Genomic DNA, 57532 nt, shown 5'->3' on the forward strand with positions numbered 1-57532 from the left:
GGAAGTATCCGGAAATATTTTGACACTTTATTATACCACATCAGAAGACAAAAAATTAAACCTGAAAATAAATTTAAAAAATAAAAAATAATCATGGCAGAATACACACTACCCTACTTTGGGCAACTTTCAACAGACAACGTAGAAGAATATTATGATGTTAATATTGATTTCAATGGAAATGAAATTCAAGTAGATTTAAATTTTGAAAGCGAAAATACTGATGGAGCAAAGCTCGATCAGATAAAAAACTATCTTGAAAACATTGAAACATTTAATAGATTAGCTAAAAGCTACATTCTGGAAGACTATCACAATGAAGAGGGGGATACTGTAAAACTTTATTTGGAACACCACCTTGAAGAAGTTGAGCAGGACGAACTTTCAACACTTATCAACTTTGATGATGTAACCGTTGAACCAGAACAACAACTTTTAACAAAATTAGAATTAGTTAGAATAGGACTTTATCCTGACAATGAAGAGGGCTTTGCTATTTTAGATTATTCAATCGGAAAAGAGATCACCAATTATCTGGTTGTCATCAATACAGATCAAAACGGGCAATTAGATTATATGGCAATGGAAAGCTAAGTACTCCCCCCTATTGATGTCTATAAATAATTTTTAAAGATATTTATTAATACAAAACCGCTTTGAAAATCAGAGCGGTTTCTTCACTTATAAAAACTAAAACACAAGGTACTCATAGTATCTACAATCTTATTTAAATTGGTGATTATTTTAGTTATTATACTTGAAAACAAGATCCTACAAAATTTGTCCTTACCAACTAACAAGGAATTTTATTTAGAAAAATCCTATTATTACAATTTTTACGAATAAAATACAAAACTCATTCATATGAATACAGATAAAGATTACCTAGAAACCTTAAAGAATCTTCATGTAATTCTTAAAAAGTCATTTCATGATTTTTTAAACTCGGATATTAATATTGAATCATTTGACTATAGTATTGCATTGTTAAATCGAATGAAACAATATTATAGAAGTCAATATGATAATAAAGAATTACTTGAGAAAAGGTATATTACAAACGGTGCAGATTTCTTTACTGAACAATTACTATTTTTTATAAAAATATACCTAACAAAAATAAATTCTGATTTAGTTGCTATTTCTGAAAAACAAATTGTTGCGAAACGCGGTGCAATTCGACCAGATATATCAATATGGAAAAATAATGAAGTAGTTGCGATTATAGAATGTAAAACACAATTAGGATGGAATAGACATAAGTGGGAAGTTGATTTTAATGAAAGAGAAAGAAAATTAAAGAATGTTTTTAAAGATGCAAAAGCTTATTTAGTTGTTTTAACTGGTGAAAATTGGGGTGGATTTGAAGAAAATGATTTATTGGGTGAAAAGTATTTTTGCTTGTTGAAAAATAAGTGGATTACAAGCTTTGAAAATCAAAGTGATATATTTGTGCCTATCGAAAAGCTACTAAGTAAAATATCTTTATAACAAGAATATTGAGTTTAGACTAGAAAATAGGAACTTCTTTTCCTTACTTTCATAATATTTATTTAAAAAATAATGTAACAGAACATACTGAAAAATCACTTATTGAATACTATCAAATATTATAGCTAAAAAAAATGCAAAACAAAACAATCATCGATAAACTCGCATGGATAGAATTAAAAGATAAATCCATTCTCTCCACAAAAAGCTATGGAAAAGAGAAATATTATATTCCAGGAGGTAAAAGAGAGACAGGAGAAACAGATGAGCAAGCTCTAGTTCGCGAAATATGGGAAGAATTAAATGTCACAATTGATAGTAAAACATTGCATTATATTGGAACTTTTGAGGCCCAAGCCCACGGACATGCAGATGGTATCATCGTAAAAATGACCTGCTATTCCGGAGATTATTCTGGAGAGTTAAAAGCCAGCTCTGAAATTGAAGAAATGAAATGGCTTAACTATTCGGACAAGGACAAGATATCTGAGGTTGATAAAATCATTTTTGACAGTTTACATCAGAATAATTTATTGGATTAATTTTTCTCATTTCACACCTCCTGAATCAAAAAAACCTTATTAATTATAGAAACAAAAGCCGTTCTGAAAACAGAGCGGCTTTTTTTCATCAAAGATGATTATTATAGAACTCCCTCCTGATAAGGATTCCCGTAAGGTTCCCCTTACCACTTGTTTTACTTTTGGCTTTCAATTTTTGATCATTAAAAATAAAACAATGAAACAAGTACTATTAATTTTTACACTTTTGATTTTTGGAATTTCTTATTCTCAAATCGCTCCAAAATTTGAAAACGATACCCTCACCACTTCAACAGGCTTTAAGGTATATGAGGGTCTTGACTTAAAAATCGGAACAGGTTCTATGAATGACGGAGACTTTAAATTTATCCGAACCAATGCTTCTTCAATGTTCAATTATTCTTCAACGACGGGGTATCAGGGCTTAGCCAATCAGGCCAATTCTTTTAAAAGGAGTAATTCAGGGTTAACTTTTAAGGTTAGAAAAATCATGACAAGAGGAAGCAAAAAAAATGGTTTTGTCTATTATGCTAAAATCGGAAACGGAATTATGAACTATGAAATTGATCTTGAAAATGCAATTAAATTGGGTGAGCTGATTGTTCACGAAGAATTTTTACCCAAAGAAAAAACTCAACATCTCAATTCAGAAACAAAATATGATAAACTGAAAAAAATTAAGGATCTAAAAGATTCCGGAGTTTTATCTGAGGAAGAATTCCAAAAGGAAAAAGATAAGATCATGTCTGAAAAATAAATCCTGACATCACCGTTCTGCTTTGCAGAGCGGTTTTTTATTATTCAAAAAATAATCATGGTAGAATATCTCGATATTTATTTACATTTGAATACTTATTATACAAACACCATGAAACAAAAGCTTTTCGCATTATTCTTTTTGCTATCCTTTTTGGCATTTGGGCAGAAAATCAATTTCAATATTAAATATTCTGAGCAACTGGCTGTTTTTGTGTTTATACAAAATCTTTCTGACAACTATCCGGAAAACGTTTTTAAAACAGAATTCAATCAATCAAAATATAATACTCAAAAATATAAGGATCTCATTTCAAACTTTGATAAATTGCCCATCGACTACAGTTATTCGTTTAATGAATATCCTTATGGCTCAAAAATCCCCATGCAGTCCAGAGACATTCTGAAAAAAAATCTTATTGAGACCAATAATTTAAGTGATTTTAAACTTCGCTCCATCGGAATTCTTCCTAATGCAACGATACATAGCCTCGCTGAAGTTATTTCAGTATTTACGCCTATCTATAATGAACTTATTTATATTCCGAATAAAGAAAAATTTGAGGCTCAACTGAAAGCTATGAGTAAGTATTCCGGGGAAAAAAATATGGAGTCTTATTTTCAAACAGGCTTACTTTTTTATAATTCAAGCTGGGATCCCTCTATCCCTTTTGAAATTGCGCTGTATCCTCTGCCCAATTCAACAGGCTTTACGGCACAGGCTTTTTATAACAATTTTATAAGTGCTGTTCAAACGAATCTGAGAGATTACAAAGATCTGTTCAGTGTTATGCTGCATGAAACCTATCATATTCTTTACGACGAACAGTCTCTGACGGTGAAAAATGATATTGCTCAAAATTTCAAAAAGAATCCATCGAAATATAGCAACTACGCCTACCAATTACTGAATGAGGCACTGGCAACTGCTTTAGGAAACGGATATGTTTATGAGAGTTTAAATGGAAACGTAGAAACCAATGATTGGTACAACAGCAAATATATAGATCTGATGGCCAAGAAAATATATCCTACGGTAAAAGAATATATTGCTCAGAAGAAACCTATGGATAAAAATTTTATTGATACTTATATCAGGCTTTATGAGGAAAATTTTCCCGGATGGATCAATGAGTTTGACCACATCATGACTTACAGATATATATTGTCTGAAAATAAAAAAGATTTTAATACCATAGGCCAAATGTATCCGGCCCGTTCAAGCGAGGAAGCCGAGACTGAAATTTCTATGCTCACTATTGAAAAAATGAAAAAAACACCTTTAACAAAGATTATTATTGTATCACAAAATAATAACGAAAAACTTAAGTTAATTAAGAGTCAGTTTAAGGAGTTAAAGCAGTGGAAATTTACGCCTGACAAAGAATTCCAGTACAAAATTCTTTTAGACGATAAAAGCCAGCTTCTGATCATTAATCAACAAAAATCAAGTCTTCAAACTCTTTTTGCAAATTTCAAATAGAAATCTTACCAATTAACAAAATATGAGCATCCAGGAACAAATCCAAGAATACATTGCCAGCCAGCCTGAACCCAAACGTGCAGATATGCAAAAACTGCATCACATGATTCTGGAACTTATGCCGGAATGTAAAGTATGGTTTCTGGATGGTAAAAACAGTGAAAATAAAACGGTTTCCAATCCCAATATAGGCTATGGGCTCTACACCATCCCCTATGCTGATGGAACAACCAAGGAGTTTTATCAAATCGGAATGAGCGCTAATACAACAGGAATCTCTGTCTATATTATGGGTATTGATGATAAAACCTATCTATCCAAAACTTTTGGAGAAAAAATAGGCAAAGCAAGCGTGACTGGATATTGTATTAAGTTCAAAGCATTGAAAGATATCAACATTGAGGTACTTGAAGCTGCCATACGATATGGAGCTCAAGAAAATCCTTAATTTTAAAACTCATTTTCTAACAAAATATAATATACACCATCCATTACAATGACAAAAAAACTTACCTTGTTTTTCATTCTAGGTCTATTAACAGTTCTTCTTGGATTAATTTTTGCCGTCGTTGCATTCAACAGCGTTTCTGCCGTGGATGGACTGGCAGGAATTTATGCATTATTTGGGCTGATTCCTGTGATAATAATCATTATATTGGACAGAATTTGTGTCTGGAAATTTGGTACTAAAAAAGTCAATAAAGTACAATTCTACATCGCTGGAATATTTATTTTACTTTTTATTCTTAACTGGATAAGATTACAACTTCAATAAAAAACTAAATAACTTATGAACGTAAAAAAATTACTTAAGGCCATAGGAATCACCCTGGGAATCATTGTATTATTTCTCATCGCCAGCAACTTTATATGGCTCAACGAAAGAGAAAATCTTCTTTACAAAATCCAGCAATACGTAACTTATAATAAGGAAGACTGGAAAAACTACGAAACAAATGAGAAGATACTGGCCGAAAATCCTGTCGGTACCAACCAAACAGATGTAGCAGCACCGGTAGTAGATTTTCATCCTTATGATGTCAACCTATTAACGCCAAGCGCAAAGGAAGAAGAATTAAAAAAGATTCAAAATGCCCACTTTGAAAACCTAGTTCCGGCCAAAAATAAACCGTCTGATGATGAAGCTCAGGCTGCTTTAATCAGGTTGACAAAAGGACGTTTAACGGATGTTATCATCAATCAAAAACTGGATATAAAAATTGGAAAATGCTATGAAAACCCAAATACAGAGGGGAATTTCAACTGTGTAAGCTGTATGATCTTATTGTATAACAGGGATAAAAAAGACTGGCAGGAAGCTCCTGACGGAGATAACTTTTTATCTAATTCCTATGATTTTTATCAGCCGTCAGAAGGAGATATCTGGGAAGCAAAAGAGTTATCAATCATGATTCCATATGATTATGATCTCATCAAAAAATATGAAAAAAAATAGACTGATTGTATTCAATCATTTTATCTCGTAATGATGTAGGGAGTAAACTGAAATGCATGATGAGATAATGACGAGTTAAAAAAAGACAGATAATCTATGTTATAAAAAAGCACCCATGTCAAATGCAGAAAAAGTTATTGAAGAAATCAATCTATTTCTAGAAAAATCAATGTTGAAAACTTCCAAAACAACTAAAGAGGAAGTCATTAATTTTATTGAAGAAAAATGGAGAGAAGCTGATGATGAAAAATATAATAATTATACAGCCTATATTATAACCAACAGAATGATCCAGGAATATATCTGGAAAAAGGATTTCAATAATATGATGAGATGGCTGGAGTTTTCAGATCTCCATAAAGCATCTCAGAACAATGCTCTTTATATCCGGAATTATTATGCAGGCCAATGCTGTCTGGAATGTGGCAATGAAGAAAAGGCACTTGAGTATTTTAATTTGTGTTATGCAGAAAATCCTGATTATATTTTTTCTCGTGCTCCTTTCTGCTATGAATTTTTTAATAAACATCTTGAAAACCCCAGAGACTTATCTCAAAGTGAAATTCGTGAATATGAATCCATTGACTACCCTCCACTCAACTTAGAATATTGGCAATCTTTTTTCAATGAAAAGGATGAGGAACTGAGCTATGAAATATTGGATGAAGATGATGATTATGCGGAAGAACCTACCCCAGAGCAACAAAATGGTATTGATTACTTGCAGGAAAACCAGAAAACAATCTTAGACAATATCCTGAATGAACTTTTGAAAAAATACCCGGAACTGCAAAAAATATATGATTACTCCGAAGAAGACAAAGTAGATTTCATGCCGGATTTAAAAGATGTTCAAGGCTTTGCTTCTCTTTTATCTCTCAACTGTTTTTACATCACATCTGTAATTAAGGATAACCATCCATACATTGGTATTAGTTTTTCCTGCTCTTGGGATGATGAACACGGTTTAGGAATAATGACTCATAAAAACAGAGTGATTGAGATTGGAGAAGCAGATACAGCTTTTAGTAGCTGGGCTGCTGAAGAAGATCTATAAACTAGAAGATTATTTATGCAAATAAAATATCACCATCTCCTGTCCCTCCTACTCCTATTTTGTCTATGTTGTAAAGAAAAAATACAGGATGAAAACAGGTTTGTGATCTATCAGGTCAATCCAAAAAAGCAGAATCTGAAGTTTTACTGGAAAAATGATAAAAATGAGATTCTGAAAAGTATCAATCACTTAAAGAATGAAGTAGAATCCAAAAGTAAAAAGCTGGTATTTGCCATGAACGGCGGAATGTTTGAACCTGATCAATCTCCGAAAGGTCTTTATATCGAAGATTTTAAAATTCTGAAATCCATAGATACTCTGCAGGGTTCGGGAAACTTTTATCTTCAGCCTAATGGGATATTTTATCTAACCGAAAACAATCAGCCTGGAATTTCTGAAACAAAAAGGTATAACCAAAATAAAAGCATCAAGTACGCCACTCAATCCGGCCCCATGTTACTAATGGATGGAAAGATAAATCCAATCTTTCAAAAAGATTCTAAAAATCTGAATATCAGAAATGGAGTCGGAATTCTGGAAAATGGGAGAATTATTTTTGCCATGTCTAAAAAAGAGGTCAATTTCTATAGCCTTGCAGAGCTTTTCAAGGAGATGGGTTGCAAAAATGCGCTGTATCTGGATGGATATGTTTCAAGAACTTATCTTCCTGAGAAAAATTGGATACAGAAAGATGGAAATTTCGGAGTCATCATAGGAGTTACAGAACCAAAATAAAGGTTGATGATCATTAAAAATTAAAATATTCTTACCTTTAAATTTGTTAATTAAAACCCGATCATTTAGTACTTACCATGAAAAAAATAATATTAGACCTAGCCACAACATTAGACGGATTTATTGAAGGTCCCAATGGAGAAATCGATTGGTGCATTATGGATGATGATATGGATTTTGAGGGCTTCATTTCAGGTATTGATACTATTTTCTATGGAAGAGTAAGCTATGACGCATGGGGAAATTATCATCCCGATGAAAATGCTGAACCGGAAGAACATGACTTCTGGAAAGCCATCCACTCAAAAAATAAATTTGTTTTTTCGAGCCAAAACCGAGAAGATGAAAATGCAACTTTTATCCATTCTGATCTTATAGAAAAAGTTTTAGAAATAAAAAAGCAAGGCGGAAAAGATATCTGGCTGTATGGTGGTGCAAGTCTTATCAAAACCTTTATTCAAAACAATCTGATTGATGTTTATAGAATTTCCGTTCATCCGGTAGCCTTAGGGAAGGGGAAGCCTCTTTTTGAAGAGGTAAAGGAGAGATTAAATTTAAAACTCGTTACAACCAACGTCTTCAAATCCGGTGTTGTACAGCTTATTTACCATCCATAAAATAAAACCCGAGATGATCTTATACGCTCAAAAAAACTGAATATTTGACTAACACTCTTTAGGAAATGAATGTAAAACTGAACTCCATTATCTTGTATGTGCAAGATATTGAACTACTTAAAAACTTTTATGTTGAAAATTTTAATCTAAAAGTAATTGAGGAAGATCACATTTGGGTCCTTATGAGTGCAGGTACTGTAAATATCGGGCTTCATAAAATCGGAGATGAATATTTGGAAAAAATAGAAACCGGATATCAGTTTGATAACAACACCAAACTCGTTTTTGAAATTGATTTGAATATTGAAACCGCAAGAAATGAATTATTGTTAAGAAATGTCCAGATGAGAGAAATCAAGACATTTGAAAATTATGATTTTTGGTTGTGTGACGGGATTGATCCTGAGGGAAATGTATTTCAGTTAAAATATAGAAAATAATACCTATGAAAAAAATATTTGGAATTCTATTTTTAATCACGGCTCATTGTTTATTTGGGCAAAATATGTCCACTATTGAAAAACAGCTTAATGATGCTTTTCAAAAAATTAATTACTGGTCTTCTGATGGCCAAAGCAAAGAATCTTCTTCTGATTCTCTTTATACGGCCAATATAAAATTTGAAAAATTGCTTCTTCAGTATACATCCTCAAATCCTCAGACCTTACACTATCATTTTAAATCTCTTAAGAAGAATGGATTGTTCATTACAACCTCAGAAGATGGCAAATTCCGAATTTATTCATGGGATACATGGACCGGAGGAACAATGCACTTTTTTAAAAATGTATTTCAATATGAATCCAATAAAAAGCTATACTCCAAAATCATAGAAAATACGAGTGAAGGTGACCCAAGATCCTATTATCACCAAATCAATGATGTTATTTCAGAAAACAAAAAATATTACCTTACTCAAAGTAAAGCCATATTAAGTTCAGGATTAAGTTATCACAGTATACAAATATTTTCCATTGATGATGGAAAACTAAATGACAAGGCTCAATTAATTAAGACTCAAAGCGGAATTAAAAACCAACTTGGTTATGAGATAGATCTTACAGCTTCTTCTAATAGAGACAATGATATCAAGAATTATAATATTCAATATGATCCAAAAAATAAAATCATTAGTATTCCCTTAATACAAGAAGATTCTAAAATTACAGCTAAAAAAATCCGTTATCAGTTCAAGGGAAAATATTTTGAAAAAATATAAATTCAAAACTAGTTCACAGAATATCAATTAAAACATTTGATAAATGCCCACCATCATTGAAATAAAAAACAGAACCAATTGGGTATTAACTATTGCCATGAGTATTGGTTTAATGATATCTTTTTTCATCATATTGATCATCATTCTTATTGGTCTTCTTCAAAGTAATGATTTTATTGCTGTTTTAAACGTCCTATCAATGGCTGGCGTTGTTATCGGATTTTTCATACTATTTCTGTACATCTGGCTCTGGAATACCTTTGGAAAAACAGTATTCAATATTGAAACAAATGCCATCACGGTAAGCTATAAAAATAAATTATTTGCAAAGCCAAAAACATTCTTGAAAAAAGAAATTAAAGATATCCAAGCAGTAGATTATAGTATTGAATCTTATAAATATGGAACTCGCTACCATTTCTCATGGACCGGCGCTACTTATTCTGTTGTTTTGATAACACGAGATTATGAAAAAAGAATAATCAGCTGGATTACGGAAGACAAGGCCTATGAAATAGTAGATGAAGTAAAAAAAGTATGGCGCTGAGACTTTCAGATATGAGTTAAGCATATTAACTCCACTTATATTAATCAACAAAAGATAGTATCATTAACACTACAATATGAAACTACACCTTTTCTAACTGGAGCAACATCTCAATAAACAATAAAAAAGAAAAAAACTCATCATCAATAAACAGGAAACATCATTCAATATTTTTTGAAAACAATCTGTAATACTATTTCATGTACAATTGTCTTACTTAAAAAAATACATGAAATCTATTTTAACCTGCCTTATTTTATTATTGGCTGTTAATCCCTTTTTATCACAGAGAACCAGGCAATTGGAACAATTATTAGCGAATTATGATAAAACAGGACAATTCAGCGGTTCTGTTCTTATTGCTGAAAAAGGAAAAATTATTTTCGAAAAAAGTTATGGGTACAGAAATGGACCTAAAAAAGAAAAGAATACCAACAATAGTCTTTATCGGATCTATTCTACTACAAAAATGTTTACAGCAACTGTTATTCTCCTGCTGGAAGAACAGGGAAAACTCTCTATAAATGATAAGCTATCCAAATATTATCCGGACTTTCCAAAAGGAGATAGTATTACCGTTGCCAACTTACTTTCTCATACAGCAGGAATTCCCAGCGACGAAAATACTGACAACACGGTAGATGAAGCGACATTCATAAAGTACATCACTGCAAAACCATTGGATTTTTCGCCAGGGACAAAATGGAGCTACTCTAATTCCGGATATTATATTCTTGGATATATCATAAAAAAAGTAACAGGTTTAGAGTATGATAAAGCGATAGAAAGCTACATCCTTAAACCTTTACAGATGAACAACAGTGGTTTCCACTTTAATACTGTCACCGATGAAAACAAGGCTCTAGGATATGAATTTTTATCAGATAACACTTCCAACGAAGCCCTTCGTTTTAAAACCGATCACCCTTTTGCTGCTGGAGCAATGTATTCTACTGTTGAAGATCTTTTCAAATTCAATGAAAGTCTTAAAAACTATAAGATTCTGAAAAAAGAAACCGTTGAAAAAATGTTTACCCCTTACCTTAATGATCATTATGGACTGGGAACTGACAGCTCTCCTATATTTGATAAAAAGAAAGCCGGACATGATGGTGGCGGACCTGGTTACCGAAGCAGATATTACAGGGTTTTAGAAGATGACATTTGCGTTATTGTAATGTCAAATTCAGAGTTATCCCATACGGATGCCATTATCCCAAAGATAGAAAGCATATTGTACAATAAACCTTACACTACGATAGCAGCTAAGGTAAAACCACAGGACTTAAAAAAACTTGAAGGAATATATGCTGCTGAAGATACCTATTTCAATGTAACTGTTGTAGACGGACTGGTTATCTTAAAGGAAAAAAATTATCCAAGGTGTTCATTATTACCTATTAGCAATACTTTATTTCAATTGAATGACAAGATGACTTTTACATTCAAGCCAGATGAAACCGGAAAAATAAATTTACTTACTGTTCAATTTCGAGATGGTAGCGTAAAAACGGGGAAAAGAGAAATGGTAAATATTCGTTGGGGAATTATCGGAAATGCAACGCCTGCCGGATGGGGCGAAAATGACATTCCATTGCAGAATGATCCCAAAAATCCTGATATCTATTTTCTCAAAAACTATACGCTAAATAAAGGTGGATTAAAATTCAGACAAAATAATAATTGGGGATACAATTTGGGTTTAAATAACGATGGTAAAAGCATTGCTCTTGATGCCTATGATTTTCCAATAGAAGAAAGTGGGATTTACGACATTGTTCTTGACATGTCTAATAAAATGAAACCTACTTATAGTATTAAGAAATCTGGGAAGTAAAACCAATATTCAAACAATACAAAAAAACATCAGCTGAAAATTGTTGTTTTTTGTATTGTCTTTTTTATTAATTTCGACAGTATTCCAATTGCCTATCTTACCCATAGTCAAATCATTGGAAGCACAGATCATCATTAATAAATTGTATATGAAGTATTTTTTCATTTCTATTCTGCTCTGTTCAATAAACCAGCTTGTTTCGGGCCAGTCCCGACAGGATTCATTGGCTATAAAACAGGCAGCACTGGATTATATTGAATCACAGCACACTCCCAACGCATCCAGAATGGAACGTGCTTTACACCCCAGAATGGTAAAAAGAACTTTCTGGAAAGATAAAGCCACAGGTAAAGATTATCTCCGCGAAACCAATGCAGAATCCATGATTTTACTCGCAGAAAGCTATAATAAAAACAAGGATAAATTTCCTGCTTCTCCGAAAAAAGACGTAAAATTTCTGGATGTTTCTGAGAAAACAGCATCAATCAAATTAATTGCAGATGAATGGATTGATTACATACATCTTGCCAAACTAAATGATACATGGAAAATTGTCAATGTTCTTTGGCAATACAATGATATCCAACGACAAACCAATTAAAATTAACTGCCATGCCTCATTTTATCATAGATTGTTCACAGGATATTCTCCTGCAAAATACTCCTGAAGAAATTATGGATGCTGTATATAAAGTTGCTGATTCCACAGGTTTATTTGCCATCAATGATATTAAAGTAAGGCTGCAACCTTACCCATATTACCGTTTGGGTGACCAAAAGAAAAACTTCATACATGTCTTCGGGTATATTATGGAAGGGCGAAGTACAGCGCAAAAGGCCAATCTATCAAGACAGATCAGCATCCGTCTCACAGAATTATTGCCGGATATTTCTTTTTTGTCTGTAAATATTAGTGAATTTGAAGCGGCAACCTACAGCAATAAGGCCCTTATCAATCCTGAAAATAGAGGTCAGGATCGTCATTTTGGACTTTAAATTTATTTGAAACCAACACCATCGCAATACAATGAGCTTAAAAACATTAATCAACAAAACCGTTCAGTACAATAATTGGGTAGTCAATAAATACATCGACTGGTTATCCACAAAATCTGATGAACAACTCAATCAGGAAGTAATTTCAAGCTTTCCTACTATTTTAAAAACCCTGCATCATATTTGGCAGACACAGGAATACTGGTGGAGCCATATTGCTGAAAACAATGACTTTGATTTCGCCAAAACAACTGCTGAAACCGGTAAGGAAGAGATTTTTAGAAATATCAAAAGTAATTCACAAAAGCTAGTAGATTATGTGGAAAACTTGTCTGAGGAAGATCTTACAAAAAATGTAAAGATAGAATCTCAATGGTTTCAGTGTGATTTTTCCAAGTATGAATACATCCAGCATGTCATTCTTCATGGCACCTATCATAGAGGACAGATTGTAACGATGGGGAGAAACGTAGGGATAACGGATGCACCCATGACAGATTATAATTTCTGGAATATTTATAAGGATCAGAAATAAAAATTCTCTTTACCATTTTCAATATTTTCTATTGATCCAAATTTTAAAACAATGAATACAACTTCTGAAGAAACTACCGTCTATTACCACGGTACCAAGGCAGATCTCAAGATTGGCGACCACATCGAAGTAGGCTTCAGTTCTAATTACGGAACGCAGAGGAAAGCAAAATATATTTATCTTACCGCAACATTGGAAGCGGCAACATGGGGCGCGGAACTGTCGCAGGGAGAGGGGAAAGAAAGAATTTATATAGTAGAACCCACAGGTTCAATTGAAGATGATCCTAATTTAACAGATAAAAAATTTCCAGGCAATCCAACAAAATCCTACCGTTCACAACATCCTTTCAAGATTATCGGAGAAGTTAAAGAATGGCAGGGACACTCTCCGGAGCAACTAAAAGTAATGAAAGATCATCTTGAGGAACTTAAAAAACAAGGTATTGAAGCCATTGAAGACTGATTGATTAATATTAACCATGATAACCACAACCATCGAACTTAATCTTATTCAGGAGAATATCAAATATCGGTCTACGGATAGCCTTGGAAATTTCATTGCAATAACTTCTAAGAATAGAATTCTTAATTCTGGTCTTTAATAAAAAATAAGTATCTGGTTTTATTTAACCAGACTGTTTATGAAGTAAAATATCGTGTGGATAACTTTTTCACATCTTCTATTTCATTAATAATAAAATGTGGATAACTTTTTAAAAGCCATTCTAAATAAATATTAATAAATTGATAATTAATATTTTAAATTAAAATAATTAACTCACATAAATTATCCACACTTATTTTTAATTTGTGGATAAATTATGTGAATAACTTTTTTATCACGATAATTACTTCTTGAAATTTAGTAATTTACTCTACAGAAAATCCATCATTATGATGATTATAAAAAATAAAAACCAATGAGATTCCCCATGAAGCATATATTCATCATTTTATTTTCTTTTATGATCTTCAGTTGTAGTTCTCAGCATTCCGAGAACTTCAAAGCAAAGGAAATTTATAAATCCGAAAATTTAATTATTACCCAAATTTCTGAAAACTCGTTTATCCACACTTCTTTTAAACAAACCAATGACTTCGGAAATGTTCCCTGCAATGGCCTCATTGTTAAAAACAACGACGAAACAATTGTTTTTGACACTCCAACTCATGACAAAGATTCTGAAGAACTGATACAATGGATTACCAAAACGCTTCACTCTAAGATCAATGCTGTTATTCCAACTCATTTTCATGATGACAGCATGGGCGGGCTACAGGCATTTCACAATCATAACATCCCCTCCTATTCCTATTCAAAAACCATTGAACTTGGGAAGAAAAATAATTTTGTAGTTCCCAAAAACAGCTTTAATAATTTCATAACTTTAAAAGTAGGTAATGAAGAAGTGATTGCAAAGTTTTTCGGAGAAGGACACACAAGGGATAATACTATTGGTTACTTTCCAAGCGAAAATATTTTGTTTGGAGGATGTTTGCTAAAGGAATTAGAAGCCGGCAAGGGATATTTAGGAGATGCCAATGTTTCAGCATGGTCCAATACTGTTGAAAAAGTAAAAAAAGAGTATCCCAATGTAAAAATTGTAATTCCGGGACACGGCGATTATGGAGATAAAAAATTACTTGATTATACCATTAAGCTATTCAAAGTTCAATAAAAAACAGATCACGTTCTCTGCTTCAACCCTTTTATCATTTCAATTCATACTAATTTAGAAATACTGCCCTATAAAATTTAAACGAAAAATGATTCCAAAAGAAATACTTTCACTCTCTGTAGGCTTTTGTAAATTAGTTTCTTTAAAAATACAATATTGAATGGAGCTTTTATATTGAGGGAATGATTTTAGCATCCTCAATATTATGACTATTAAAAAAAACTTAAATGAAGAACATACAAAGAGAAGACATACAAATCCTTAACCGACACAGCAACCTGAGCGAAAAAGATATCACCGAAATTCTTACCAACAATGTTTACAGCAGTAAAGATGCCTGGCAGAAATTTCTTCGGTTTTTTCTTATCAGTCTTGGAATTGGCTTTACAGTATCCGGAATTATTTTCTTCTTTGCCTATAACTGGGCAGAGTTACCAAAATTTGCAAAGTTAGGATTAACGGAAGCACTAGTAATTGCAACAACCGGACTGGTTTTACTACCCAAAATTAATATCAACATCCGGAATATTATTCTCACCGGAGCATCAGCCCTCGTGGGGGTTTTATTTGCAGTATTCGGACAGATCTATCAAACCGGAGCCAATGCTTATGATTTCTTTCTGGCATGGACTATTTTTATAACGCTTTGGGTACTCATATCAGATTTTGCTCCTTTATGGCTTCTTTATGTGGCTTTAATTAATACCACTCTGGTTTTATATTCACAACAAGTAGCAAAAGACTGGGATACCATGGATATCAATCTCTTACTTTTCCTACTGAATACAATCATTTTGATTGGCTCTCTTCTTATTTCTTACTATAAAAAAACAATCAGCGTTCCCAATTGGTTTACTAACATTCTGTCTCTGGCCGTCGTCAGTATATCCACTTTCGGAATCTCCGTAGGAATTATGGATAGAAATGAAATGTCATTATATCTTTTATGCTTACTGAGTGCTGGCGTATATGCCTTGGGAATCTGGTATGGTTTTAAAACCAAAAACAGCTTTTATTTTGCCATCATTCCACTTAGCATTGTCATTATTATCTGCTCCCTACTCTTCCGTATAGCAGATAATGAATTTGTATTTCTATTGGTTTGCCTTTTTGTAATTGTGAGTATTACTTTCATTATTAAAAATCTGATGGACCTTCAAAAAAAATGGAAAAATGAGAAATAAAGAAAATATTAAAAGTTTACTGGATGATCTCCGTGCTGCAAGCAGTAAAGAAATTCATTTTGATGAAGAAGCCATCATTGCGGCTTATCAGGAGAAAAACACTGACCACCAGTCATTATCCGTCAAAATACTATCTATTTTCGGAGGAATAATGGCCTGTCTTGCATTTTTGGGCTTTATTTTTATTGCCCAAATCTTCGATTCTCAAATAGGACTTACCCTACTTGGAGTTATCTGTATTACAGGATCCGCCTTTATCAGCAGGTTATCAAAAAAAACAATCATGGATACTTTGAGTGTCTCCTTTTTTGTTACAGGGTTCGCTCTTCTTGGCTTTGGCCTTTCCAAAGATGAAAACATCATCTATATTGTATTTATAACCTTAGCATTATGTACATTATTTTTGGTACAGAGCTATATCCTTTCCTTTATTTCAGTATTGATTATTAACGGATGTATTATAGCATTTGCGGCAGACAATAACATATATAGCCTGTCTTATATTATTATCGCATTACAAGCCATTGCCACTACTTTTCTGTTTTTACAGGAAGCAAAAATCATAACAAAGAACAGAACGTTCTCCAAATTGTATGATCCGGTTAGGACAGGAATGGTATTTTCATTCCTGTCTACACTTGCATTTCTGAGTTTAGAATCTCTTGTTCCCGCGCCCGTTGTTTACAACTGTATCTCTTCGCTTGTTATCGTTATGGCTATCCTTTATGTGGTAACTCTTTTATTCAAAACATTACATATTACCAATACAACTCACAAGAGTATTATTTATGTTCTTACTATTTTACTTCTATCACCAACCTTATTAACACCTACTATATCAGGAGCTATCCTTATTATTTTATTAAGCTTTTTTGTTAATTACAGAACCGGATTTGCATTAGCCATTATTGCCTTGGTCTACTTTCTTGGAAAGTTTTACTATGACCTTCATTTTACATTGCTAACCAAGTCGATACTCCTATTCATCTCCGGAGTTATTTTTCTGATCATTTATTTCTTCACCCATAAAAAACTGACAACAGATGAAAAAATATAAATGGATTATCATACTCTTAAATCTGGTCCTGTTGCTGGTATACTTCAACTATTCAGTAGCAGAAAAAGAGACTTTACTAAAGGATGGACAACCCGTTTTATTAAAACTGGCTCCTGTTGATCCCCGCTCATTAATGCAGGGCGACTATATGAGTCTGAGATATGACATTTCAAGAAATATAGACGCAGAAAAAATTCCCAGACGCGGCTATTGTGTTGTAACGCTTGACACAAAAGGAATTGCCCAGGCTGTAAGGTTTCAAAAAGATCCAACACCCCTGAAAGCAGGAGAGCATTTGATCAAATATACTTCACCCAACCAATGGAGCATAAATATTGGTGCAGAATCTTTCTTTTTTCAGGAGGGACATGCCCAAAAATATGAAAAAGCAGCTTATGGAGGAATAAGAACTGATAAAAATGGAAACAGTTTATTAGTAGGACTTTATGACGAGCAATTAAAACAAATTAAATAAAATAGAGTAATCCCTTTTACAAAATTATAAACCTCTGCTATTGATTGAATACAAACCAATAGCAGAGGTTTTTTATATTCATTGATAAAAAAAATCAAAGAATCTTCTTCATTTCAAAAAACTTCCCGAAATTAGCGGCCTGTGCATTAAATTTATTCAATGAAATAAAAAAATTTAAATTAAAACATACAGCAAAACTTAGTATAAGTTTTCTTCGGGGCAGGGTGAAATTCCCTACCGGCGGTTACAGTCCGCGACTCCTTTCTTTTGAAAGGACTGATTTGGTGAAATTCCAAAACCGACAGTTAAAGTCTGGATGGGAGAAGAAAATGAAACGAACAGTAAGAGTCCTTACGGATTCTTGTTGTGACGTATTTCATTTCCATGTACCGAAGACTATTTTAACTTTTAAAAGTAAAATAACATGGAAAAATTATTAGAACAATTCGGAGCTACCTCCAAAGAACGTGTAGAAAAAGCACTTTCAACATTACAACAGGGAAAAGGCATTCTTTTAGTAGATGATGAAAACCGTGAAAACGAAGGCGATATCATCTTTCCCGCATCCACTATTACAGAACAGGACATGGCACTTTTGATCCGCGAATGCAGCGGTATTGTTTGTTTATGCATTTCCGAGGAAAAAAGTAAACACCTCAACCTGCGTCCAATGGTGGAAAACAACAATTCAAAAAATCAAACAGCATTTACCATTACGATCGAAGCTAAAGAAGGAGTAGAATCCGGTGTTTCAGCGAAAGACCGTGTAACTACAATCAGAACAGCAATAGCAGCCAATGCTCAGGCAGAACATATTGCCAGCCCTGGACATGTTTTTCCTTTGATCGCCAAAAAAGGCGGAGTCTTTGAAAGACGTGGCCATACGGAAGGCAGTGTAGACCTTGTAAAAATGGCGAATCTTGGCGATGATGCCGTACTTTGTGAGCTAACCAATGAAGACGGCTCCATGGCAAGACTTCCGGAAATCGTGGATTTCGCCATCAAAAAAGGAATGAGCGTCGTTACCATTGAAGACATTCATGCTTACCGAAACATGATCATGAGCAACTAAACTTATATATTTAATGCACAGAACAGCCGTCCGATAACTTCGGATGGCTATTTTTTTAGACATTTCATTAAAAATAAATTATACTAAAACATAATAACTGTTTTTAACTATATTTAATAAAAAATTGACATGAAAAATCTATACTCTTTTTACTGGGAACATCAGCTGTTCTTTCGGCACAGATTACACTTACTAAAGCCTCTCACGATCCTATCATCAGTAATGTAGTTAACAACAATCTTATAACGGGAACCGTAGATAACTCCGCCACAGGACCCAATGCTACATTTTCAAACAGTAGCCTTATCATGGGAACTCCTTCTCAAACCAGCTACCTAGCTCCTATTGCTTCTGAAATCACTACATTTCCGGGATCAAATATTAAAATGATAGATGGTGCAACAACAATATTTTATAAAGCATCATCCACGAAACTTGAAATTACAGGAATTGTAAATCCTCAAGCCACTTTGAATTTTACTCTGGATAACGGAACTTATATTACCTATCCTACAACTTATAATACTCCACAAAATGATACCGCTAAAGGAACATTTTCTTCATCTGTTGCCAACGGACTATTCAGTGGTACATTAAATACCGTAGCTGATGCTTATGGAACATTAATGGTAGGAGGACACACTTATAATAATGTTCTGAGAGTAAAATTTACGCAGAATTTTAATTTATATTCGCCAATAGATCTAACCTATTCCAACCCCATAGGAACTGTAACCAATACAGCGTATTCTTATTATGATGCAACCCACAGATACCCGCTATTAAGTTCTACCAATGGGAATATCACCGTTACAATATTAGGAATCAACCAATCTACTTCAAGCGCACAGGCATTGAGTGAGACGTTTCTGGCGGTAAACAATGTGATTAAAAAGCAAAACTTAATCGTATACCCTAATCCTGCACAGGATTTTATAGGGTTTAAAGGAAATACTGAAAATTATTCTACAGCAAAAATTTATAGTCTGGATGGTAAACTTATCAAGACATCAGATATAAAATCCGGAAATATTTCGGTTTCAGATCTTCCTCCGGCTTCCTATTTCATTGAAGTTAGTGGAAAAGATTCTGAAGCAAAGAAGAATACAAAATTCATTAAGAAGTAACAATAAAAAAATCCTCGTTCAAACGTAATGAACGAGGATTTTTCTATTATGGAATCTATTGATTTAAAAAGTAGCAGCCGGTGCTGTTTCATTATTTAGTTTTCTCTGAATTTCAGTTTTCTTTCCTTTTGAAAAATCATAGCTTATCCCCAATACAAACATTGATTTATTATTCATGATTTGAGTATGAACCTTATAATCTACCAAGCTTTCCGGTAAACTCTTCGTTTTATATTCGGATGGTGTTCCCATCCAGTACATTCCGGTGGAAAGCGTCCAGTTTTTATGCTTATAGCTTACGAAAATATTATTCTGATTCTCATTGGTATTGAGAAAAGCTCCACTAAGGTTATAGGTTGGAATATTGAATTGATACTGAAGAGAAAAAGCCTTATATTCTGAAGACAACACAAAATAATTCCCCAGATAATTATTCTTGATTAATGCTCCCTTACTTGTTCTTACCGTTTCAGAAGTGGGGACTAATACTGCTTTTATGACAAGCAGGCTACTTCCAAAAGGCTTATAAGATCCTGTAAGCTGTACTCCATATCTTTGCCCGTTTTTTCCATTCTCATAAGTCAATGCATAACCTCCCAATTCATTATCCTGAACATAATATTGGTTGATCACCCGATCTGTATAGCGATAAAATAAAGCAGCATTGAAATCAAAATATTTATTATTAAAAGAATAAGTCAGATTATTGGAAAAGACCTGTTGCGATTTTAGAAAAGGATTTCCTCTTTGTACAATATTAGGAGCCAATTGTACCACATTACTGCTCAACGCATTACTTACCGGACTTACCGGACTGTAGCTTCCCGTAAAACGAATGCTTTGATTATTTTTCAACTGATATCCTAAAACAACTTTGGGAGTAAAGCTCCATTCATCAAAAACATTTTCAGCACTCTTATTATGAATATTGGTAAGCCCTGCCCCCACACGGTAACTGAATTGATTTATCTTTCCTGAAAACTCAGTGTAAAAATATTGCTCCAGATAAGTAACACTATATTGAGAATACCCTGCCAGATTATTAAGATCATTAGAAATAGAAGATCTTGAAATACGATATCCTGATGATAATTTTCCACTTTTAAAATCATGAACATGGGCAAGCTCCCCTACGATACTCGTTTGCTTTGCTTTCAGCATCATATCATTATCATATACAGAAAGCCCAGAACTTATAATCCATTCTTTAGCTGTTTCTGAAGTATTAGTAGTGTAATGAGACCCCACTACATTAATGCTTAGCTCATCTTTCTCACCAATCTTTTTAGAATAATACAAGTCCAATTTTGGGATCACATAATCTGAACCATTATTTTTAAACATAGCATGCGATTCACTAAGATTATCTTCCGTGAAAACACTTTGCCCAACCCCTTTTGAAAATCTGCTGAAAATATCCATGTTTAATTTTGCCTGAAAAGCATAATCATCCGGAACAAGTCTGGTATACCGTAATGCTACATTCTGAAAAGTATAACCAAAATGATCTTTCCTGCTCTCATCCGAACGGTAATGATTTCCATTCAGCTGATAATCATAAATACTGTTTACGCGTCTGTCATTGTAATCTCTAAGGTTTAGGGAATATTCTAATCCGAAGTTATTTTTCCCTTTGGTATAATTGGCATACGCAGAACCATTAACAAATCCTGTATCTAAAGCAGAAAATACATCAGCCCCGAAAACATATCCTGTCTCTGTAGATCTTGTTAAAATATTGATCACTGTATCTGCCCTCGTCGCCCATCTTGCCGGCGGAATATCATAATACTCCACTTTCACCACTTCACTGGGTGCCACGCTGCGAACCTGTAGGTCGCTAGTCTCAACTCCATTGATTAAAAATAATGTAGTTCCTCCCTTAGTACTGGTAATTGTATTTGAAACAGGATCAAGCTGCAATTCAGGAAGGGTACGGAGTAAATCTTTCGCATAACGTGCTCTTTCCAAGGCTTCTTTATCAAAAGTATAAACCGCTTTATCCGCAAACTGTTTTTTCCTTTGTGACTTTAAAATAACCTCCTGAATTTCTTTTGTTGCTAAAGTATCAGTAGAGTCATTTTTCTTTTCCTGCGCAAATATGAATGTTCCACAAAGAAAGCATATGGTGTATATCGTTTTTTTCATGTCAGAAATAGAATTATACTTTTAGGACAATCAATTACTGGTGTATATTACATTTACTCTTTCTTACATTAAAAAAATTCAAATATTTTTTATTTAAATTCAAATTATTATGTTAAATTCATCTTGCTTTTAATGGTATTTTTTAACATCACAAAATATATTACTATGAAAAAATTAATCATGCTGATTCCAATCTTATTGTTTTCTACAGTGAGTGCACAGGAAATTGAAAACAATTCGGCAGAAAAGATGAATATCATTAAGACCAATGTTACCGCTTATGCGTTCCGAAATATTAATCTCACCTATGAAAGAGCTATCAATCAGTGGTTTTCGGTAAATGTAGGCTTTGGAACAATGCCTGAGGGAAAAGTGCCTTTCATCAATGCTTTTTTGAAAGATAATGATGAAAAAAGATTTCAAAACCTCAAAGTAAAAGCCACCAATTTTACGATAGAACCAAGATTTTACATTGGAAAAGGGTACGGAAAAGGATTTTATTTTGCACCTTATTACCGATATTCTGACGTTTCTTCCAACACTTTTGATTTTTATTACGACTACAATGGTCCTGGGAATGTTACCTATCAAATTCCTCTTAAAGGCCAGGGAAATACCAATGGAAACAGTGGAGGTCTGATGGTAGGGGTACAATTCTTTCTTACCAAGAGCCAAAATCTTGTACTGGATTTCTGGATTGCCGGCGCCCACTATGGAAGTGGAAAAGGTGATTTTACAATGACCAGCGACTACGTTTTGACTCCCGATATGCAGGCGCAGCTCAAAAAAGAAATAGAAGATCTGGACATTCCATTTGTAAAATATACCGTAGAAACCAATGCTAATGGTGCCAAAATAAAAGTGGACGGGCCATGGGCCGGTTTCAGAAGCGGGCTTTCCATAGGATATAGATTTTAAAAATTACAACCTTATAATATTAAACCATTCTTTTTCAGAATGGTTTATTTTTTTCCAGAATTTGTATTTTAGATGCCGTTATTACAGAACTTTTTAGGAAAATAATAAATATGAATTCATCCTCCATTACCACCAGCCAAAGAATTAAAGCCATTATAGGCGGATCCATAGGAAATCTTGTAGAATGGTATGATTGGTATGCCTATGCAGCCTTTGCCATTTATTTTTCTAACTCTTTTTTTCCGGATTCAGACCTCAACGCACAATTGATGAATACTGCAGGTATATTTGCGGTCGGTTTTCTTATGAGACCTATTGGCGGATGGATGTTTGGGAGTATTGCCGATAAAATTGGAAGAAAAAGAGCGATGACGCTTTCCGTATTGTTGATGTCTTTTGGCTCGTTGCTTATTGCCCTTACACCCACCTATAAATCAATAGGGATTTTGGCTCCGGCATTATTACTGCTTGCCAGATTACTTCAGGGATTGAGTGTAGGTGGTGAATATGGAGTTTCAGCCACTTACCTCAGTGAAATGGCAACACAAGACAGAAGAGGATTCTACTCTAGTTTTCAATATGTAACATTAATTGGCGGACAGCTTATTGCGTTGGGAATTCAGCTTATTTTACAAAAATTATTATTAACTGAAGCGCAGCTGGAAGATTGGGGATGGAGAATTCCTTTTGTGATTGGGGCAATGCTTTCTATTATTGCACTATATCTTCGGGCCAATCTCCATGAGACAGAAGCCTTTGAGAACAAGAAAAAAGTCAGTGATGATAAAAAAGGAACGGTAAAAGAACTTCTAAAGCACCCTAGAGCTTTACTTACTGTTGTAGGATTAACCTTGGGAGGTACTCTTGCCTTTTACACCTACACCACTTATATGCAGAAGTTTTTGGTGAATACCGTTCATCTTACCAAGGAAGAATCTACGTTAATTTCATTTATATCTTTATTTATATTCGCTTGTCTTCAGCCTGTTTTTGGAGGATTATCTGATAGAATCGGAAGACGCCCGCTTCTTTTAGGCTTTGGTATTCTGGGAACTTTATGCACAGTTCCGCTTTTGACTGCTTTAAGTACTACAACCTCAATGTGGAGTGCATTTTTCCTCATTATGGCTGCATTAATTATTGTAAGCGGCTATACTTCCATCAATGCTGTGGTAAAGGCAGAACTTTTCCCATCCGAGATCCGCGCTTTGGGGGTAGGACTTCCTTACGCTGTTACAGTAGCTGTGTTTGGAGGAACTGCAGAATATATTGCGCTCTGGTTTAAAAAAATTGGCTCTGAAGAATATTTCTATTGGTACATTACAGGTTGTATCTTATTTTCTCTTGTGGTATATATGGGAATGAAAGACACAAAAAAAACCTCAACACTAGATAAAGATTAAGCCACTGGCTATATAAAAAACGAGCGCCGCAGAAAATCTGCGGCGCTCGTTATATTTTAATGATAAGCTTGTTTAAATTTTTCTATCATACTGTCCAGATTATGACGTTGGACATACACACTTTTTACCTCTTCATACCTTGGAGATTTGTAAAAAACCTCATGGAAATCCATACTTCCATTTCCTACTTTTACAACTTTCTGTACTTCGATATTCAACTTCTTCAATTCGTCTTTAAAGACTTTAAATTCATCTTGGATGCTACTACTCATTTATATTTTGGGATTTAATTAAAAAACTACTATTCACATTGGGCACCCTCCCAACACTAGGGGGTAGTGTCTCAAATTCCGAATAAAGTTAGTAAATTTATTAACACAAAGTAACACTTTGACAATATTTTATTATTTTTTTTACAAATAGTCAGTCAATATTATTTGATTAATACATATTCCGTATTTTTAACCTGTCGAAAAATTGTAACAACGTTATACAAACCATGAATATTAAAGCATTTTTCTCTTTATTCTTTTTAATTCTGCTTACTTTCTTTCATGCCCAAAAAATAGAATTTAAGGCACCTGATTATTTATTGATCCAAAAAAATATTGAGGATAAAAATTCAGAATACTATTATCCGAAACTTTTAAAAAGATTACAACAGAACGATAGCCATCTTACAAGCAATCAATACCGCCATCTTTATTTTGGTTATACTTTCCAAAAAGGATATCAGCCGTATAAAATTGGCAAGAAAGCTGAAGAGGTTGCCAAATACTATCGTGGGGAAAGTATTTCGCAAAAAGACCTATCTAAAGGAATCCAGCTGTTTCTTGATACTTTGGAGGAAAATCCACTGGATCTGCGAGCCATGAATTATCTTGCTTATTTATATCATTTAAATAATGATGATGCCACAGCAGAGAAAATTGCCGGAAATTTCCATGGATTATTAAACGCTATTCTTACTTCCGGTGATGGTATGAAATGTGAGACAGGTTTTCATGTCATTTCCGTTACAGATGAGTATGTACTCTTAAACAGGTTTCAAATGGAGACCAAAGCACAAAGCCACACCGGAAAATGTGATTATCAGGAATTTGAAAAAGACAAATATAAAATCCTGGGATTCTATTTTGACATCAGTAGATTCTATGGAAGAATATTAGATTAATAATCTTCGTTTTTTATATCATTTTATCCCTTAAAATAAAAATTATCAATTTTTACAAAAATAAATATCATGTGATTTTGCCCTAACAATAAGGGTTTCTAAGAAGTAAAAATATTTTTTATCAAAAAAGAATAAACCTTAGTGTAACATTTTTTAAAGATTCGTCTCTAAAAGACAAATAAACATTAAAACCTTAGAAATCATGAAAAAATTCACGTTCCTTCTTATTATCATGTTATTTTTTGCTGCTGTATGCAATATTTTTGGCCAGGAAAAAACATATCCGTTTGAAGTAAAGAAAACCGGAAAAGGAAAACAGTCTTTACTATTTATTCCGGGATTTGCCTCTTCAGGAGAGGTATGGAATGAAACGACGGCTAAGTTTGAGAAAGACTTCACTTGTTATACTTTAACGATGGCCGGATTTGCAGGAGCAAAACCTGAGGCGGACCCTACCTTTAAAGACTGGGAAAAAGGAATTGCAGCTTATATAAAAGATCATAAAATTCAAAAGCCTGTTATTATTGGACACAGTATGGGTGGTGGCCTTGCTTTGGCCATTGCAGCAGATTATCCGGAACTTGTGGGTAAGATTGTTATTGTAGATACTTTACCTTGCCTGGCCGCTATTTCTAACCCTGCTTTTACTTCCAAGGAAAATAATGACTGCTCGGCAATGATTAGTACTTTTACAGCAATGCCGGATGAGCAATTCAAAAAAATGCAGAATCAGTCTATTCCGCGTCTTCTGGCAGATACTTCTATGCAAGACACTGTGATTGGCTGGAGCATGAAGTCTGACAGAAAAACGTTTGCGAAAATGTTCTGTGATTTCTCTAATACAGACCTTAGAGAAACAATAAAAAATATTCAATGCCCCTCCCTTATTCTCCTTGAATCCTATTTTGTTTCTTTAAAACCTTCTATTGAAGCTCAGTATAAAAATCTTAAAAATGCTAATTTTCAATATTCAACAAAGGGATTACACTTCATTATGTATGATGACAAAGAGTGGTATTTTAACCAGTTAAATAATTTCTTATCCACAAAATAATGGTATTTGAGGATATATACGAACTCTACTGGCAGAAAATATTCCGTTTGTGCATGGGATATGTAAATGATACTGAATTAGCTCAGGATCTGGCCCAGGAAACCTTTATCATTGTATGGCAACAACTTCCGAAATTCAGAAATGAATCCAGTGTTGGAACATGGATCTTCAGGATTGCTTCCAACAACTGCCTCCGACAAATTGAAAAGGAAAAAAGATTTGCTAAAACAGATCTCCCCATCAATCTGGAAGAGAAAAAACAGGAGTCAATGGAACCCCAGATACAAATGCTTTATCAGTTTATTTCTGAACTGCAGGAAACAGACAGAATTATCATCTCTCTGGAACTGGAAGAAGTAAAACAAGCCGAAATAGCAAATATTGTAGGACTTTCGGAATCCAACATACGGGTAAAGATTCACAGGATAAAAGAAAAACTAACGCAAAAGTTTAAAGAAAATGGATACTAATATAGATTTCAAAAATATATGGAAGAAACAAACTTCCAATAAGCCCAATATTGAAGAACTTCTGGGTAAGCTGAAAAAATTCAAGAATGAAAACCTGCGTAAACTTATCCTAACCAATCTTTTACTGATTGCAACATCTTTAGGCATAGCTTTCATATGGTATCATTATCAACCTCAACTGGCTACAACCAAAGTTGGAATTGTACTTGTTATTCTTGCAATGGTTATTTTCTTATTGGCCTATAATAAACTATTCATGCTCTTTTATAAGATTGACGATACCCAATCCAATAGCGATTATCTTCAAACCCTTTATCTGGTGAAGAATAAACAGAAGTTTATGCAAACCACCATGCTCAATTTATATTTCATCATGCTGTTTCTGGGAATCTGTTTATATATGTACGAATATGCCTCAAGAATGACACTTATGTACGGAATACTGGCTTATGGATTAACATTTAGCTGGATAGGAATCAATTGGTTTTATGTGAGACCAAAAACAATAAAAAAGCAACAGTCGAAAATTGATGGATTAATTAATAAATTTGAAGAAATCAATAATCAGTTAAAAGAATGATAAGCTCTTCCGAAAATAAAAACCATTGGGAAAATGTATATGAAACCAAGAATCCGGATCAGGTAAGCTGGACTCAGGAAAAACCTAATACTTCTCTTGAACTTATCCGTTCTTTTGGATTGGGTAAAGAGGCAAAAATCATAGATATTGGTGGTGGAGATAGCAATTTGGTTGATTATCTGATTGAAGAGGGCTATGAAAACATCACTGTATTGGATATTTCTGCCAAAGCGTTGGAAAAAGCAAAGGAAAGACTGGGAAGTTCAGCCAGTAAAATCAAATGGATTGCTACAGATATCACAGCATTTGAGCCTATAGAAACCTATGATATCTGGCATGACAGGGCTGCTTTTCATTTTCTTACGACTTCTGAACAGGTTTCAAAATATATAAGTATTGCAGAAAAAAATATAACGGGTTTTATGATTTTAGGAACGTTTTCTAAAAAAGGACCTACAAAGTGCAGCGGACTGGATATTCAACAATACGACGAAATATCATTGTCTGAAAAATTTGAAACTGGATTTGAAAAAATAAACTGCATCACTGAAGATCACATCACCCCTTTCGGAACTACTCAAAATTTTGTTTTTTGCAGCTTTAAGAAGCATTAGTTGTTTTATAGAATTTTTGAATTATCTTTAATAAACAAAAAAACATTCAATATAAAAACTATGAAAAAATTATTATTTCTTTGCATTGCTGGCGCTTTGTCATCAAATTTTTATTCACAGAAGGTAGAATTTGAGGTATGCGGAACTGATGAATTAATGAAAAAACATTATGCCAGGTTCCCGGAACAAAAAGTTCAGGACGATGCTTTTAATCTGGAATTATCCCGAATGATCAAAAGTGGAAAGCTTGCCTCAAGACTCAATCAAAATCAGGTATATGAAATTCCGATTGTGGTACATGTTGTAGGTGATGGAAGTGCTATAGGAACCGTTAATAATAGATCTGATGCGGATATTATTGCATGGGTTAATTACACCAACGGGGTCTTTGCAGGAAGTGCTTCTAGTGGAATGTCTTCTACAAGCTCAATTTTACCCGTAAAATTTGTTTTTGCCAAAATAAATCCCAGCTGTAATGCTACCAATGGAATCAACAGGATCAATGCTTCTCATCTTCCAAAATATGTAAGCGGCGGGGTAAATGATGATAACACGACTAATGCTGTGCCCGCAACAGATATTACATCCTTAGGATTATGGGACACCAGCAAATACTACAATATTTATGTTGTCAAAAAGCTAACCTCTAATGTGGGTGCTCTGAACGGCTATGCCTACTATCCGGGAGGAAGCAATGATTATTCTTTTATGTCTACCAGTGCTTCAACGGTAAATGCCCAAACCCTAGCCCATGAATTTGGCCATGCTTTAGGACTCAGACATACTCATGAAGGATATAATACCACCTCAGGTGCCTGCCCTGTAAACAATGATTGCACAATGGATGGAGATCTTGTTTGTGATACCGAGCCTATGAAAAGCCTTTATCACTCTTCTGTTCCTCAAAACTGCCAAGCAGGGCAAATCAATCCGTGTACCAGCCAGACCTATGCAGGTGGAGAAAAAAATGTGATGGCTTACACCTACTGTTTCAGAGATTTATTCACGCAGGGGCAAGCAGACAGAGCAACAGCACAGCTTCTTCAGTACAGACAATCTTTGATTAACTCTCCTGTAGCTTCAGCAACAGCAATTAATAATAATGTATCTCTTACAAATGCTTGTACACCAACATCCATCACCAATCCGGGAGGGTTTAACATTGGTATTACCACTGTAAAATTTGGCAGCATCAATAACTCTTCTAATAATTATAAACAAGCTTCCAATAATTTTTACGAAAATTTTACCAGCAATTACTGTTTTGGTTATTCAAAAACTACGATTCCCCAAAACACAGCAACTACCATTACTGTAGCACCGGGAACAAGCAATTCGCATATTATAAAAGCCTACATTGATTATAATAATGATGGCCAGTTTAATGAATCTACAGAATTGATACTTAATCAAAGTGGGATAAGTAATGGGGCATTGGCAACGGCCTCTGTCACTCCTCCACCAGGAGCAGTAATCAATACTCCTTTAAGAATGAGAGTAATCGGAGATTATAACGGAACAGCTATCACTGCCTGCTACACTCCAAAGTATGGACAGGTAGAAGATTATTCTGTAACTATTGAACCTCAGGCTTCATTATCGGTACAAAGTGGTTTACAAAAAGAGAATTCATTCATTACTAAAGATGAAAGTTCAGTATATGTAAAAAGTGATTCTAAAATCTCCACATTGCATATCTACGATGCCTCAGGAAGACTACTTATTCATAAAACAGATATCAATACCTCAGAATTGAGAGTACCGATTGATCATAAAAATACCATCTTAACGGTTGCTATTGTTTTAAAAGACGGAAAAACAATTACCCAAAAATTAAAATTCTAACAACTTCACGCATAAAAAAAGAGAGCAAAATGCTCTCTTTTTTTTATCCATTTAATCCAAGCCTTATCTTTACTACTTGGAATACTATCTTATTGTGTTATGATTCTTTCTCCACCTCTACTTCCACCTCATGGCGCAGTTGAGCTTTATAAAGTGTAGAATAATAACCATTCTTATCTAAAAGATCTAAGTGCTTCCCTTCTTCTACAATTTTTCCATGTTCCATTACGATAATCTTATCTGCTTTTTCAATGGTGGAAAGTCTGTGGGCAATAATAATTGATGTTCTGTTCTTCGTGATTTTTTCCGTAGCTCTTTGAATCAGTTTCTCACTTTCATGATCAATAGAAGACGTTGCTTCATCCAGAATTAAAATCTTCGGATCAGATAAATAAGCTCTAAGGAAAGATAATAATTGTCTTTGACCTAAAGAGATTGATGAACCTCTTTCGCTTACCACATAATCATAACCACCAGGAAGCTGTTCTATAAACTGATCTACTTCAATTTCTTTAGCACCGGCCTTTATTTTATCCAAAGTGATACTGTCATCCCCAAAGGAAAGGTTTTCGAAAATACTACCGTGGAAAAGGAAAACATCCTGCAATACCACGCCGATATGACTTCTAAGATTGTATAATTCATAATCTTTTAAGTTCACATCATCGATGAGTATATTTCCGGAATTAATATCATAAAGCCTCGTAATCAAGCTGATAATAGTAGATTTTCCTGCACCAGTTGCCCCAACAATTGCTACCGTTTCTCCAGGATTTACTTTAAAATCAATCCCTTTTAGTACTTCCTGCTTATCATCATAAGCAAAATGTACTTTCTGGAATTCTATTTTACCGGCAAAGTGATCTTTTTTCACAGTTCCTGTATTCGGCATCGAAATTTCTTCATCCATTAATCCCAATACTCTTTCTGCTCCTACAATACCTCTCTGGATATTATTGAAACGGTCTGCAATCTGTCTTAAAGGACGGATTAGCATTGAAATATACTGAATAAATGCAATCACTACCCCCGCACTTATCGTGATATATCCTCCATAAAAAAGAATAAATCCGATGAACAGGGACGAAATAAGTTCTACTACCGGAAAGAATAATGAGAAAATGAAAACGGTTCTCAACAAGGCATCTTTCAGCGTAATGTTAATTTCATCAAATCTCTTGAATTCCGATTCTTGTCTGTTGAAAACCTGAATAATAGACATTCCGGCCAGCCTCTCCTGTACAAATGAGTTTTGTGTAGCCGTCCAGTTTCTCTCATCTCCAAATGCTTTTTTCAACCTCTTCTGGAAAAACCTTGTGATAATCACCATTAAAGGTAAAATTGCCAATGTAATATAACTCAGATGAACATTGGTACTGAACATCATCACCAATACAAATACAATCCTAAGGATATCCCCAAAAACCATCAGGAAACCGTCAGTATAAACCGTTGCAATGGTCTCCACATCACCTACAGCGCGGGTAACCAATTGTCCGATAGGAGTTTTGTCGAAGAAAGATGTTTTGAAATAAATCAATTTAGAATATAATCTCTCCCTGATATCCCTGATTACATTTTGTGAGATAAAGTTTGAAAAATAAACTAAAAAAAAGTTTAAAACGGTTTCTGCAAATACCAATCCCACCAAGATATAGATATGCTTCATCATCAAAGCCTTGTCTTGCAGCTTTGTGATGTCATTATCCACCACTTCCATGGTAAGGTATGGTCTGTAAGTAGAAACAATTGAAAGTATTACGGAGATTATTAAAGTAAGGATGAACCAAGAACGAAATTTCATTCCGATAAAGAACAGCCTTTTTACAATTCCCCAGGTATCTTGTTTTTTCATTGTACGAATCGAAGAAAAGAATTAAAATTCTATGCAAAAATAAGACTTTCTACATTGCCAGCCTTTAGAACTTTTGCAAATCGTTATAGAAAATTTCAGATACCTATCATTTACAGAATGAATATCTTCTGTCAACTGGTGCTTCTTTCTTATGTATAGATCTATTGACGCTCTGAAATTTCACCTATCTTTTCTATTTCAATAGATGGTTTTTGAATATTCTCTTTTTTAAATTTTTTCTCAAGAAACTGGTAAATTCCCCAGACTAAAGCGATAGAAATGAGCCAACCGACAATATTAACCGCAGAAAACCCTGTATAGTTTACATCATTCAAAGATTCCGGATTGGTTATAGTCAGATACATCCCGACACTAAATGCTAAAAAAATTTGAGATCCAAGATAAATTCCTATTGCCAAAAGGCCAAACTGCCACTTTGTTTTTCCAAACCTTTCTGCCAGCTGGGCATAGTATCGGTAGGCACCGATAAGGATAAAAATTGATAACATGATTATTATTTTGTTTTTTAGTTTTTTAGTTTTTTTTAAAATTCGTAGCCTACATCTACTAAATACAGTCCATGGGCCGGTGCCGAAGTTCCTGCTGCATTACGGTTTTTGTCTTCAATTACCCTACGTAGATCCTCAGGCTTCAGTTTTCCGGTACCAATTTCTACCATGGTACCTACAATAGCACGAACCATATTTCTCAGAAAACGATTGGCAGAAATGGTAAACTTAAGTTCTGTTCCCTCCTGCTCCCAATGTGCCTTATACATTTTGCAGATATTCGTCTTGTTGTCAGTTTTTAATTTTGCAAAGCTTGTAAAATCTTCATACTCGAATAAAATTTTGCAGGCTTCATTCATTTTGTCTATATCCAATGATCTTTTCCAGTGCTGCCATGCAGATTCCTGGGTAAATGGATTTTTCGATAATGAAATATAATACTCGTATGTTCTATACGTTGCATCAAAGCGGGCGTGAAAGTCATCTCTCACCTTAAAAATCCTGTGAATGGAAATATCAGGAGGAAGAAAACCGTTTAGTCTGCGAGGAAATTCATCACTCAACTCATGTTCCGTATCAAAGTGAGCAAATATTTTTTTGGCATGAACCCCTGTATCCGTTCTTCCGGCTCCTGTAGTTTTAATCTCTTCCCTTAAAATTGTGGAAAGTGCTTTTTCTAGTTCTTCCTGTACAGAAATGGCGTCCGGCTGTATCTGATAGCCGAAATAATTCTTTCCGTTGTAAGAAAATTCAATAAAGTATCTCAATGTATTATAATAACTCCACAAAAATACTTTAATTTAACGAAATATTTGTTGAAAAGTCTTTGAGAATATTATACTAAATCCCTATGAAAATTCCTATTTTTGCAATCGTATGAAAAGATGGTACCTTTATCCTTTTTCCCTTGGTTATCATTTGGTAACGGGTATCCGAAACACAATGTACGATTGGGGAATTTTTAAGTCGACAAAATTCAAGACACCGATAATCAATGTCGGGAACCTCTCTGTGGGCGGAAGCGGTAAGTCACCAATGGTGATGTATCTTGCCCAATATTTATCCAAACACTACAGAACCGGAGTTCTTTCAAGGGGCTACGGAAGGCTGAGTAAAGGGTACGAGGTTACCAACTATGACAGTAATTATAAAGTAGTGGGCGATGAAGCTATGCAGCTTTTTGAACGTTTCAAAAACCGTTTTGTTATTGCCGTATCCGAAGAACGTGTTCCTGGTGCCAAAAAGGTAATTGACGATATGGATCTGGAGGTATTGGTATTGGATGATGCCTTACAGCACAGAGCTATTAAGGCAGGTTTCAATATTTTGATGACAGACTTTAATGATCCTTTCTTCAAGGATTACCTGCTTCCTGCCGGAGACCTTAGAGAATCCAGAGCGGGAGCAAACAGAGCAAATATTATCATGGTCAGCAAGTGTCCCGATGAACTTACAGAGGAAACCAAAAGGTATTATATTTCAAGGATAAGACCGTCTTATAATCAAAAAGTATTCTTTTCATCCATTGGTTATGACGAAAATGTTTACGGAAAAGATAAAATGCTTCCGGACAATAACCTGAATTATTATGATATCCTACTGATTACAGGAATTGCCAATCCTAAACCTCTTTTAGAACATTTAGCTAAGTTTTCAAAAAGGGTTAAACATTTAAAGTTTAGGGATCATCACAATTTCACGGATGATGATATAAAAAAAATTCTTGCAGAGTATAAAAAATTAGGTGAATATAAACTGATATTAACCACAGAGAAAGATTATGTCCGTCTGAAAACTTTTGACTATCTTAGAGATATTGTTTACTACTGGCCTATCAATGTCATTATTGATAAAAAGGAGGAATTCAATCAAATCATCTTAGATTATGTTAGAAAAAATTAATGAGACAGCTGATTTTATCAAGAATATCATTCAGGAAACGCCTGATTATGCTGTTATTTTAGGATCCGGACTTGGAAAATTACAAAATGAAGTAGAACCGATCCATGTTTTAGAGTACAAAGACATCCCCAACTTTCCACAAACTACAGTTGCCGGCCATACCGGTAAGCTTATCTACGGAATACTGGAAGGGAAAAAAGTACTGATGATGAGTGGCCGTTTTCACTATTATGAAGGTCATTCTATGGAAACGGTAACCTTTCCTGTAAGGGTTTTTCATCTATTAGGAATTCAAAATCTAATTCTGTCCAATGCCTGTGGAGGAGTAAATCCTGATTATAGCATTGCAGATGTTGTTATACTAAAGGATCACATCAATATGATGCCCGAGCACCCACTGCGAGGGAAAAACATAGACGAACTCGGACCACGATTTGTGGATATGAGTGAACCCTACAACAAAAAAATGATTGCTGTAGCCGAAAAGGCCGCCTTAGAAAATAACATTAAAATCCATCAGGGAATCTACGTTGCATTACAAGGTCCAACCTTTGAAACTCCGGCTGAATATGGAATGATCAAAGCCATTGGAGGTGATATGGTGGGAATGAGCACCGTTCCTGAAGTTATTGTTGCCAAGCACATGGGAATGGATGTATTTTGTATGTCTGTTATTACCGATCTTGGCGGACCGGATATCGCGTTTGCCGTTTCTCACGAAGAAGTTTTAAATGCTGCAAACAAAGCTATGCCTAATGTCATTACGGTAGTGAAAGGATTAATCAAGAACTATCAATAGAATTACTCTTTTTTAAGCACTCATTTATCTATCCATAGAAATTTTCAATTTTATAAATTTTTCCTAATTCATGAAAAATCAATCTCAGATTGCAATTCATTGTTTAGATTTGTATAAATGAAATTGTAAGAAATGAGAAAGTTGTTATTAATTTTTATGATAGGAATATTTGGATTAAGCTATGCACAGAAGATTCCTACTGTTCTTAAAACCGGATTTTCCAAGGAAGCTTTAAAGCAGAAACTGGAAGACGAAGACGGAAAAGCAATTACCATCCAACAGATTTTGAATCAACATAAAGGAAAAGTTTTGGTGATTGATTTCTGGGCAGGATGGTGTAGAGATTGTTTACAAGCTCTTCCAAAAGCCGAAATATTAGAAAAAAATAATCCAAATATTGATTTTGTGTTCCTATCACTGGAAAGATCAAAAGAGGGGTTTGATAAAAGCCTTGTAAGATTCAATATGAAAGATAAGGATAACTACTGGTTTGCATCTGGATGGAAAAATGATTTCAACAATTATATTGACCTGAACTGGATTCCAAGATACATGATTATTGATCAGAAATCATCTATTGCAAAATATTATGCTATCTCTCCGGAAGATCCTGAAATTCAACAAACCATAGACAACCTTTTAAAATAATTCCACCTATTTTTCACACCATGATTACAAGAGAAGCTACGAAAGAGGATTTAAAGATTCTTTTAGAATTTGAGCAGGGAATCGTTTCTGCCGAAAGACCTTTTAACAGTACATTTATTGACGGAGAAATTCATTATTATGATCTGAATGAATTCATTCAATCACCAGATGCAACATTAATTGTTGTGGAAGACAATAATGAAATTGTAGCATCGGGTTATGCCCTGATTAAGAAGTCTGATAAAGACTACAACAATTTTAAAAGCTATGCTTATCTGGGGTTTATGTATGTAAAACCCGAATACAGAGGAAAAGGAATCAATAAACTGATTACCGATGAATTGGTAAACTGGGCAAAATCCAGAAATATCTCAGAAATAAGGCTTGATGTTTATGCTCAAAACGATTCTGCAATAAAAGCTTATGAAAAAGCAGGGTTTGAACCCCTACTCCTTACAATGAGATTGAAATCTTAACGAATAATTTACCGTAAATAAAGGAATCCATATCTTTGTGATATGGATTTTTCTTTGCCGCTTCGTAAAATTATTCACGTAGATATGGATGCATTCTATGCTTCCGTGGAGCAGCATGACAACCCGATACTGAAAGGGAAACCCATTGCAGTGGGGGGCCAGCACCGAGGTGTAGTGGCAGCAGCAAGCTATGAAGCCAGAAAGTATGGTGTTCGCTCTGCGATGCCCAGCAAAACAGCAAAGGAAAGATGCCCTGACCTTATCTTTGTACCACCCCGCTTTGCCCGCTATAAAGAAATTTCAAAAAAGATCCGTGAAATATTCCATGAATATACTGATCTGGTAGAACCGTTGTCTCTGGATGAAGCCTATCTGGACGTTACCGAAAATAAAAAGGGAATGGAATCTGCCAACCTCATCGCCAGAGAAATTCGTCAGAAAATATTTGAAGAAACGGGCTTAACTGCTTCTGCAGGGATTTCTGTAAATAAATTTCTGGCAAAAGTAGCTTCGGATATCAATAAACCCAACGGCCAAAAAACCATTCATCCTGATAAGATAGAAAGTTTTCTGGAGGAATTACCCGTTGAAAAATTTTATGGTGTAGGAAAGGTTACGGCTAACAAGATGTTTAGTTTAGGAATCTATAAAGGAAAAGATTTAAAGAAAAGATCGTTGGAAGATTTGGTAAGGCTCTTCGGGAAATCCGGTAAGCATTATTACTACGTGGTACGTGGTATCCATACTTCGGAGGTAAAACCTCATCGGATCCAGAAAAGTGTAGCCGTGGAAAGAACTTTCTTTGAAGATCTTTTCGATGAACAACAGATCAATGAAAAATTGGAAAGCCTTAGTCAGGAGCTTCACCAAAGATTACAGAAAAATAATATTCTGGGAAGAACTTTAACTCTAAAAATCAAGTATAAGGATTTTTCTCTTTTTACAAGAAGTATAACCCGAGAAGATTATTTTACATCTCCTGAACAGTTTTTTAACACCGGAAAAAAATTATGGGAGCTTCGTCCCTATGATAAAGCCGTCCGTCTGCTAGGATTGTCTCTCTCTCACCTTAATACTGAGGAAAAAAAACAAATTTCAGTTCAACTAAAAATCCCGTTTGAAGAATTCGAAAATCAGTAGGTCATATTTTTTCGCTACCTTGTAAAAACCAAATCAGCAAAAGTTATGAACCCAACAATGATTCAGTTTTTCCACTGGTATTCTGATGGCGATGGAAAGTTGTGGAAAGATGCTCAAAAACAAGCTCAATATTTAGCAAAATTGGGAATCACCTCTGTCTGGTTTCCTCCAGCCTACAAAGGGACGAATGGAGGTTATTCTGTAGGATATGATGCCTATGATCTTTATGACCTGGGAGAATTTGATCAAAAAGGAACGACTGCAACCAGATACGGAACCAAGGATGAATATTTAAAAGCAATTAAAGCTTTAAAAAAACAAAATATAGAAGTCATTGTAGACATTGTTCTGGGCCATAAAGCCGGAGGTGATGAACTGGAAAAATTCAAGGTGGTAAAAGTAGATGAAAACAACAGAGATAAAGTTATTTCTGATGTTCTTGAAATAGAATCCTATACTAAATTTACATTTCCGGGAAGAGGAAAAAAATATTCTGATTTTGAATGGAATTTCACCTGTTTCAGTGGTGTTGACTACGCAGAGGGTATGGATTCTCACATTTATAAAATACAATCCGAATATGGAGACGACTGGGAAGAAATGATCCATGATGAGAAAGGAAATTACGATTATCTGATGTATAATGACATTGAACATCGAAATCCTTTTGTACGGGAAGAACTTAATGAATGGGCAAAGTGGTATTTTGATCAGACAAATTTTGATGGAGTACGGCTTGATGCTTTAAAACATATTTCTCATGATTTTTATAAGGAATGGATTACCCTACTCCGTTCCAATTCAGATAAAAACATTTTTGCTGTAGGAGAATATTGGGCACCGGGATATCTTCATCTTCTCCAAAAATATATTGAAGTAACCGAAGGCTGCATGAGTCTTTTTGATAGTTCATTACAAAACAATTTTCATAATGCCTCAAAAGAGGGAGAGTCTTATGATCTCAGAAGAATTCTTGATGAAACGCTTACACAGGCAGATCCTTTACACGCCGTAAGTATTGTTGCCAACCATGATACTCAACCTCTTCAAGATCTGGAGGCCCCTGTTGAATCTTGGTTTAAACCTATCGCTTATGCATTGATTTTATTAAGAGAGGACGGTTATCCGTGTGTATTTTATCCTGACTTGTATGGTGCTCATTATGTTGATAAAGATAAAGCAGGAAACGATCAGGAAATATTTATGCCAAAAGTAGATGGGATTGAAGAGCTTCTTAAAGCCAGAAAAGATTATGCGTATGGAGAGCAACGAGATTATTTTGAAGATGCTAACTGCCTCGGATGGGTACGTGAAGGAGATGATCAGCATACGGGATGTGCTGTTGTACTCAGTAATAAAGATAGCTACAACAAGCCCATGGAAATGGGAAAACGTTATGTGGGTAAAAAGTTTAGAGATCTATTAAATCGATTCAAGGATAAAGTCACCATTGATGAAAATGGTTGGGGAGATTTCCCTGTACCCGCAGGAAATGTAAGTGTATGGGTTTCCGAAGAAGACAATCGTAAATAAAATATAAAAGCGCACATCAGTGATGTACGCTTTATTTTATTATAATACTGAATATTAGCATTTAATTCCACGGCAGCTCCATAGATCCTGAGCCCATTCACAACAATAATTGTCTTCGTTATAAAAACAGCATATTCTGTCTCGGATAATGATTCCGCCTTTTAAATTTTTAAGCTCTTCTCTGTTAATTTTTCTTGCGTTTTGAAGTGTTGTTGATTTCATAGTTTAATGTTTTAGAATTTGGTTTATAAATATAATAAAAAAACTAAATAAATCCATATAACAAACTACAAAACAACTAAATAGAACAACAACACTATAAAATAAAGAACAGTAAAATTAGAATTAAAAACTATTTATTATTATTTATCTAAAAATGTATTTTTTGTATTTTTAGAATTTCAGGTCGCTCCGATTGATCAGAAATCTTACCGGTTCTGGCAAATTCTGCCCAAAGCCCCCTTAACTTTTTACCGTTCTCACGAATACGTTCCCAAGGGATATTCTTTAGCATTTCAGATGATTTCCAGGCTGCTTCATTACCGAAGATCAAAGGGAGGTCAATACAATGGGGAGCACCTATAGGATTTTCCTTTAGTTGGGAATGTATTCTGAATAAATAAACATTTCCTCCTGCTTTAGCATAATCTTCTGCAAATTTTCGAGCCGGAGCTCCGTAGATAAATTCTGTAGTTTTTTCTACCGTCTTATCCATAATTTTTAGTCCTAGACCTTGTCCAAAGTATTTATTTAAAGCGTCCGAAGTTTTAAGATAAAATGCTGTTTCATCATTATTCAAACCAATCAACACATCGTATTTTTTGGCATTTGCTTGCCATTTTTCAACGGATTCTTCTTCCCTGCATAACGGTGGAAAACCATATTGAGTACCAAAGGGCATGGCGGCTTTCAAACCAAATTTCATGAAAGATGGCACAAATTTGTCGTATTCCTCCACCATTTTTAAAACATCAGCTTCATCTTTAATTTCCTCTGTTTTTTTCAGAAATTCGGCAGACATTTTCTGCCTTTTATGGCGCAGACCTAAAGGTGCACTTTGAATAATTACCCGTTTAAATAAATCATCAACTCCCTCAGATATCATTAAATGTGCTATAGCATCTCCTCCTGAGGATTGCCCGAGCAATGTGATATTTTCAGCATCTCCACCAAAATCTGCAATATTGGCCTTTATACATTTCAAAGCCTCAATCATATCAAATAATCCCAGATTTGCAGGTCTTTTTTCATCACCACCTAAAAACCCAAAGAGTCCTAAACGATATGAAACGGCAACTACAATAATATGCTGTTCTTTCACCCATACTGTAGGATCTGAAGTGGCCAGATCGCCACAGCCAATTTCATGGGAACCCCCATGAATCCAAACCAAAACGGGAAGGTTTTCGTTTTCAGTAATATTTTCAGGACGGGTTATCGAAAGATATTGGGTAGCTTCTTCAGCTTCAAATTCTTCAACAGGAGTTCTCCCAATCATTTTTTCTACAAGAGGGCTGAGTTTCTGTGGGCAAACCGGAGTTTTATCAGGATAAAGAATATCTGAAGTTGAGCGTTCTATTGGAACAGGTTTTTGAAATCTTTCGGAGCGGGCATAGCGAATGCTTTTAGCCTTGATAACTCCGTCTTTCTTTAATGCTGCAATTTTTCCAAAACGGGCATCAAAAATATGTATCCCTTTCTGTTGTGATTTCATTTTAAAAAAAATTATGAAAACTTCTATCCTTAAAATTAATTCAGTTTTTTGAGAAGAAAAAATTTAATTGATTCTTTTAAACACAAATACTTATTGATAGATTCCATAAATAAAAACGATATAGCTTGTTCTTTAATTGAGGACTTTGTATTCGCTTGGAGAAATACCCACTTTTGTTTTGAATAGCCTTGTAAAGTGTTGTGGATACTTGAAACCTAGATCATAGGAAATTTCACTGATGGATTTTCCCTGATCCAGAATTTGTTCTTTGGCTACATCTATTAATTTATTGTGGATAAATTCTTGTGGGGAAATTCCCAATTCCTTTTTAATTAAGTCTCCAAAATAATTGGCCGATAAATTGAGCTTTTCTGCAAAGTAATTCACCATTGGAAAGCCTATATTTTTAGGATTGTCAGATTTTAAATAATCATCAACAAGATTTTCAAATTTACCGATTACTCCCTGATTGATGTGGTCTCTTGTGATGAACTGACGGTCATAAAATCGCATACAGTAATTTAAAAACAATTCAATATTATTTACCACTAAAGACTTACTGTGTTTATCAATGTTTTGTTCAAGCTCCAATCTGATATTTTTAAAGCATTCCAATACAATTTCTCGTTCTTTTTCAGAAAGGTGTAACGCTTCATGTACATCGTAGGAAAAGAAGTTATAATCTTTGATATGCTTTCCTAAGTTTGTTCCTTTTATTAAATCAGGATGGAAAATTAATGCAGAACCTACAGGTTGAACATATTTATCTTTGTTATAAATTCCATAGGTCTGTCCAGGAGCGATAAAAACCAGCGTTCCTTCCTGATAATCGTAGCTATGTTTCCCATACAACATGTCTCCACACATCACATCTTTCAGAAAAACGGTATAAAACCCAAATTTTCTTTTGTGCTGACAGATAGGATCGGATTTGGAAAAATCTATGACACTTACCAACGGATGCAGGGTTTCCTGATTGGCCATTTTATTGTATTCTGAAACACTATTATAGATTTCAACCTCCTGATTTTCCATGAAATATATTTTTATTACTATTCAAAATTACCACTTTCCTTTGTAACTGAAATGATGCCTGTAAAATTGGTAAGTAATTCGGTAATCTGTATAAGTTCGGTTTACTAAAAAGTTTCGATTTTTGTATCGTTATGGAAACTTTTAATAAAAATATTTTTCCAAAGGGAGAAAAAGCTTCATCCGAATATTTTTCGGGAGGAACAGCTTGGGTTCAGATTATAAAACCCAATGAAGATCAACTGAACTGCCAGATCGGAAATGTAGTTTTTGAACCCGGGTGCAGAAATAACTGGCATACTCATGGAGGCGGACAGATTTTAATCGTAACTTCAGGAACAGGTTTTTATCAGGAGAAAGGCAAACCGGTACAGGTTTTACATCCGGGAGATGTGGTTACTATTCTTCCAAATGTGATCCATTGGCATGGTGCAGCTCCTGACAGTGAGTTTACACACATCGCCATCAACCCCAATACCCAAAACGGAATTGTGGAATGGCTGGAACATGTAACGGATGAAGAATACAACAATTTATAACTTAAACTTAATTAAAAATAAATAATCAAATGAGCACATTTACAGTAAAAGCCTATGGAGCAGAATCCACCACGGCAGATCTGAAAGAAATGAATATTGAAAGAAGAGAGGTTACCCCAAAGGATGTAGAAATTGAAATTCTATACTGCGGAGTATGCCACTCTGATCTTCATACCGCAAGAAACGACTGGGGCGGAACAATCTACCCTGCTGTTCCAGGACATGAAATTGTAGGAAGAATTACAAAAATCGGAAGTGATGTAACAAAGTTTAAAGTAGGTGATCTTGCAGGTGTAGGATGTATCGTAGATTCTTGCGGTCATTGCGGAAGCTGCCAACACGATTTGGAACAATATTGTGAGAATGGATTCACCGGAACTTATAACGGACAGGACAAACACTTGGGGGGACATACTTTTGGGGGATATTCTCAAAAAGTAGTAGTAGATTCTCAACACGTACTGAAAGTTCCTGAAAACCTTGATCCGGCTGCGGTAGCACCTCTTCTTTGTGCAGGTATCACTACATGGTCACCTTTGAGACACTGGAATGTGGGACCGGATTCTAAAGTTGCTGTAGTTGGATTGGGAGGTCTTGGCCACATGGCTATTAAATTAGCAAAAGGGCTGGGCGCTGAAGTTACTTTATTCTCCAGAACTCCGGGAAAAACTGAGGATGCTAAACAGTTGGGAGCAGATCATGTTATTATTTCTACAGATGAAGCACAAATGAAGTCTGTAAAAGGGAAATTTGATCTGATTATTGATACGGTTCCTTATGTACATGATGTAAACCCTTATGTTACCACTCTAAATATCGACGGAACACATGTTCTTGTGGGTTACTTAGGCGGTCTGGAACCTATGCTGAATACTGTTCCTATGATTTTGGGAAGAAAATCTGTAGCCGGATCTGTGATTGGTGGTATTGCAGAAACTCAGGAATTATTGGATTTCTGCGGAGAGCATAATATTGTTTCAGAAATTGAGATGATTAAGATGCAGGAAATTAACGAAGCCTATGAGAGAATGCTGAAAAGTGACGTGAGATATCGTTTCGTTATTGATATGCAATCTTTATAAACTGCTGTTACTTATTAAAAATAAAAGGCTCTCCGGATTGGAGAGTCTTTTTCGTTTATATTTTTTAGGTTTTGGCTAAAGCCAATGGAATTATTTTAATTTATTTAAAACGGACTAAAGCCTCTTTCTATTGAATATATTCAGCTCTCTATCTTTTTATCAATACATTCTACTTTTCACATTGTACATTCCTTTCCATATCCTGAAATGCCCACGCTGCCATGGCATCAATAACGGGAGCCAGCTCATTTCCGGCTTCACTCAATTTATAGGAAACATGTGGTGGAACTACAGGTTTTGCTGTTCTGATCACCAGTCCGTCTGTTTCCAATTGCTTAAGATGTTGAATTAACATTTTTTCCGTTACTGCAGGAATTGCTCTTTTCAGTTCACTATATCTTTTTTCTCCTGAATAAAGGTTAAACAGAATAATGGGTTTCCAAAAACCACCGATTCTCTCCATTACATACATTACAGGGCAATCCTGTACTATTTTTCTGTTTTCCTGAATGGTTGAATTTTCTTTAATGGCTGTCATAGGATACATACTTTAGGGTAAGTACTTGTATAAAAGTAAGTACAAATATAACTTTGTCTTAGGAAATAAAAAAATATTTATTATAAAATCATTGTTGTTTGATGAATCGATAAATACTCATCAATATGCAGTGATTACATATGATCATTAAAAACAATAAAAAATTTACATATGAAAATTATAATCACAGGATCACTAGGAAATGTAGCCAAGCCTTTAGCCCAACAACTTGTAGAACAAGGGCATGACATCACCGTAATCAGCAGTAATGAAGCAAGAAAGCACGATATTGAATCATTGGGAGCAACGCCTGCTATCGGATCAATTACAGATATTGATTTCTTAACCCAAACTTTTGACGGAGCAGATGCTGTCTTTGTGATGACCCCTCCTGCTATAAACCCTGATAACATTGTTCAAAATACAATAGCCGTAGGAAAAAACTATGCAGAAGCATTACAAAAAGCTCATGTAAAAAAAGCAGTAATGCTAAGCAGTGTAGGTGCTGAATCTCCTGTAGAAAATGGTCCTATTAAAGGGCTTTATCATATCGAAAAAATTTATAATGAGTTAGAAAACATCTCATTTACATTTTTAAGAGCCGGATATTTTTATACAAATTTCTTCAATGATATTCCATTAGTTAAAAATGCAGGAATCATTGGTGGGAATTATTCGGAAAACATAGAAGTTCCTGTGGTTCATCCTATTGACATTGCCAAGGCTGCAGCTGAGGAGCTGGTGAAAAATGAACAAGGAAAAAACATTCGATATATTGTAAGTGACTCCCGAAAAGCGTCTGATTTTGCAAAGGTCTTGGGAAGTTCTGTAAAAAAGCCTGAATTGCCTTGGGTGGAATTCTCTGATGAAGATGCACTAAACGGAATGATACAGGCAGGTCTTCCAAAAGATATGGCAGAGTTATATGTTGAAATGGGATTAGGAATGAGAACCGGAGTGGTACAAAAGGGCTTTATTGAACATGGTTCTCCTGTTACGGGAAGTATTAAGTTAGAAGATTTTGCAAAGGAGTTTTCTTCTAAGTTTTAATTTCTTTTGTCTTGAAACAAAAGAAACAAAAGTTCAAGACTGGAATCAAAATGCTAAAAATAATTTTTGTTCTCTAAAAATTCTAAACTCGCGCGGATTCACTATTAATTTATTATCAAATTTGAGCCCCACGCTTCAAACAGTAGAATTTTCTTAACGTTCACAAAACTTATTTTTTAAACGCTTTTAATTCCTAAGTCAGTTATAAAACAGTTTCGGCGCACCTCTGGTGTGCCGAAGCTTTTTCACAAATAATATTATTGTTTTTACCTCAACTTTATAATTATTTTTCCTCTTTTAAAGTTTCTTTCAATACTTTTATTTTTCCATCAATAGGCTGGTCAATTTTTAATCCTAAAATTTCAGCAACCAATGGATAAACATTAATATTGGCAAATTCATCAATAACCAGATTATTTTTAAATTCTGGACCCCATGCATAGAATGTCGCCTTCATTTCTGGAACCAATCTAGGGTTGTATCCATGCTTTCCTACTGATGTTTTCTTACCTTTTTCAAGGAAAATCTTCGGAGCTTTTGGAATTAAAAGAATCTGTCCTATTCTGTTGTATTGATCATCTCTTGTTGCAAAATGCAGATATTTTGGAAGCTTTTTATCTAAATAAACTTCGTAGTCATCTGTTTTGTTCTTCTTTAATTCTTTATAAACAGATTTTACCTCATCCTGATTTTTAACATATACTCTTAAAAGGGTTTGGGAATTGTAAAAATCAAATCTGTTTTTATCAAAAAGGATAGCCGGAATTTCTAATGGAGTTCCACCATCAACCTTAATCATTCCGTGGTCGGAAACAAAAACAAAGTTGACATTTTTTAATCCTAAATCATTCACTTTCTGAACTAGATTACCTATTGCCTCATCAATAAGGTGAACAGCAGTTTCTGTTTCCTTCGCATCAGGGCCATAATGATGTCCGCTTCCGTCTACTTCAGGGAAATATAGGGAGATAAAGTGTGGTCTTTTGTCTTCAGGCAGCTTAAGCCAGTTTACCACTTTTTCTACTTTTTCGGATGGGGTAAACTTTTCGTGGTATGGATAATAATATGTTGGTCTCATTCCACCAGCATCACTGGCAGAGCCTACCCACATTAATGAAGCAGAAACCATTCCCTGTTTTTCAGCCAATCCCCAAAGCGGAGTTCCGCCATACCAGCTTCCGTCTTCTGCGTTCTTTTTATTACTCATAGCATAAGCTTCTTTTCTCTTATAATCGTAAAAGAAGTTATCAATTAAACCATGATGAGATGGGTAAAGTCCGGTGATCAGACTCCAGTGATTGGGAAAGGTAATACTGGGATAGCTCGGAATCATTGCTTCTGCTCTTACTCCGCTATTGGAAAGTTTCAACAGGTTTTCCGCATTGTATTTTTTAGCATAATCATATCGGAAACCATCTGTAGAAATCATAATCACATAGGGTTTTGATTGGGTTTCCGGACTGTTTTGTCTCTCAGGAATGACTACCTGAGCCGTATCAATATTTACTTGCTGAGCAAAAGCCGTTAAGGAAATAAACAGCAGTAAAAAATGTATTCCTCGCTTCATTATTAAAATTTTTGACAAAGTTACATTCTCTACTGCTCCCTGAAAAGTTTAGAAGATTAAAAGTATATTAAAACCTGTTATTTTTGAATTCTTATCAGATCTCTCGTTTCATTTCAAATTGCGACACCTTATTTTCAAGCCCCATTTTGTTTAAAAAACTACTGGTATCCACAGAAATTTCATCTACGTTATTTAGCGAAACTGTCTGCCCGTTGATGTTATTCTTAATAGCATCAAAAAGCATAGCGGCGATCCCTTGCTTTCTATGGTTTTTATCAACTGCAACTTGATATATTTTTCTTACGATGGAATTATAAATAGTATATCCTACGAGTTTTTCTCCCTTAAATGCACCCAGAATTGTACAATCTTTTTTCATGTCTTTAAGTACAAAATCAGATCCCTGCCATGATGGTTCAATATCCTGGAATGAACGGAATTTTTCCCATTGAAAATCCGTCAATTCTTTAATAATAATTTCTGAATTATTCTCTATTGAACTAATATTTCCATTAAAACAAAGTAATTTTCTGACAATGGTAAACCCAAGATTTTCATATGCCCTGATTGCCTTTTGGTTTTCATCAATCACTTCCAAAACTAAAGTATTACTATTTCTTTCCTTTAGAACCGGTATTATAAAGTCATACATTTTTCTCACCAATCCCTTTCCTCTTGCCTCAGGAACAACTCCCGTTCCGGCATTGTAAACCATTCCCTCTCCATTTTCCATTTTTTCTGCCTGAAGAATAAATCCCACCAGTTTGTCATCTTCAAATGCTCCCACAGATAAGCTCAGGTCTATTTTTTCAGTGGCTATTTTAAAGTTTAGCAATTCCCTCGTCAGATGAAAGGGAACAACATAATCTGAAAAGGAAAGATTGAATACTGATAACAGTTCCTCTACATCAAAATTCTTTAAGGTTTTAAATTCCATTGATCTTTATTTAAAAAATTATTCATTTACAAATCACCATTCCCTATCAAAATATTTTTCAACGTTAAACGTCTATTATTGAATGCAGATTGTAGTTTTCAAAGGCAATTTTCAGGGATATCTGGTTAATAAACAAATATATGAAAATTCAAGAAATCCCCTAGGACTAAGCATTTTCATCATTTCACAAGAATATAAAAATGATAATACCTCTGAAAAAGCAGAGGTATTATTCTAAATATTTCGATTGTGTTCTTTTTAATTATTCTTTGATCAGTTTTTCGTAGGACAGGCTTCCGTCTTTCAATCTGATTTCAAAATAATAGATTCCTGATTTCAGGTCTTCAACATTAATATTTTGCTGATCAGGTTCTATTGATCTTACTTTTCTACCAGTAGCTTCATAAATATCAATGGATTTTATCTTATCAAAATTTTTAAGGCTTACGGTTGTCTTCGCCGGATTAGGATAAAAATTCACTTTCTTGCCAGCAGCAGCAATTTCGTTTGTTGATAAAGTGGTTGCCGCCATTGTTAAAGTTGCATACCCTCTTCCTGCATCATGGTATCCTATGCCGGTACCTGTTTTCCTTGCATAAAAGATATTAATAGCTCCTGCTGCATTGGAGATAGCAAAGTCTCCTGCACTTCCGGATAGAGATCTTGTAGCCACTACGGTTCTTATACTTCCTGATACTGTATTGGAGGTTTCCGTCCAATCCTGTGATGGGTCAATAGTAGGAGGCATCATAGGACCGGGAAATGTATAGTCTCTGTTGGAAGAGGAATTATATATAAATCCATCGGAACCTGTAGCCATCCCTACACTTCCAAAACCAATTCCCAGCATTGAATTGCTGTCTCCTGTCACTGTAATCGTTGCTCCTGTAGGGTTAGTGTCTAATTTCACCGTCATTGCAGTAGCCGAAAGAGATACTGTTCCTGATGAAAACTGGGCCCAGGCAAAGTTCGCAAGGACCATACTGAATGTTAGTAAAAGTTTTTTCATATCAATTTTTTAAAAGGCTAATGATTTCTTTGTTGTCTGTTTTTAAGGCATATTCAAAAGGGGTCACCCCCATTGAGTCTTTGATTGTTTTATCTGCTTTGTATTTAAGCAGTAATTCAACCAATTCTTTGTTACCCAGCTTTACCGCCCAAAAAAGAGGGGTAGAACCCGTATCATCGGCAATATTGGGATTGGCATTTTTCTTCAATAAGCCCTCTACCAATTTCTTGTTATACTTTACTGAGAGACCAGCCAAGGCTGTTCCCTCTTTACTTTTATAGTTTACATCCTTTACATGGTCTATCAGAAATTCGCCAACTTCTACATTCCCTCTATAACAAGCCAAAATAAGGGGTGAGAATCCTCCCTCATTGGTTTGGTTGATAATATCCGGGTTTTGTTTCATCAAATCTTTTACTTCTGATACTGTTCCGCTTCTGGCAATATCGAATATTGATTTTACTTTCTCCTGAGCAAACAACAGAGAACTCAGAAATAGACTTACCACTAAAATCAAGTTTTTCATGATTTTATCAATGTATAGTTATATTCAACATTTACATTTTCAGCGATTTTTTTAGTAACCATCTTAGGAATCGTTACTTTATAATCTACAGGTTTTGCCACAAAATTGCCTTGCATATAGATCTTTCCGTCTTTGGTATAAATGGCTGCTGTGGATATAACTGCTTTATCCACTCCATGAAAATTCAATGTTCCCTGAACGGTATATTTCTGAGGACTGGCTGTAATCTTCGCTTTATCAAAACCTGTAATTTTTCCTTTAAAAGTAGCTTTCGGATATTTTGAAGTTTCTGCATAGCTTTCATTGAAGTGCTCTTCCATTAATTTGGTTTTAAACCGAAAATTTTTAACTGCGGAAACGGAAGCCATTTCTCCATTATCGGTATTGAGGATCACAAGGTTATTATCATCCTGCGCAAAAATATCTTCAAACAGAGGTACTGAGGCCTCAAAAATTATTTTACCTGTTTTGGAACTGTATTTCTGTGCTGAAGCGTAACCGGCAAAAAGTAAGGAAACGCTAAGTAGTGCTATTTTTTTCATATCAAATTTTTTTAATTTTCAGTTAATCCGTCAGCTTTCCATTTAATGAAAATATTGATCTGGGTTGCAGAGAATGAGCCTCCTTTAGGCATTTTTAGAGGATCACCATTTGGCCTCTGAATCCTATCCAGAATTCCTTCAATATTATTTTTCACCTGATCATAAGTAACGAGTGGTTTAAAGCTTCCTGCAGAATGACAGCCATTACAACTGTTATCCATTATTGGTTTTATGTCTGATGTATATTTTACCGGCAATATGATAGGAGTATTCTCTGATATTTCTTCGTAAGTTCTGCTCTCACAAGCAATGATTATCAATCCAGAAGATATTGTAAGTAGGTATATTAACTTTTTCATATTTAAAAAACTCTATAAAGATTAAACCCAAAGAAAATATGTCCTTTCCCCCAGTTTCCTGATGCATTTGTAAGATACCCTATATCTGAATTGATCTGGGAGTTCGTAAATAAAAGCTGGAAAACATGTCCCCCTGTTTCTACATCCACCCCTAATGATAATGGGTTTTTATAGAAACTGTGATTATCGAAATTCACAAAATATTCTGCATTTACAGAAACTCTTTTTGAAATTTTATAGCGTCCTCCTACGCCTGCCAAAAACTGGTTCTTATCTTCAATAGTTGGCTCGTAAAGGTTTTTATGAACATATGATGGGGTAAGCTGCAATGAAAATTTATCATTAAATCTTCTGGAAATTAAAGCCTGCGTAAGATAAGAAAGCCTATCGCTGAACCTAAGATGTGGATAAGTATCTTTATCTATTTCAGTATTCACCCCCATTACATTGTACCCTACAATATCAACTGGAAAATTTTCATCTTGCCTGATTAATCTGTACTTTGCAGCGCCCTCAAAGGTTTTCATATTTGTTTCTCTGGACAGGCTTACCGATAGACCGTCTGAAATACCATAAATGACCCCCAATTTGGTAGAGGCATTATCAAGTCCGAAAAAGTCTTTAAATCCTGCACTTACATCACCAAATCGATGCGCAACAATCATATACCATTCTTTCTTTGCTGCAAGTTTAGTAGATTGCCCGGTAACAATCTGCAATGCCTTAAAGGCTGGTTGTGAGGTATCCGTATTGGTTGTAATGGTATCAATATCTTTCAGCAGATCTTCCTGTGCAAAGGCAAGACCTGATGAAAATATTGACAAAAATAAGAGAGCTTTTGTCATAAACAATTTTGAATTAAATTATATTATGACAAACTTATAGAGTTATTAATTCAAAAGTATGTGATAAAAGTCACCAATGGAATTGTTTTTATCAATCATAAAACAAAAACTTTTAAAACAATTCAAATTAGATTAATCTAACTTTTTCATTTACAATGACTTTTATTCCTTCTTTTGTTTGTGAAATGTCACCATCACTTTCTATTTTTTTTAATACTCTGCTTACTACTTCTCTGGAAGTCCCAAGATTATTGGCTATTTCGCGATGTGTAATTTTTATAGGATTGTTTCCGGTAAGGGAGATTTGTTGCTTGATATAATTTAACACCCTTTTATCCAATCTGTGGAAAACGGCATCATTTACCATACTCATGACTTCGGAGAAACGTCTGTCATATTCGCGATAGAATAATTTATTGATCTCTGGAAATCTGATCAACCAATCATTCATTATAGAAATGGGGATTAACAGGGCTTCAGAGTCTTCTTCAGCAATGGCATATACTCGGCTTATATAATCCGTAAAAATAGATGAAAAGGTCATAAGGCAGCTATCATTTTCTTTGATGTAGTAGTAAATTAGCTCTCTTCCATCGTTGAGGGTAAAAACTTTTATGGATCCTTTAACTAAAAAGGGAACGTATTTATTTTTCTGACCTTCTCTTATTATTTCAGTCTTGGCTTTTATATCTGTAATAATAGCATGCTGCTGAAGTGCGTTTAAGAAATCATTTCCTAAAAAACCAAATTTACTTAAGATAAATGAACTATTAACCATATCAATATTTTCTACTTTTTCTGAAAACAAATATATAAAAATGAAATATCGATAAGGTATATTTTTATTTTATTAAATATTATTAACAATTCAATAAAACAATTTTAACATTTAAAAGAATTACTATTTTTTCAGGTAAGGCAAAAAAAATACCCCGGTAAAACCGAGGTATTCTATTTTATTGTAAGAGAAATCTTAAGCTTGTACGTTGTTTCCTCCTAATACGAAAGGCTCAACTTCTTTAATTTCTCCGAACTGTTGCTCGTAGTTAGCGATGTTCTGTTGAAGAGCGTTTAATACTCTTTTAGCATGAAGTGGAGCAAGAATTACTCTTGATCTTACTTTAGCTTGCTGAACACCTGGCATCAACTGAATAAAGTCTACTACAAATTCAGATGGAGAGTGGTTTACTAAAGCTAGGTTAGCATAGATACCAGCAGCTACCATTTCGTTTAATTCGATGTTGATGTTTCCGTCTTGTGGATTTTGATTGTTGTCCATTGTTATAAATTATGTTTTTAAAATTCGAAATTTGAGATTGTGAAAATATAAAAATAAATTCAAATCCCAAATTTCAAATCATTAATTTTAGTTAAGGTCTTCGAATTCTTTCTTAGAACCTACGATAACATTCTGATACTCTTTAAGACCTGTACCTGCAGGAATTCTGTGACCTACAATTACATTTTCTTTAAGACCACCAAGCGCGTCTACTTTACCAGCAACAGCTGCTTCATTAAGCACCTTAGTTGTTTCCTGGAATGATGCTGCAGACATGAACGACTTAGTTTGAAGAGCGGCTCTTGTAATACCTTGTAATACAGGAGTTGCAGTAGCAGGAAGTGCTTCTCTTACTTCTACCAAGTTTTGATCTTCACGTCTCAGTTTAGAGTTCTCATCTCTTAGTTCTCTTGCAGTAATCATCTGACCTGGGCTGAATTCTTTAGAATCACCAGCTTCTACAACTACCTTAAGACCGAATACTCTGTTGTTTTCTTCCAAGAAATCAAACTTATGTTCAAGAGCTCCCTCAAGGAATTGAGTATCACCTCCATCTACGATAGATACTTTTGTCATCATCTGTCTTACGATGATTTCGAAGTGCTTGTCGTCGATTTTTACCCCTTGTAGACGGTAAACTTCCTGAATCTCATTTACTAAGTATTCCTGAACCGCAGTTGGGCCTTTAATTCTTAGGATATCGTCCGGTGTAATAGAACCGTCAGAAAGTGGAGAACCAGCTCTTACGAAGTCATTCTCCTGAACCAAGATCTGGTTAGAAAGTTTTACTAAGTAAATTTTTCTTTCTCCAGTTTTAGCTTCAACAATAAGTTCACGGTTACCTCTCTTGATTTTTCCGTAAGAAACTACCCCGTCGATTTCAGTAACAACCGCTGGGTTTGATGGGTTTCTTGCTTCGAATAATTCGGTAACTCTCGGAAGACCTCCGGTGATATCCCCTGCTTTTGCAGATTTTCTTGGGATTTTGATTAAGACTTTACCAGCCTTAATTTTTTCACCATCGTTTACCATTAAGTGGGCTCCTACCGGTAAGTTGTATGCTTTCTGCTCAACACCTTTAGAATCTACCACCTTCAATGTAGGTACGGCTTTCTTATTTCTAGATTCAGAGATTACTTTCTCTTCGAATCCTGTTTGTTCGTCAATTTCAAGTTGGAATGAAATACCCTGAATAATATCTTCGTATTCTACCTTACCTGAAGTTTCAGCAATGATAACCGCGTTATACGGATCCCATCTACAGATAACATCTCCTTTCTTCACTTTATCACCTGGTTTTACAGCTAATATAGATCCGTAAGGTACGTTAGCTACCATTAATGGAGTCTTAGACTCAGCAGCAACTAATCTAAATTCTGTTGAACGAGAAACAACAACCTCAGCTGTATTACCGTTTTCATCTTCAGAAGTAATTGTTCTTACTTCATCCATTTCAACGATACCATCTCTTCTAGCTACGATAGATGGGTTTTCAGAAACGTTACCTGCAGTACCCCCTTGGTGGAAAGTTCTCAACGTAAGCTGAGTACCTGGTTCCCCAATTGATTGTGCTGCAATTACACCTACTGCTTCACCCATGTGGATTACTTTACCTGTTGCTAAGTTTCTACCGTAACATTTCGCACAGATACCTTTCTTAGCTTCACAAGTTAATGGTGAACGAACCTCCACAGCTTCTAATCCTGCTTCTTCGATTCTTTTCGCCAATGCTTCGATAATCACCTGATCTGCACTAGCAATTAGCTCGTCAGTTTCAGGATCGTAAATATTATGAAGAGATACTCTACCTAAGATTCTTTCAGAGATTCTTTCAACAATCTCATCATTTTTCTTAAGTGCAGTAACTTCTGTACCTCTTAGAGTTCCACAGTCATCTTCTGTAACGATAACATCCTGTGCAACGTCTACCAATCTTCTCGTTAAGTAACCAGCATCGGCTGTCTTAAGAGCGGTATCCGCAAGACCCTTACGAGCACCGTGGGTAGAGATAAAGTACTCTAGAATCGAAAGACCTTCCTTAAAGTTTGCAAGGATCGGGTTTTCGATGATTTCCGCTCCGGTAGAACCAGCTTTTTGCGGTTTTGCCATCAAACCTCTCATCCCTGATAACTGACGGATCTGTTCTTTAGAACCCCTCGCTCCAGAGTCAAGCATCATATATACAGAGTTGAAACCACCTTGGTCAGTTTTCATTCTGCTCATGATCATTTCAGTTAATCCTGCGTTGGTGTTTGTCCAAACGTCGATTACCTGGTTATAACGTTCTGTATCGGTAATTAGACCCATGTTATAGTTGGCTCTAATTTCGTCTACAGTTTCAATTGAAGTAGCAATCATCTGCTTCTTCTCAACAGGAACTACAATATCCCCAAGTGAGAATGAAAGACCTCCTTTGAATGCGTTAGAATACCCTAAGTCTTTCATTGCATCAAGGAACTTCACAGTTGTAGGGAAATCCGTATCAGCAAGGATCTTACCGATAACATTTCTCAATGACTTTTTAGTCAAAAGCTCATTGATATATCCTGATTGTTTAGGTACAATCTGGTTGAATAAGATTCTACCTACAGAAGTTTCGATCAATCTTGTTACTATTACTCCATCTTCTTTAATAGGTAATCTACATCTTACCTTAGCATTTAAAGAAACTCTACCTTCAGCATAAGCGATTTCCGCTTCCTCAGGAGAATAGAATGCAAGCCCTTCACCTTTTACTTTCATATCTTCTGTAGAGCTTAATTCTTTAGTCATGAAATAAAGACCAAGAACCATGTCCTGAGAAGGTACTGTAATTGGAGAACCGTTTGCAGGGTTCAAGATGTTTTGAGAACCTAACATCAATAACTGAGCTTCAAGGATTGCTTCTGGTCCTAACGGTAAGTGTACCGCCATCTGGTCACCATCGAAATCGGCGTTGAATGCTGTTGTTACTAACGGGTGTAGTTGGATTGCTTTACCCTCGATCATCTTAGGTTGGAAAGCCTGAATACCCAATCTGTGAAGCGTAGGTGCTCTGTTCAGTAGAACAGGGTGACCTTTCATCACGTTTTCTAGGATATCATAAACTACTGGTTCTTTTCTATCAATAATTCTCTTTGCAGATTTTACTGTTTTTACAATCCCTCTTTCAATTAGTTTTCTAATGATAAACGGTTTGTAAAGCTCAGCTGCCATATCTTTAGGAATACCACATTCGTGAAGCTGCAAGTTTGGACCTACAACAATTACGGAACGCGCAGAGTAATCTACCCTTTTTCCTAGTAAGTTCTGACGGAAACGACCTTGCTTACCTTTCAATGAATCAGAAAGTGATTTCAATGGTCTGTTTGATTCAGATTTTACTGCAGAAGATTTTCTTGTATTATCAAATAATGAATCTACTGATTCCTGAAGCATACGCTTCTCGTTTCTTAAGATTACTTCAGGAGCTTTGATCTCCAATAATCTCTTCAAACGGTTATTTCTGATGATAACTCTTCTATAAAGGTCATTTAAGTCAGAAGTTGCAAAACGTCCTCCATCCAATGGAACTAATGGTCTTAATTCTGGTGGGATAACAGGAAGTACACGCATGATCATCCACTCTGGTCTGTTGATCATTCTTGTATTAGCACCTCTTAATGCTTCTACAACGTTCAATCTTTTTAGAGCTTCAGTTCTTCTTTGTTTAGAACCTTCATTGTGAGCTTTGTGTCTTAAGTCGAAAGACAATGAATCAAGATCAATTCTTTTTAATAGATCTTCTACAGCTTCAGCACCCATTCTGGCGATGAATTTGTTTGGATCAGAATCATCAAGATACTGGTTTTCTACAGGAAGAGTCTCCATGATGTCAAGGTACTCTTCTTCTGTAAGGAATTCCATATTTTCAAAATCAGAACCGTCTAATTTCTTAGCAATACCTTGTTGAATCACTACATATCTTTCGTAGTAGATGATCATATCTAATTTCTTAGAAGGAATTCCTAAAAGGTAACCGATTTTGTTTGGTAAAGAACGGAAATACCAGATGTGAGCGATAGGAACTACCAAATTGATATGTCCAATTCTCTCTCTTCTTACTTTTTTCTCCGTAACCTCTACACCACAACGGTCACAAACGATCCCTTTGTAACGAATTCTCTTGTACTTACCACAAGCACATTCGTAATCCTTTACCGGACCGAAGATTTTTTCACAGAACAACCCGTCTCTCTCAGGTTTGTGCGTTCTGTAGTTAATAGTTTCCGGCTTTAAAACCTCCCCTCTTGAGTCTTGTAAAATAGACTCCGGTGAAGCTAAACCGATGGTTATTTTATTAAATCTACTTGATTTATTTTTATTTGACATTTTTTAGATTTTAGATTTTGGATTATAAATTTTGGATTATAAAATTCTGAACTGATTCAGAACTCGACATTCAAAATTTAAAATTATTCCTCAAGTCTTACGTCAAGTCCAAGTCCTTGTAACTCGTGAAGTAATACGTTGAATGATTCTGGAATACCTGGTTCAGGCATAGATTCACCCTTAGCAATTGCTTCATAAGTTTTCGCTCTACCAATCACGTCATCTGACTTCACAGTCAAGATTTCTCTCAAGATGTTTGATGCACCGAATGCTTCAAGTGCCCAAACCTCCATCTCTCCGAATCTCTGACCACCGAACTGAGCTTTACCTCCTAACGGCTGCTGAGTAATCAATGAGTAAGGTCCAATAGAACGTGCGTGCATTTTGTCATCAACCATGTGTCCTAGTTTCAACATGTAAATGATACCTACAGTTGCAGCCTGAGTAAATCTTTCTCCGGTACCACCATCATAAAGGTGAGTGTGACCGAATTTAGGAAGACCCGCTTTCTCTGTATATTCAGTAATCTGATCAAGAGTTGCCCCGTCAAAGATTGGCGTAGCGAACTTCATACCCAGCTTCTGACCAGCCCATCCAAGAACTGTTTCATAGATCTGACCGATGTTCATACGAGAAGGTACCCCTAGTGGATTCAATACGATATCTACTGGTGTTCCATCTTCTAGGAACGGCATATCTTCTTCACGAACGATTCTTGAAACGATACCTTTGTTACCGTGACGTCCTGCCATTTTATCTCCTACATTCAGTTTACGTTTCTTAGCGATGTAAACTTTAGCCAACTTCATGATACCTGCTGGAAGCTCGTCTCCGATTGAAATTGCAAATTTCTCACGGTTTTTAACTCCCTGGATGTCATTATATTTGATTTTGTAATTGTGAATCAATTGTTTGATCAATTCATTCTTATCAGCGTCTACTGTCCAGTCTGCACCACTAACGTTTACATAATCTTCAACTGAAGTCAATAATTTGTGAGTGAATTTTACCCCTTTACCGATAATTTCCTCATCAAGGTCATTTTGTACCCCTTGAGAAGTTTTACCGCTTACCAGTGTATTTAATTTTTCAATTAAAGTATTTCTTAACTCATCAAATTTAGCCTTGTAAGTGTTTTCAATTTCTTCAAGTCTAAGTTTTTCTTCAGTTCTTTTCTTTTTGTCTTTGATGTTTCTAGAGAACAATTTCTTGTTGATAACAACTCCTC

Annotated in this window: 64 protein-coding genes and 1 riboswitch (2 of these 65 running past the window's edge); of the genes, 44 read left to right on the forward strand and 20 right to left on the reverse strand. The window is 35.0% G+C overall.

The window, feature by feature from the left end; genetic code table 11:
• The 27 genes from C1638_RS14595 to C1638_RS14720 form a co-directional block, all read left to right on the forward strand.
• Positions 1-91, forward strand: the end of a protein-coding gene (locus C1638_RS14595; protein ID WP_109622138.1) for a hypothetical protein. The gene continues 575 nt to the left of window position 1, outside the view; the window shows 91 of its 666 coding nt (coding positions 576-666); the start codon falls outside the window, past its left edge; its stop codon occupies positions 89-91.
• Positions 92-93: 2 nt separating this feature from the next.
• A complete protein-coding gene (locus C1638_RS14600; protein ID WP_109622139.1) occupies positions 94-594 on the forward strand; it encodes a DUF2004 domain-containing protein in 501 nt (166 codons plus the stop codon).
• A gap of 270 nt (positions 595-864) precedes the next feature.
• Positions 865-1491, forward strand: coding sequence for a hypothetical protein (locus C1638_RS14605; RefSeq protein WP_109622141.1), 627 nt, complete (start codon positions 865-867; stop codon positions 1489-1491).
• 134 nt (positions 1492-1625) lie between these two features.
• Entirely contained in the window at positions 1626-2033 is a 408-nt protein-coding gene (locus C1638_RS14610) for an NUDIX hydrolase (protein ID WP_109622143.1), read from the forward strand.
• Between the two features lie 196 nt (positions 2034-2229).
• Positions 2230-2790, forward strand: a complete 561-nt coding sequence (locus C1638_RS14615; RefSeq protein WP_165826541.1) for an SHOCT domain-containing protein — start codon at positions 2230-2232, stop codon at positions 2788-2790.
• 57 nt (positions 2791-2847) lie between these two features.
• Positions 2848-4272, forward strand: a complete 1425-nt coding sequence (locus C1638_RS14620; protein WP_228428166.1) for a hypothetical protein — start codon at positions 2848-2850, stop codon at positions 4270-4272.
• Between the two features lie 22 nt (positions 4273-4294).
• Positions 4295-4720, forward strand: a complete 426-nt coding sequence (locus C1638_RS14625) for a DUF1801 domain-containing protein (RefSeq protein ID WP_109622148.1) — start codon at positions 4295-4297, stop codon at positions 4718-4720.
• A gap of 48 nt (positions 4721-4768) precedes the next feature.
• Positions 4769-5047, forward strand: a complete 279-nt coding sequence (locus tag C1638_RS14630) for a hypothetical protein (RefSeq protein WP_109622150.1) — start codon at positions 4769-4771, stop codon at positions 5045-5047.
• A 15-nt stretch (positions 5048-5062) separates the two neighbouring features.
• Positions 5063-5728, forward strand: coding sequence for a hypothetical protein (locus tag C1638_RS14635; RefSeq protein ID WP_109622152.1), 666 nt, complete (start codon positions 5063-5065; stop codon positions 5726-5728).
• Positions 5729-5843: 115 nt separating this feature from the next.
• Positions 5844-6785 carry a DUF6985 domain-containing protein gene (locus C1638_RS22630; protein WP_228428168.1) on the forward strand — a complete coding sequence of 314 codons (942 nt, stop codon included), beginning with the start codon at positions 5844-5846 and terminating at the stop codon, positions 6783-6785.
• Positions 6786-6800: 15 nt separating this feature from the next.
• Entirely contained in the window at positions 6801-7520 is a 720-nt protein-coding gene (locus tag C1638_RS14645; protein ID WP_109622154.1) for a phosphodiester glycosidase family protein, read from the forward strand.
• A gap of 77 nt (positions 7521-7597) precedes the next feature.
• Complete coding sequence (locus C1638_RS14650; protein WP_109622156.1) at positions 7598-8137, forward strand: dihydrofolate reductase family protein; 540 nt, start codon at positions 7598-7600, stop codon at positions 8135-8137.
• Positions 8138-8202: 65 nt separating this feature from the next.
• Positions 8203-8577 carry a VOC family protein gene (locus C1638_RS14655; protein ID WP_109622158.1) on the forward strand — a complete coding sequence of 125 codons (375 nt, stop codon included), beginning with the start codon at positions 8203-8205 and terminating at the stop codon, positions 8575-8577.
• A 5-nt stretch (positions 8578-8582) separates the two neighbouring features.
• Positions 8583-9356 carry a helix-turn-helix domain-containing protein gene (locus tag C1638_RS14660; RefSeq protein WP_123838383.1) on the forward strand — a complete coding sequence of 258 codons (774 nt, stop codon included), beginning with the start codon at positions 8583-8585 and terminating at the stop codon, positions 9354-9356.
• A 43-nt stretch (positions 9357-9399) separates the two neighbouring features.
• Positions 9400-9903, forward strand: a complete 504-nt coding sequence (locus C1638_RS14665) for a hypothetical protein (RefSeq protein ID WP_109622162.1) — start codon at positions 9400-9402, stop codon at positions 9901-9903.
• A gap of 229 nt (positions 9904-10132) precedes the next feature.
• The gene (locus tag C1638_RS14670; RefSeq protein ID WP_109622164.1) at positions 10133-11740 is read left to right on the forward strand and encodes a serine hydrolase; all 1608 of its coding nucleotides are present in this window, start codon (positions 10133-10135) and stop codon (positions 11738-11740) included.
• Between the two features lie 148 nt (positions 11741-11888).
• The gene (locus C1638_RS14675) at positions 11889-12341 is read left to right on the forward strand and encodes a nuclear transport factor 2 family protein (RefSeq protein ID WP_109622166.1); all 453 of its coding nucleotides are present in this window, start codon (positions 11889-11891) and stop codon (positions 12339-12341) included.
• Positions 12342-12352: 11 nt separating this feature from the next.
• Positions 12353-12736 carry a 5-carboxymethyl-2-hydroxymuconate Delta-isomerase gene (locus C1638_RS14680; RefSeq protein ID WP_109622168.1) on the forward strand — a complete coding sequence of 128 codons (384 nt, stop codon included), beginning with the start codon at positions 12353-12355 and terminating at the stop codon, positions 12734-12736.
• A gap of 31 nt (positions 12737-12767) precedes the next feature.
• Positions 12768-13271: a DinB family protein gene (locus C1638_RS14685; RefSeq protein WP_109622170.1), complete on the forward strand. Its 504-nt coding sequence runs from the start codon at positions 12768-12770 to the stop codon at positions 13269-13271.
• 51 nt (positions 13272-13322) lie between these two features.
• Complete coding sequence (arr, locus tag C1638_RS14690) at positions 13323-13736, forward strand: NAD(+)--rifampin ADP-ribosyltransferase (RefSeq protein WP_109622172.1); 414 nt, start codon at positions 13323-13325, stop codon at positions 13734-13736.
• Between the two features lie 16 nt (positions 13737-13752).
• A complete protein-coding gene (locus C1638_RS22700; protein WP_262509808.1) occupies positions 13753-13875 on the forward strand; it encodes a hypothetical protein in 123 nt (40 codons plus the stop codon).
• A 330-nt stretch (positions 13876-14205) separates the two neighbouring features.
• Positions 14206-14952, forward strand: coding sequence for a CHM family subclass B1 metallo-beta-lactamase (blaCHM, locus tag C1638_RS14695; RefSeq protein ID WP_109622173.1), 747 nt, complete (start codon positions 14206-14208; stop codon positions 14950-14952).
• Positions 14953-15179: 227 nt separating this feature from the next.
• Positions 15180-16136 carry a DUF2157 domain-containing protein gene (locus C1638_RS14700; RefSeq protein WP_109622176.1) on the forward strand — a complete coding sequence of 319 codons (957 nt, stop codon included), beginning with the start codon at positions 15180-15182 and terminating at the stop codon, positions 16134-16136.
• Entirely contained in the window at positions 16126-17193 is a 1068-nt protein-coding gene (locus C1638_RS14705) for a DUF4401 domain-containing protein (protein WP_109622178.1), read from the forward strand. The genes C1638_RS14700 and C1638_RS14705 overlap by 11 nt, the downstream gene beginning before the upstream one ends.
• Positions 17180-17668, forward strand: a complete 489-nt coding sequence (locus tag C1638_RS14710; RefSeq protein WP_109622180.1) for a GDYXXLXY domain-containing protein — start codon at positions 17180-17182, stop codon at positions 17666-17668. The genes C1638_RS14705 and C1638_RS14710 overlap by 14 nt, the downstream gene beginning before the upstream one ends.
• Positions 17669-17874: 206 nt before the next feature.
• Positions 17875-18000: riboswitch (FMN riboswitch) on the forward strand.
• Positions 18001-18092: 92 nt separating this feature from the next.
• Positions 18093-18740, forward strand: a complete 648-nt coding sequence (ribB, locus tag C1638_RS14715; RefSeq protein WP_109622182.1) for a 3,4-dihydroxy-2-butanone-4-phosphate synthase — start codon at positions 18093-18095, stop codon at positions 18738-18740.
• Between the two features lie 308 nt (positions 18741-19048).
• On the forward strand, positions 19049-19867 hold the full coding sequence (locus tag C1638_RS14720; protein WP_228428170.1) for a T9SS type A sorting domain-containing protein: 819 nt from the start codon (positions 19049-19051) through the stop codon (positions 19865-19867).
• Positions 19868-19930: 63 nt separating this feature from the next.
• Here the strand turns inward: C1638_RS14720 and C1638_RS14725 are convergent, their stop codons facing one another.
• Positions 19931-22015 (reverse strand): TonB-dependent receptor domain-containing protein, encoded by a 2085-nt coding sequence (locus C1638_RS14725; RefSeq protein ID WP_109622186.1) that lies wholly within the window; start codon positions 22013-22015, stop codon positions 19931-19933.
• A 165-nt stretch (positions 22016-22180) separates the two neighbouring features.
• Here C1638_RS14725 and C1638_RS14730 point away from each other — a divergent pair, with 165 nt between their 5' ends.
• Together C1638_RS14730 and C1638_RS14735 are read left to right on the forward strand one after the other, a co-directional pair.
• Entirely contained in the window at positions 22181-22933 is a 753-nt protein-coding gene (locus C1638_RS14730; protein WP_109622189.1) for a DUF3575 domain-containing protein, read from the forward strand.
• A gap of 110 nt (positions 22934-23043) precedes the next feature.
• Complete coding sequence (locus tag C1638_RS14735) at positions 23044-24336, forward strand: MFS transporter (RefSeq protein WP_109622191.1); 1293 nt, start codon at positions 23044-23046, stop codon at positions 24334-24336.
• A gap of 56 nt (positions 24337-24392) precedes the next feature.
• Here the strand turns inward: C1638_RS14735 and C1638_RS14740 are convergent, their stop codons facing one another.
• Positions 24393-24608 carry a hypothetical protein gene (locus tag C1638_RS14740; protein WP_047494121.1) on the reverse strand — a complete coding sequence of 72 codons (216 nt, stop codon included), beginning with the start codon at positions 24606-24608 and terminating at the stop codon, positions 24393-24395.
• A 227-nt stretch (positions 24609-24835) separates the two neighbouring features.
• On the opposite strand from C1638_RS14740, the gene C1638_RS14745 reads away from it, so the two are divergent.
• From C1638_RS14745 to C1638_RS14770, 6 genes are all read left to right on the forward strand, one after another.
• Positions 24836-25510, forward strand: coding sequence for a DUF4919 domain-containing protein (locus C1638_RS14745; RefSeq protein WP_109622192.1), 675 nt, complete (start codon positions 24836-24838; stop codon positions 25508-25510).
• Positions 25511-25712: 202 nt separating this feature from the next.
• Entirely contained in the window at positions 25713-26564 is an 852-nt protein-coding gene (locus C1638_RS14750; RefSeq protein ID WP_109622194.1) for an alpha/beta fold hydrolase, read from the forward strand.
• Positions 26564-27034: an RNA polymerase sigma factor gene (locus C1638_RS14755; RefSeq protein WP_109622196.1), complete on the forward strand. Its 471-nt coding sequence runs from the start codon at positions 26564-26566 to the stop codon at positions 27032-27034. Before C1638_RS14750 ends, C1638_RS14755 begins: the two co-directional genes overlap by 1 nt.
• Complete coding sequence (locus C1638_RS14760; RefSeq protein ID WP_109622198.1) at positions 27024-27614, forward strand: hypothetical protein; 591 nt, start codon at positions 27024-27026, stop codon at positions 27612-27614. The genes C1638_RS14755 and C1638_RS14760 overlap by 11 nt, the downstream gene beginning before the upstream one ends.
• Entirely contained in the window at positions 27611-28228 is a 618-nt protein-coding gene (locus tag C1638_RS14765; protein WP_109622200.1) for a class I SAM-dependent methyltransferase, read from the forward strand. Before C1638_RS14760 ends, C1638_RS14765 begins: the two co-directional genes overlap by 4 nt.
• 60 nt (positions 28229-28288) lie before the next feature.
• Positions 28289-30073 carry a M43 family zinc metalloprotease gene (locus tag C1638_RS14770; protein WP_123838384.1) on the forward strand — a complete coding sequence of 595 codons (1785 nt, stop codon included), beginning with the start codon at positions 28289-28291 and terminating at the stop codon, positions 30071-30073.
• A 97-nt stretch (positions 30074-30170) separates the two neighbouring features.
• On the opposite strand, the gene C1638_RS14775 is transcribed toward C1638_RS14770, so the two are convergent.
• From C1638_RS14775 to truA, 3 genes are all read right to left on the reverse strand, one after another.
• Positions 30171-31928, reverse strand: a complete 1758-nt coding sequence (locus tag C1638_RS14775) for an ABC transporter ATP-binding protein (RefSeq protein ID WP_109622204.1) — start codon at positions 31926-31928, stop codon at positions 30171-30173.
• 161 nt (positions 31929-32089) lie between these two features.
• Positions 32090-32437 carry a hypothetical protein gene (locus C1638_RS14780; RefSeq protein ID WP_109622206.1) on the reverse strand — a complete coding sequence of 116 codons (348 nt, stop codon included), beginning with the start codon at positions 32435-32437 and terminating at the stop codon, positions 32090-32092.
• Positions 32438-32472: 35 nt separating this feature from the next.
• Positions 32473-33225 carry a tRNA pseudouridine(38-40) synthase TruA gene (gene truA, locus C1638_RS14785; protein ID WP_228428171.1) on the reverse strand — a complete coding sequence of 251 codons (753 nt, stop codon included), beginning with the start codon at positions 33223-33225 and terminating at the stop codon, positions 32473-32475.
• An 88-nt stretch (positions 33226-33313) separates the two neighbouring features.
• On the opposite strand from truA, the gene lpxK reads away from it, so the two are divergent.
• The 6 genes from lpxK (at position 33314) to C1638_RS14815 (ending at position 38935) form a co-directional block, all read left to right on the forward strand.
• Entirely contained in the window at positions 33314-34339 is a 1026-nt protein-coding gene (lpxK, locus tag C1638_RS14790; RefSeq protein ID WP_109622210.1) for a tetraacyldisaccharide 4'-kinase, read from the forward strand.
• Positions 34323-35138, forward strand: a complete 816-nt coding sequence (locus C1638_RS14795; RefSeq protein WP_109622211.1) for a purine-nucleoside phosphorylase — start codon at positions 34323-34325, stop codon at positions 35136-35138. Before lpxK ends, C1638_RS14795 begins: the two co-directional genes overlap by 17 nt.
• 132 nt (positions 35139-35270) lie before the next feature.
• Entirely contained in the window at positions 35271-35786 is a 516-nt protein-coding gene (locus C1638_RS14800; protein WP_109622213.1) for a TlpA family protein disulfide reductase, read from the forward strand.
• A gap of 20 nt (positions 35787-35806) precedes the next feature.
• A complete protein-coding gene (locus tag C1638_RS14805; protein ID WP_109622214.1) occupies positions 35807-36262 on the forward strand; it encodes a GNAT family N-acetyltransferase in 456 nt (151 codons plus the stop codon).
• Positions 36263-36304: 42 nt separating this feature from the next.
• Positions 36305-37402: a DNA polymerase IV gene (gene dinB, locus C1638_RS14810; RefSeq protein ID WP_109622216.1), complete on the forward strand. Its 1098-nt coding sequence runs from the start codon at positions 36305-36307 to the stop codon at positions 37400-37402.
• A gap of 45 nt (positions 37403-37447) precedes the next feature.
• Complete coding sequence (locus C1638_RS14815; RefSeq protein ID WP_109622218.1) at positions 37448-38935, forward strand: alpha-amylase; 1488 nt, start codon at positions 37448-37450, stop codon at positions 38933-38935.
• 54 nt (positions 38936-38989) lie between these two features.
• Here the strand turns inward: C1638_RS14815 and C1638_RS22385 are convergent, their stop codons facing one another.
• The 3 genes from C1638_RS22385 to C1638_RS14825 all read right to left on the reverse strand — a co-directional run bounded on the left by C1638_RS22385 (position 38990) and on the right by C1638_RS14825 (position 41684).
• Entirely contained in the window at positions 38990-39157 is a 168-nt protein-coding gene (locus tag C1638_RS22385) for a hypothetical protein (protein WP_165826542.1), read from the reverse strand.
• Positions 39158-39305: 148 nt separating this feature from the next.
• Complete coding sequence (locus tag C1638_RS14820; protein ID WP_109622220.1) at positions 39306-40649, reverse strand: carboxylesterase family protein; 1344 nt, start codon at positions 40647-40649, stop codon at positions 39306-39308.
• 132 nt (positions 40650-40781) lie between these two features.
• Positions 40782-41684 (reverse strand): helix-turn-helix domain-containing protein, encoded by a 903-nt coding sequence (locus tag C1638_RS14825; RefSeq protein ID WP_109622222.1) that lies wholly within the window; start codon positions 41682-41684, stop codon positions 40782-40784.
• A 131-nt stretch (positions 41685-41815) separates the two neighbouring features.
• Between C1638_RS14825 and C1638_RS14830 the strand changes: the two genes are divergently transcribed.
• On the forward strand, positions 41816-42220 hold the full coding sequence (locus C1638_RS14830; RefSeq protein ID WP_109622224.1) for a (R)-mandelonitrile lyase: 405 nt from the start codon (positions 41816-41818) through the stop codon (positions 42218-42220).
• A 29-nt stretch (positions 42221-42249) separates the two neighbouring features.
• Positions 42250-43302 (forward strand): NAD(P)-dependent alcohol dehydrogenase, encoded by a 1053-nt coding sequence (locus C1638_RS14835; protein ID WP_109622226.1) that lies wholly within the window; start codon positions 42250-42252, stop codon positions 43300-43302.
• Positions 43303-43471: 169 nt separating this feature from the next.
• Here C1638_RS14835 and C1638_RS14840 read toward each other — a convergent pair whose 3' ends face one another.
• Entirely contained in the window at positions 43472-43840 is a 369-nt protein-coding gene (locus C1638_RS14840) for a winged helix-turn-helix transcriptional regulator (protein WP_109622528.1), read from the reverse strand.
• A gap of 171 nt (positions 43841-44011) precedes the next feature.
• On the opposite strand from C1638_RS14840, the gene C1638_RS14845 reads away from it, so the two are divergent.
• Positions 44012-44890, forward strand: coding sequence for an NAD(P)H-binding protein (locus C1638_RS14845; RefSeq protein ID WP_109622228.1), 879 nt, complete (start codon positions 44012-44014; stop codon positions 44888-44890).
• Positions 44891-45173: 283 nt separating this feature from the next.
• On the opposite strand, the gene C1638_RS14850 is transcribed toward C1638_RS14845, so the two are convergent.
• The 11 genes from C1638_RS14850 to rpoB all read right to left on the reverse strand — a co-directional run.
• Positions 45174-46457: an alkaline phosphatase family protein gene (locus C1638_RS14850; protein ID WP_109622230.1), complete on the reverse strand. Its 1284-nt coding sequence runs from the start codon at positions 46455-46457 to the stop codon at positions 45174-45176.
• Between the two features lie 94 nt (positions 46458-46551).
• Positions 46552-47394 (reverse strand): GNAT family N-acetyltransferase, encoded by an 843-nt coding sequence (locus C1638_RS14855; protein ID WP_109622232.1) that lies wholly within the window; start codon positions 47392-47394, stop codon positions 46552-46554.
• 262 nt (positions 47395-47656) lie between these two features.
• The gene (locus tag C1638_RS14860) at positions 47657-48403 is read right to left on the reverse strand and encodes a T9SS type A sorting domain-containing protein (RefSeq protein WP_109622234.1); all 747 of its coding nucleotides are present in this window, start codon (positions 48401-48403) and stop codon (positions 47657-47659) included.
• 1 nt (position 48404) lies between these two features.
• Positions 48405-48929 (reverse strand): ankyrin repeat domain-containing protein, encoded by a 525-nt coding sequence (locus C1638_RS14865; protein WP_109622236.1) that lies wholly within the window; start codon positions 48927-48929, stop codon positions 48405-48407.
• Positions 48926-49471: a YceI family protein gene (locus C1638_RS14870; RefSeq protein ID WP_109622238.1), complete on the reverse strand. Its 546-nt coding sequence runs from the start codon at positions 49469-49471 to the stop codon at positions 48926-48928. The genes C1638_RS14865 and C1638_RS14870 overlap by 4 nt, the downstream gene beginning before the upstream one ends.
• Positions 49472-49482: 11 nt before the next feature.
• Positions 49483-49830 (reverse strand): hypothetical protein, encoded by a 348-nt coding sequence (locus C1638_RS14875; RefSeq protein WP_109622239.1) that lies wholly within the window; start codon positions 49828-49830, stop codon positions 49483-49485.
• A 2-nt stretch (positions 49831-49832) separates the two neighbouring features.
• Positions 49833-50675 carry a DUF5777 family beta-barrel protein gene (locus C1638_RS14880; protein ID WP_109622242.1) on the reverse strand — a complete coding sequence of 281 codons (843 nt, stop codon included), beginning with the start codon at positions 50673-50675 and terminating at the stop codon, positions 49833-49835.
• A 127-nt stretch (positions 50676-50802) separates the two neighbouring features.
• Entirely contained in the window at positions 50803-51453 is a 651-nt protein-coding gene (locus tag C1638_RS14885; RefSeq protein WP_109622530.1) for a Crp/Fnr family transcriptional regulator, read from the reverse strand.
• A 195-nt stretch (positions 51454-51648) separates the two neighbouring features.
• A complete protein-coding gene (locus C1638_RS14890; protein ID WP_002976436.1) occupies positions 51649-51954 on the reverse strand; it encodes a DUF3467 domain-containing protein in 306 nt (101 codons plus the stop codon).
• A gap of 87 nt (positions 51955-52041) precedes the next feature.
• A complete protein-coding gene (rpoC, locus tag C1638_RS14895) occupies positions 52042-56304 on the reverse strand; it encodes a DNA-directed RNA polymerase subunit beta' (RefSeq protein WP_109622244.1) in 4263 nt (1420 codons plus the stop codon).
• An 83-nt stretch (positions 56305-56387) separates the two neighbouring features.
• Positions 56388-57532, reverse strand: the 3' portion of a protein-coding gene (gene rpoB / locus C1638_RS14900) for a DNA-directed RNA polymerase subunit beta (RefSeq protein ID WP_109622246.1). Its footprint extends 2677 nt past the window's final position; the window shows 1145 of its 3822 coding nt (coding positions 2678-3822); its start codon lies off the right edge, out of view; it ends in the stop codon at positions 56388-56390.

It is taken from the genome of Chryseobacterium oncorhynchi, from assembly GCF_002899895.1.
Lineage (GTDB): Bacteria > Bacteroidota > Bacteroidia > Flavobacteriales > Weeksellaceae > Chryseobacterium > Chryseobacterium oncorhynchi.

Bases quoted from the DNA above. Each gene is read 5' to 3' on its own strand.
- C1638_RS14830 (WP_109622224.1), top strand. From the start codon at position 41,816: ATGGAAACTTTTAATAAAAATATTTTTCCAAAGGGAGAAAAAGCTTCA.
- C1638_RS14725 (WP_109622186.1), bottom strand. From the start codon at position 22,015: ATGAAAAAAACGATATACACCATATGCTTTCTTTGTGGAACATTCATA.
- C1638_RS14755 (WP_109622196.1), top strand. From the start codon at position 26,564: ATGGTATTTGAGGATATATACGAACTCTACTGGCAGAAAATATTCCGT.
- C1638_RS14870 (WP_109622238.1), bottom strand. From the start codon at position 49,471: ATGAAAAAAATAGCACTACTTAGCGTTTCCTTACTTTTTGCCGGTTAC.
- C1638_RS14710 (WP_109622180.1), top strand. From the start codon at position 17,180: ATGAAAAAATATAAATGGATTATCATACTCTTAAATCTGGTCCTGTTG.
- C1638_RS14655 (WP_109622158.1), top strand. From the start codon at position 8,203: ATGAATGTAAAACTGAACTCCATTATCTTGTATGTGCAAGATATTGAA.
- C1638_RS22385 (WP_165826542.1), bottom strand. From the start codon at position 39,157: ATGAAATCAACAACACTTCAAAACGCAAGAAAAATTAACAGAGAAGAG.
- C1638_RS14825 (WP_109622222.1), bottom strand. From the start codon at position 41,684: ATGGAAAATCAGGAGGTTGAAATCTATAATAGTGTTTCAGAATACAAT.
- C1638_RS14815 (WP_109622218.1), top strand. From the start codon at position 37,448: ATGAACCCAACAATGATTCAGTTTTTCCACTGGTATTCTGATGGCGAT.
- C1638_RS14750 (WP_109622194.1), top strand. From the start codon at position 25,713: ATGAAAAAATTCACGTTCCTTCTTATTATCATGTTATTTTTTGCTGCT.
- C1638_RS14880 (WP_109622242.1), bottom strand. From the start codon at position 50,675: ATGACAAAAGCTCTCTTATTTTTGTCAATATTTTCATCAGGTCTTGCC.
- C1638_RS14615 (WP_165826541.1), top strand. From the start codon at position 2,230: ATGAAACAAGTACTATTAATTTTTACACTTTTGATTTTTGGAATTTCT.
- C1638_RS14775 (WP_109622204.1), bottom strand. From the start codon at position 31,928: ATGAAAAAACAAGATACCTGGGGAATTGTAAAAAGGCTGTTCTTTATC.
- C1638_RS14890 (WP_002976436.1), bottom strand. From the start codon at position 51,954: ATGGACAACAATCAAAATCCACAAGACGGAAACATCAACATCGAATTA.
- C1638_RS14620 (WP_228428166.1), top strand. From the start codon at position 2,848: ATGGTAGAATATCTCGATATTTATTTACATTTGAATACTTATTATACA.
- C1638_RS14800 (WP_109622213.1), top strand. From the start codon at position 35,271: ATGAGAAAGTTGTTATTAATTTTTATGATAGGAATATTTGGATTAAGC.
- C1638_RS14760 (WP_109622198.1), top strand. From the start codon at position 27,024: ATGGATACTAATATAGATTTCAAAAATATATGGAAGAAACAAACTTCC.
- C1638_RS14860 (WP_109622234.1), bottom strand. From the start codon at position 48,403: ATGAAAAAACTTTTACTAACATTCAGTATGGTCCTTGCGAACTTTGCC.
- C1638_RS14700 (WP_109622176.1), top strand. From the start codon at position 15,180: ATGAAGAACATACAAAGAGAAGACATACAAATCCTTAACCGACACAGC.
- C1638_RS14685 (WP_109622170.1), top strand. From the start codon at position 12,768: ATGAGCTTAAAAACATTAATCAACAAAACCGTTCAGTACAATAATTGG.
- C1638_RS14635 (WP_109622152.1), top strand. From the start codon at position 5,063: ATGAACGTAAAAAAATTACTTAAGGCCATAGGAATCACCCTGGGAATC.
- rpoC (WP_109622244.1), bottom strand. From the start codon at position 56,304: ATGTCAAATAAAAATAAATCAAGTAGATTTAATAAAATAACCATCGGT.
- C1638_RS14600 (WP_109622139.1), top strand. From the start codon at position 94: ATGGCAGAATACACACTACCCTACTTTGGGCAACTTTCAACAGACAAC.
- C1638_RS14645 (WP_109622154.1), top strand. From the start codon at position 6,801: ATGCAAATAAAATATCACCATCTCCTGTCCCTCCTACTCCTATTTTGT.
- C1638_RS14865 (WP_109622236.1), bottom strand. From the start codon at position 48,929: ATGAAAAACTTGATTTTAGTGGTAAGTCTATTTCTGAGTTCTCTGTTG.
- C1638_RS14605 (WP_109622141.1), top strand. From the start codon at position 865: ATGAATACAGATAAAGATTACCTAGAAACCTTAAAGAATCTTCATGTA.
- C1638_RS14770 (WP_123838384.1), top strand. From the start codon at position 28,289: ATGAAAAAATTATTATTTCTTTGCATTGCTGGCGCTTTGTCATCAAAT.
- C1638_RS14850 (WP_109622230.1), bottom strand. From the start codon at position 46,457: ATGAAGCGAGGAATACATTTTTTACTGCTGTTTATTTCCTTAACGGCT.
- C1638_RS14665 (WP_109622162.1), top strand. From the start codon at position 9,400: ATGCCCACCATCATTGAAATAAAAAACAGAACCAATTGGGTATTAACT.
- C1638_RS14670 (WP_109622164.1), top strand. From the start codon at position 10,133: ATGAAATCTATTTTAACCTGCCTTATTTTATTATTGGCTGTTAATCCC.
- C1638_RS14720 (WP_228428170.1), top strand. From the start codon at position 19,049: ATGGGAACTCCTTCTCAAACCAGCTACCTAGCTCCTATTGCTTCTGAA.
- C1638_RS14745 (WP_109622192.1), top strand. From the start codon at position 24,836: ATGAATATTAAAGCATTTTTCTCTTTATTCTTTTTAATTCTGCTTACT.
- C1638_RS14680 (WP_109622168.1), top strand. From the start codon at position 12,353: ATGCCTCATTTTATCATAGATTGTTCACAGGATATTCTCCTGCAAAAT.
- C1638_RS22700 (WP_262509808.1), top strand. From the start codon at position 13,753: ATGATAACCACAACCATCGAACTTAATCTTATTCAGGAGAATATCAAA.
- blaCHM (WP_109622173.1), top strand. From the start codon at position 14,206: ATGAAGCATATATTCATCATTTTATTTTCTTTTATGATCTTCAGTTGT.
- C1638_RS14675 (WP_109622166.1), top strand. From the start codon at position 11,889: ATGAAGTATTTTTTCATTTCTATTCTGCTCTGTTCAATAAACCAGCTT.
- lpxK (WP_109622210.1), top strand. From the start codon at position 33,314: ATGAAAAGATGGTACCTTTATCCTTTTTCCCTTGGTTATCATTTGGTA.
- C1638_RS14805 (WP_109622214.1), top strand. From the start codon at position 35,807: ATGATTACAAGAGAAGCTACGAAAGAGGATTTAAAGATTCTTTTAGAA.
- C1638_RS14835 (WP_109622226.1), top strand. From the start codon at position 42,250: ATGAGCACATTTACAGTAAAAGCCTATGGAGCAGAATCCACCACGGCA.
- C1638_RS14875 (WP_109622239.1), bottom strand. From the start codon at position 49,830: ATGAAAAAGTTAATATACCTACTTACAATATCTTCTGGATTGATAATC.
- C1638_RS14630 (WP_109622150.1), top strand. From the start codon at position 4,769: ATGACAAAAAAACTTACCTTGTTTTTCATTCTAGGTCTATTAACAGTT.
- C1638_RS14780 (WP_109622206.1), bottom strand. From the start codon at position 32,437: ATGTTATCAATTTTTATCCTTATCGGTGCCTACCGATACTATGCCCAG.
- C1638_RS14730 (WP_109622189.1), top strand. From the start codon at position 22,181: ATGAAAAAATTAATCATGCTGATTCCAATCTTATTGTTTTCTACAGTG.
- ribB (WP_109622182.1), top strand. From the start codon at position 18,093: ATGGAAAAATTATTAGAACAATTCGGAGCTACCTCCAAAGAACGTGTA.
- C1638_RS14855 (WP_109622232.1), bottom strand. From the start codon at position 47,394: ATGGAATTTAAAACCTTAAAGAATTTTGATGTAGAGGAACTGTTATCA.
- C1638_RS14885 (WP_109622530.1), bottom strand. From the start codon at position 51,453: ATGGTTAATAGTTCATTTATCTTAAGTAAATTTGGTTTTTTAGGAAAT.
- C1638_RS14840 (WP_109622528.1), bottom strand. From the start codon at position 43,840: ATGACAGCCATTAAAGAAAATTCAACCATTCAGGAAAACAGAAAAATA.
- C1638_RS14660 (WP_123838383.1), top strand. From the start codon at position 8,583: ATGAAAAAAATATTTGGAATTCTATTTTTAATCACGGCTCATTGTTTA.
- C1638_RS14705 (WP_109622178.1), top strand. From the start codon at position 16,126: ATGAGAAATAAAGAAAATATTAAAAGTTTACTGGATGATCTCCGTGCT.
- C1638_RS14650 (WP_109622156.1), top strand. From the start codon at position 7,598: ATGAAAAAAATAATATTAGACCTAGCCACAACATTAGACGGATTTATT.
- C1638_RS14795 (WP_109622211.1), top strand. From the start codon at position 34,323: ATGTTAGAAAAAATTAATGAGACAGCTGATTTTATCAAGAATATCATT.
- C1638_RS14610 (WP_109622143.1), top strand. From the start codon at position 1,626: ATGCAAAACAAAACAATCATCGATAAACTCGCATGGATAGAATTAAAA.
- dinB (WP_109622216.1), top strand. From the start codon at position 36,305: ATGGATTTTTCTTTGCCGCTTCGTAAAATTATTCACGTAGATATGGAT.
- C1638_RS22630 (WP_228428168.1), top strand. From the start codon at position 5,844: ATGTCAAATGCAGAAAAAGTTATTGAAGAAATCAATCTATTTCTAGAA.
- C1638_RS14625 (WP_109622148.1), top strand. From the start codon at position 4,295: ATGAGCATCCAGGAACAAATCCAAGAATACATTGCCAGCCAGCCTGAA.
- C1638_RS14740 (WP_047494121.1), bottom strand. From the start codon at position 24,608: ATGAGTAGTAGCATCCAAGATGAATTTAAAGTCTTTAAAGACGAATTG.
- C1638_RS14765 (WP_109622200.1), top strand. From the start codon at position 27,611: ATGATAAGCTCTTCCGAAAATAAAAACCATTGGGAAAATGTATATGAA.
- C1638_RS14735 (WP_109622191.1), top strand. From the start codon at position 23,044: ATGAATTCATCCTCCATTACCACCAGCCAAAGAATTAAAGCCATTATA.
- C1638_RS14820 (WP_109622220.1), bottom strand. From the start codon at position 40,649: ATGAAATCACAACAGAAAGGGATACATATTTTTGATGCCCGTTTTGGA.
- C1638_RS14845 (WP_109622228.1), top strand. From the start codon at position 44,012: ATGAAAATTATAATCACAGGATCACTAGGAAATGTAGCCAAGCCTTTA.
- arr (WP_109622172.1), top strand. From the start codon at position 13,323: ATGAATACAACTTCTGAAGAAACTACCGTCTATTACCACGGTACCAAG.